We start from the raw sequence: 46,650 nt of genomic DNA, 5'->3' as shown, positions 1-46,650 counted from the left end.
ACAACAGCGCCCCGCCCGGCAACCGCCGCGGCGGTTTTTTGCGTTTTGGGCCTTGTGATGCCGCTTTTGCGGCGGACGATCCGCGAAGGGGTTTGACAGCGGCGGCCGCACGCGGCTTTCTCCGCCGCGATGAAGCGCATTATCCTCGCAGTTATCGCCCTGGCCGTGATCGCGGCCGGCGTGTGGTTCTTCCTCCTGCGCACCAGCGGCGTGCCGGTCTATACGGCGATGGTCGTCGCGACCCATCCGCACGATCCGACCGCCTTCACCGAGGGGCTCTTCTTCACGGACGGCGCGCTCTATGAAAGCACGGGAGAGGCGGGGACCTCGTTCATCCGCAAAGTCGACCCGGCGACCGGAAAGGTGCTCCAGCAGGTCGATCTGCCGGCACCCTATTTCGGCGAGGGCATCGTCGCGTTCGGCGACAAGCTCTATCAGCTGACCTGGAAGGATCAGACCGGCTTCACCTACGGCCTCAAGGACATGACGCTTGGCGACACCTTTGCCTATCAGGGCGAGGGCTGGGGCATGACCCAGAACGGCAAGAACATCATCATGTCGAACGGCAGCGACGAGCTCCGCTTCCTCGATCCCAAGACGATGCAACCGGTCTCGACGCTCAAGGTCACGGCGAATGGCTGCCCTGTCCAGCAGCTCAACGAGCTCGAATGGATCGACGGCGAGATCTGGGCGAACATCTGGCAGACCAACCTGGTCGCCCGGATCGATCCCGCCAGCGGCAAGGTGACGAGCTTCCTCGATGTGAGCGCGCTCGGTCCCAAGACCAGTGACCCCGACGTCGTGCCCAACGGCATCGCCTATGATGCCGCCAGCAAGCGCGTGATGGTGACCGGCAAGCATTGGCCGCAACTCTTCGAAGTGAAGCAGGGGGCGGCCGTCAGCAACAATGCCGATGCGGCGAAGCTGACGAACTGCGGCGGCTAACCCCGCAGTTCTTTGCGATCAGATCGGACTTCGTGGCGACGAAACCGGACGCCGCGTTGCGCGGTTCATGATATGAGGCCCTGATGGGGCTGAAAGATATGACGGGTCTGCTGAGCAGGCGCGACGTGCGCGCCGCCACGCTTCTTGCGCTGGCATTGTGGACCGGAGCGTTGGTGCTCTGGTCAATGCCGGGCTTTGCCGCCGGCGACCCCATGTCGTTCGGCCTGGCCGTGCTGCTCCTCAAGACCTTCGTTGTCGGCATCGTCTTTTCCGCGTTGATCGCAGCCGCGCTGATGCGGGTCGAACGCTGGGATCATCGCCCCCCGATCATCGCGGCGGCCCTGTTCACGCTGGTGCTCGCGCTTGCCCATGGCTGGCTCGACGCGATCTTCATCAACGAAGCGCGGGTGGAAGCCGGGATGAAGACTGCACCGCTCTGGCGGCAGTTCGTCTTCGGACTGATGCCGTTCGTGCTGGTCTATGGCCTCTACGCTTCGGGGCTGGGGCTGGTGTTCAGCAGCATGGTCGCGCAGGAGCGCGAGCGCCAGCTCGCTGCCGCGCAGAGTGCCGCGCAACAGGCGCAGCTTGCCGCGCTGCGCTTCCAGCTCAATCCCCATTTTCTGTTCAATACGCTGAACGCCATTTCCTCGCTGATCGTTACCGGCCGCAATGACGAGGCAGAGGGAATGATCGGCAAGCTCTCCGATTTCCTGCGCGCCAGCCTTGAGGCCGATCCGCAGCGCGAAGTGACGCTCGACGAGGAATTCGCGACCATCCAGTCCTATCTGGATATCGAGGCGGTGCGTTTCCGCGACCGGCTCGAGGCGGAGTTCATCTGCCCGGTCGAATTGCTCGACGCATTGGTGCCGAGCTTCATCCTGCAGCCGTTGATCGAGAATGCAGTGAAATATGCGGTCGCGCCATCACGGCGCACTGTGCGGATCGTGGTGCGCGCGACGGCGACGCGCGAGGACGCGCTCCTGCTTTGCGTCGAGGATGACGGCGGCCAGGCATTTGGCGGGGCACCCAAGGGCGGCACCGGTCTGGGCCTTGCCAATGTCCGCCACCGGCTTGACGCATTTTACGGTCCTGGTGGCGAGCTGGTTGCCACGGCGCGCGAGCGGGGCTTCGTCGCGCTTATCACGCTGCCGCTGCACCGGGCGCAACGCGCGGAGGCGGCGGAGTGATGCGGGTACTTCTGGTCGACGACGAGCCGCTGGCGCTGGACCGGCTGAAGGTTGGCTTCGGCGCGATCGAGGGCGTCGAGGTTGCCGGCACCGCCAGCGATGGGATCGAGGCGGCCGAGCAGATCCGGGCGTTGAAGCCGGACCTGGTCATCCTCGACATCCAGATGCCCGGCCGCAGCGGCATGGAGATTGCCCGCGCGCTGCGCCCCGGTGAGCATCGGCCCGAGATCATCTTCGTCACTGCGTTCGAACGCTTCGCCGCCGACGCTTTTGAAGTCGAGGCCGCGGACTATCTGCTCAAGCCGGTCGCATTCGATCGGCTGCGGCTTGGCGTCGAACGCGCCCGGCGCCGGCGCGCGCTGCGCGATGCGGAGGGGCGGGTAGCCGAGCTTGAGGCGATGCGCGCCGAGGCGCGGCCCGCGCCCGTGGAGGAAATTCCCTATGACCAGGGCATCTGGGTGCCGGGTCGCCAGGGCGCGGTGCTGGTGCCGGTGACCACGATCGACTGGATCGAGGCGGCACGCGACTATGTGCTGCTCAACACCTCACTCAAGAGCCATATCCTGCGCGCGCGGATGAACGACATCGAGAAGCGGCTCGACCCGGCGGTCATGCTGCGCATCCACCGGTCGCATATCGTGCGGATCGGTGCGGTGGTGGGCGTCGAGCGCCCGGGCAAGGGAGCGCTGCGCGTTGTCCTGTCGGACGGGGCGGTGTTGCAGGTCGGACCGAACTACCAGGCCAGCGTCGAGGCCACGCTCAAGCTCTAGGGCTGGGGACTTGTCGCAGGCGCGGCGGTCCCGATCGCACCGGGCATGTGCGGGTGCGCGGCGCGTGTAGCGGATGCTGGATGAGCGATGCGTCGCCGTGGAGCATCTATGTTGAAGCTGAAGATATTTGCATTGGGCGCCGCTGCCCTGATGGCGATGGCGATGAAGCCCGCCAGTGACGATTTCGATACGTTGATCGCCGCCGAACGCCGCTTTGCCGCGGATGCCTCGGCGCTTGGGGTTACGCCGGCCTTCCGGGCCCATGTCGCACCCGACGCGGTGCTGATTTCGCCAACGCCGCGCCCTGCCCCGCCTGAACTGGCGACGCAGACCGATCCACCGGGGGCCAAACTGGAATGGCAGCCGGAGGCGGGGGCCATCGCCAAGTCCGGCGATCTTGGCTTTACCACCGGGCCCTATGTCATGCGCCAGGGGGACCGCGTCGCGCACGGCCAGTATTTCACCATCTGGCGGAAGGTGGATGGAACCTGGCGGTGGGTGATTGATTCGGGCGTGGCTCCCTTCGCCAAGGGAGAGGTGTCGATGCCGTCGCAGGTTGTCAGGATCGGCAATCCGGGCAAGGCCGGGGCCAAGCACGATCTTGAAGCGGCTGAGCGACGCCTCGATGCGGATGCGTCGTCGCTAGCCGGATTTCTCGCGGCCGAAGGGCGCGTGCTTCGGTCGGGAGGTCCGCCCGCCATCGGCGATGCGGGCGTGATGCTTGCGGGGCGAGGCATGAAGGCAACCGGCAAGCGGCTCGGTGGCGGCCAATCCGCTGCTGGTGATCTCGCCTATAGCTATGGCGAGATCACGGGGGCGGACGGCGCCTTGATCGGGCACTATGTTCGGATGTGGCTCCACGAGGCTGCGGGGTGGCGGTTGCTCGTCGATCAACTCGCTCCGCTGCCGAGAAAGGCGCCGCCGGCAAGCTAGGTGGTGCTTACCCAGCCGACCTTGGGGTCGTCGAAATCGACGACGTCGCGCAACTCCCAGATATTCGAATATCCGTAGCCGACGAGATTGATGAAGGTCTGGATGTTCAGCGCCAGCGGTGCCGATTTTAGAGGCACAGGCGGGCGATGGTTCGAGAAGTTGTTGTTGCAGTAGATCAGGATCGGGCGATCGCGGTTATGCCCTATGACTTCCGCTAGCGCTTCAGCGGTGAAATCGGTGAGCGGTAGGTTGACCGCGCCGGCGATATGGCCGCGGGCAAAGGCGTCCTTCGATCGCGCATCCAGCACCAGCGCATCCTTGGTCGTCGCCATCGCCTGGAAGCGCGCGAAGGGAAGGAGCCGCTTTGCGCGCAGTGCCCGGACATCGCGCGTTAGCGTGGCGAAGCCGGCATAGTCGATCTGGGGATTGGCGGCGGCTTCCTGGGGGGCGGCGAGGCCTAGCGCGAGGGCAGTGAGCAGCAGCATCGGCTTTCTCCACGCAATTTGGATGAGTAACGATTGCGCATCCAGGCTGCACCAGTGGTGAACGAAACAAAGTTGCGTGCCCGCCAAGCGGCGCTACACCATCTCCCGAAGTGAGAGGGGATAAGAGATGGCAAGCCTGTTCCGGTTGAAGCAGATCGTCGCGGATGAGGACCGGCCGCCCGAGCATCGCCTCGCACGCACCCTGTCCTGGCCGCATCTCGTCGCACTTGGCGTCGGCGCGATCGTCGGCACGGGCATTCTCACCCTGATCGGCGTTGGGGCGGATCGTGCAGGGCCGGCAGTCATTCTTTCCTTCGTCGTCGCGGGCGCGATCTGCGCCTGTGCCGCGCTGGCCTATGCCGAGCTGGCAACGATGATCCCGGCTTCGGGCAGTGCCTATACCTATAGCTATGCTTCGCTTGGCGAGATCGTTGCCTGGGTCGTCGGATGGAGCCTGCTTGCCGAATATACTTTGGTGGTCGCCACCGTCGCGGTCGGCTGGTCCGGCTATGCGACGCCGTTTCTCACCGGGCTGGGCGTGCCTGCCGAATTGACCCATGGCCCGCAGATGCTGGGCTGGCAGGTGGCGCATTGGGGCGTGAACGTTCCGGCATTGTTCGTCGTCTGGCTGGTCTCCGGACTGCTTATTGCCGGCACGCGCGAGAGTGCGACGATCAATGCGTTCTTGGTGGTGGTGAAGCTGATCGCGCTCGCGGTGTTCGTCGCGGTGGCGCTGCCCTATTTCAACGCGGCCAATTTCGATCCCTTCGCGCCCTTCGGATTCGCCAAGCATGCGAGCGAGGGTGGGGTAGAGCGCGGCATGATGGCCGCCGCTGCGATCATCTTCTTCGCATTCTACGGTTTCGATGCGATCTCCACCGCGGCGGAAGAAGCCAAGAATCCCGGGCGCGACCTTGCCATCGGCATCGTCGGCTCGATGGTGGTCTGCGTCATCATCTACATGGTGGTCGCGCTCGCCGCAGTTGGCGCGCTGTCCTATACCCGTTTCGCCGACAGCCCCGAGCCGCTGGCGCTGATCCTGCGCGAGATCGGCCAGCCGGGCGTTGCCAAGTTCCTGGCGTTGAGCGCGATCGTCGCGCTGCCCACCGTTATCCTGGGCTTCCTGTTCGGCCAGAGCCGCATCTTCTTCGTGATGGCGCGCGACGGCATGCTGCCCAAGAGCCTAGCCAAGGTCTCGCGACGCGGCTCGCCGGTGCGGATCACCATCTTCACGGCGTGTGTGGTGAGCGTGTTCGCTGCCTTCCTGCCGATCGACGAGATCGCGGCGCTGGCCAATGCCGGCACCCTCACTGCCTTCGCCGCAGTTGGCCTGTGCTTGCTCGTCATGCGCCGCCGAGCGCCCGACATGGTCCGCCCGTTCCGCACGCCCTTGCCCTGGGTAGTCGGCCTGGGTGCGATCCTGGGCTGCCTCTATCTGTTCGCCAGCCTGCCGACCAAGACGCAGATCTGGTTCGGCTGCTGGAACCTCTTGGGTCTGGTCGTCTATTTCGCCTATGCACGCCGCAACGCAGCAAAGGGGTGAGTGATGGCAGGCTGGACGATCGGGATCATCGGCGGATCGGGGCTCTACGATGTCGAGGGCATCGAGGATGGCGAGTGGATCTCGACCGAGAGCCCCTGGGGCAAGCCTTCTGACGACTGCTTCGTCGGGTGGGTGGGCCATGTCCGCGTGGTCTTCCTGCCGCGCCATGGCCGCGGGCACCGTATCTCGCCGTCGGACCTGAACGTCCGCGCCAATATCGATGTGTTGAAGCGCCTGGGCGTGACCGATGTTCTTGCGGTTTCTTCGGTCGGTTCGCTGCAGGAAGAGCGGGCGCCGGGCACCTTCACCATCGCCGATCAGTTCATCGACCGGACCAAGGGCCGGCCCTCGAGCTTCTTCGGCGAAGGCATGGTCGCGCACGTCTCGATGGCCGATCCGGTCTGCCCGCGCCTCTCAGCACTGGCGGCGGATGCGGCCAAGGCGGCGGGTGCCACCACCCATGTCGGCGGTACCTATCTGGCGATGGAGGGGCCGCAATTCTCCACTCGCGCCGAGAGCAACCTCTATCGCAGCTGGGGTTGCGATATCATCGGCATGACCGGCATGCCGGAGGCAAAGCTCGCCCGCGAGGCGGAACTGCCCTACGCGCTGGTCGGCATGGTCACCGATTATGATTGCTGGCGCGAGGGCGAGGAAGCCGTCGATGTCGCCACGGTGATCGCCCAGCTCGGCACCAATGCCGACAAGGCACGCAAGATGGTGATGCACCTGCTCCGGAACCTGCCCGAGGAGCGTCCGGCCTCGCCGATCGACACCTGCCTCGACTTTGCGCTGATAACCGCCGCCAATGCTCGCGATCCGCATCTGCTGCGCAAGCTCGACGCCGTCGCCGGCCGCGCCCTCTCCAACTAAGGATAACCCATGTCGTTTCTCGCCGCTCTCGCCCTGCTCGCTGCACAGGACGCGCCCGCGCCGGATCGTTCGCAGGACATGGCCTGGCAGAGCCAGCAGATGCTCGCGCTGGCCAAGCTCAACGGCGCCGATGGCTGGCACAGCACGGCCGAGGGGCTGCGCTGGCGCCGGATCAAGGGGGACGGCTCTGGCAAGCATCCGACCGTCGCCGACACGGTGACGCTGCACTATGCCGGCACCTTCATCGACGGTGAGAAGTTCGACAGTTCCTATGATCGTGGCGAGCCGGCGACGTTTCCGCTCAATCGGCTGATCAAGGGGTGGCAGGTCGCCGTGCCGCTGATGGGGGTGGGCGACACGTTCGAAATCGCGATCCCCGCCAACCTTGGCTATGGCTTCAAGGGCAAGGGGCCGATCCCGGGCGGCGCGACTCTCCTGTTCAAGATCGAACTGCTCGACATTCCCGCGCAATAGGCAGGCCCGCGCAATAGGCTGGAAATATTTCCGGCCAGGCTTGAAGCCGGCGCCATCCTCGCCGGTTGCCGCCGTGTGCCTAGGTATTTTCCCGTGGGTGAGGATGGCTTGCGCGGGTGGCAGGCTTCGCCTGCCGCTGTGTTGCCTTTGTGGCACACCGGCGCGTTAAATGTTTCACCATTTTGCTGAATATGTTTCTGCTTCTTTACAACCGAAGCGGAGTGAAACACCCTGCTCCCAGAGGGGCCTCTTGGGAGGAAGCCCGCTCAGAAACATCCCGGGCGCGATCCGGGGGAGCGAAGGGTAAACAAACATGCTGTACAACAAGACGAAGTTGCACCGTCTTGCCCGCAGCGCGGCGCCTCTGGCGCTTGCGCTCGGCATGATCGCGACGCCTGCCTATGCGCAGACGAGCACGACGCCGCAGGACAAGCCTGCCGCAGCCGACGAAGGCGATTCGATCGTCGTCACCGGCTCGCTGCTGCGCCGCACCGACACCGAGACGCCGTCGCCGGTTACCGTGCTGACCTCGGACTCGCTGGCCAAGGCGGGCATCACCACGATGAGCGACGCCATCCGCTCGATCTCGGCCGACAGCGCCGGTTCGATCGGCACCGGCTTCCAGACCGGCTTCTCGGCGGGCGGCTCCGCCGTGTCGCTGCGCGGCCTGGGCGTCTCGTCGACGCTCGTTCTTGTCGATGGCCTGCGCTCGACCAACTTCCCGATCAACGATGACGGCCACAACGCCTATGTCGACCTGAACTCGCTACCGTTCAGCCTGGTGGACCGCGTCGAAGTGCTGAAGGACGGCGCGTCCTCGACCTATGGCGCGGACGCGATCGGCGGCGTGGTCAACATCATCCTGAAGAAGCAGTTCAACGGCGTCGCGGGCACCGTCGAGGGCGGCGTGGCCGAGCGCGGAGACGCGGGCCATCTCCGCGCCGATCTCACGGTGGGCTTCGGCGACTATGAGAAGTCGGGCTTCAACTTCTATCTCAACGGCGAATATCAGCGCGACGATCGCGTCAGCAATCATGACCGCGGCTTCCCGTACAATACGCAGGATCTGACTGCGATCGGCGGCAACGACAACAACACCGCCGACAGCGGCCTCACGGTCAACACGCCCACTGCCTATGTCGTGCGCACGACGCAGAGCGATCTCAACAACCCGCTGAGCGGCGGCACCGCCGTGACCAACGATCCCGGCCAGACCTATGCGACCTACACCGCGCTGGGCATCGCCAACTGCGCGCGGCCGACCTACACGGTCACCACCGGCGCTGCCCGCGGCGTCGGCTGCCCGTATGACCTGACCGACCTGTACCGACAGATCCAGCCGCTGCAGGAGCGCTACTCGGTCAATGGCCGCCTGAGCGTCCGCCTCAGCGACAACATCGAAGGCTATGTCACCGGCAGCTTCAGCCGCAGCTACGTCTCGATCACCAGCGCCTTCCCGTCGGCGATCCGCCAGACCCAGCCGTTCGGCGGCAGCCCGCTCGTCGCGACGAGCAATCCGGGCGTCGTCCTCCCGTACTTCGTCTGCTCGGCGGGAACGAACTGCGCCACGGCCGCGGATCGGCGCCTGAACCCGAACAACCCCTATGCCACCAACGCGGCCGCAACGCCTGCGATCGCAGCCGCGAATGCCGCCCGCATCTATTATCTGTTCGGCGACATCCCGGGCGGCAGCGAGCGTACCAACGATGTGTACCGCTTCAGCGCGGGCCTCAATGGCAGCCTCGCCAACGACAGCTGGCGTTGGCGGGTCGAGGGCGTCTATGCCCGCGACAATCTGGAGATCACCCAGCACGGCCTGATCAACATCGCCGCGCTGCGCCAGGTGATCAACACCGGCGCGTACAACTTCGTCAATCCGAGCCAGAACACCCAGGCCGTTCGCAGCTTCCTGGCGCCGGACAAGACCACGCCGTCCTATTCGGAAATGTATTCGGCCGACGTTTCGCTCACCGGCGAGCTGGCGCAGTTGCCGGGCGGACCGTTGCAGCTCGCCGTGGGTGGCCAGGTGCGGCATGAGACGCTGGAGAACAACAACCAGAACGCCGCACTCGATACCTACGGTCTGACGACCTCTTCGGCGTTCGGCTCGCATACTGTGTACGCCGCCTTCGCCGAGCTCGACGCGCCGATCCTGTCGTCGCTCGATATCAACCTGTCCGGCCGCTATGACCATTATTCGGAAGGCTATGGCCGCTTCTCGCCGAAGGTGGGTATCAAGTTCACGCCGATCCGCGAGTTCGCGGTGCGCGGGACCTACTCGCAGGGCTTCCGCGCCCCGACCTTCGCCGAGGCCGGTCCCCGCAGCCAATATGCCGGCTTCGTGACGATCACGCCGCCGGGCGCGTTCTGCGCGCAGCATGGTGGCAGCAATAATTCCGGCTCGTGCGCCAACGGCGGCAACCCGTACAACTTCCAGTATTCGGTGGGCCGCGGTTTCGCCGGCAATCCGAACCTCGAGCCTGAAAAGTCGCGCAGCTTCACCGCCGGCGCGATCTTCCAGCCGGCGAAGTGGTTCAGCGCCACGGTCGACTATTACAATGTGAAGAAGACCAACCTCGTGGCGAATGGTCCGCTCGCCGGGGCCGCGATCAACGCCTATTACTCGGTTGCCGGCAACAGCTATGCGTCGGCAGCCGCGGCGTCGGCGGCGGGCTGTGCCGCAGTGGCCGCGGTCGGGGCAGGCTATTCGTGCAACTTGATCGACGGCGTCGATCCGCTGTTCCCGAATGCGCTGCCGCGCGTGCTGATCGTCAACGCGCCGTTCGTGAACGTGAACTCGGACACGACGGAGGGTCTCGACTTCTCGGCGACCTTCTCGGCTCCGTTCGGCGGTGGGGTGAAGTTCACCAGCCGTGTCGAGGCGACCTATGTGCTGCGCTACGACCGCGACACGGCGGCGGGCATCCAGCGCTTTGCCGGCAGCTTCGGCCCCTACGACCTGTCGTCGGGTAACGGTACGCCGCGCATCCGCGGCAACTGGCAGAACACGCTCGACTTCGGCAACTACACGATCAGCGCGACGGCCTATTATGTCGGCCGGATCAAGGAAGTCTCGACCGACCAGGGCAACCTGTCCACGTCGTGCTCCGCGAACCTGTACAAGGTGCCGGCGTCTGCGCCGGGTTATGAGAAGTTCTGCTACGTCAACAGCTTCATCAACATTGACCTGAACCAGACCTTCCGCGTCAACGACGACTTCACTTTCTTCGTGAACGTGAAGAACCTGCTCGACGCCCGTGCACCGATCGCTCCGGCGGCCTATGCGAGCGCGCCGAACTTCCTCACCACCTGGCACTATGCCGGCCTGATCGGCCGCCAGTTCCGGGCGGGCGCGACCTTCAAGTTCTGACAGCGGCTTGAAGTTCGTGAAATGGGGCGGCCTCCTTCGGGAGGCCGCCCTTTTTCGTTCAGAAGCGAATGCCGACGCCGGTAATGACGTTGTTGCTCACCACGCCGCGGGCATAGTCGGTATAGCGATACTCGCTTTTCCAATAGGCGTTGGGGAGCAGCTTCACCTCGACGCCGGCGCCGAGCAGCACGCCATCGAGATTGTTGCGTGCGCTGCTGGTGACACCCGCGACCGTCTCGTCCTGGCGGAGCTGGAGATTGGCGTAGCCGAGCTTGCCGTAAAGCAGCGTATTGGGCGTGATCGGCGTGCCGATGCGGCCGGCGAGGGTGATCTCGCGGCGCTTGCGCAACTCGCCGCCATCGGTGGTGTCGCCATAGCTGTAGCCGGTGTCGGCAAGGTTGAGGCCGACATCGATGCCAGCGATCAGCTTGGGTGCGACCGCGACGTCATAGCCGATCGCTACCCCATAGCCGAGGTCACCCTGCTTCTCGCGACCGTCGCTGGCAGTGGCGAGGTCGAAGCGGATCTGGTCGAAGCCGATCGTCGCTTCGGCATGGGCCCCGGTGAACTGGTCCGCATCCTGCGCCAGCACGGGCGTGGCCGCGCACGAGGTGGCGGCGATGAGGGCGATATGCAGCTTGTTCATTGTCTACTCCATGTACTGGCGCCACAGGGCCGGTGGCGCGGAGGCGGTACTGGAGGCACGGAATCGCGCCCGGGTTTCGGGCGATTGCAGCTCGATCGGATTGCGTTGCGAGGACGCAATAAAAGGGGGCGATACCGGAAGGTACCGCCCCAGAAATCACCGACGCCGGCAGTTAGAACTTGAAGTTCGCACCTGCGCGGAACGTCCGGCCGATCAGGCCAGGTGCGTGCCACGAGGTCAGCGTGTTCACCTGGCTCGGATAGGCGGTATTCGCGAACAGCGGCGCGCGCGCGTTCGTGACGTTGCCCACTAGGCCGAAGAAGCTGAACTGGTCGTTGACCTTCACCGACAGGTTCACATCCGTGTAGATGAAGCTGTTGATGTGGCAGAAGTCGGCGTTGCCGGTGGTCGGCTTGTAGATGGCGGACTTGGCGCAGGAAATATCGGCGTTCGCCCCCGAACTCGCCTGGTCGGCCGCGACGGCCTTCATGGAACCGACCAGATAGGTCGTCGTGCTCAGCGAGAACTGGTTATAAGTGAACGTGTTCTGCCAGTTGCCGCGCCAGCGCGGGGTGCCGCCGCCCGACGACAGATCCTCCGGACCCACGGTGCCGGCATAACGCTGCACGGCGCCGCCGCTGCCCGGGTGGAGATCATATTTCAGCGTCTCCTGCACATCGATGCGGCTCTCCCAGCGGAAGTCCTCGCTGAATTTGATACGCGCATCGGCGGTGAACTCGAGCCCGGCGATGATCGAATAGGCCGTGTTCACATAGGGTGCGTTGAGCACGAGCAGGCGCGGCAACGCGTTGGGCGCGAAGGGATCGGCACCGTCGATCACATTGCACGAATAGCCGGCACCGACTGCCGCGACCTTGGCGCAGCCTGCCGCCGAGGCAGCAGCAGCGCTGGCGAAGGTCTGGCCCGCGACCGAGTAGTAGGCGTTGATCGCCTCTGGCGTCTTCGGGCCGGTGACGATCAGGTTCGACTTCTTCACATTGAAATAGTCGGCGGTGAAGCTCAGCCATGAGGTCGGCTCGAAGATCGCGCCGAGCGTGAGGCTGCGCGCGGTTTCCGGCTTGATGGCTGGATTGCCGACATAGCCGCGACCCAGGCTATACGCCGCCGTGTAGCTTGGATTGGCGGCATGCGCGGTGAGGAAATCACCGACCGGTGTATAGCCGACAAAGCCCGAATAGGAGCTGCGCGCATCCGATTCCGCGAAGGTCGGCGCGCGGAAGCCTTCCGAATAGGTGCCGCGAAGCGCGATCTGCTTGATCGGCTGGAACTTCACGCCCGCCTTGGGCGAGAAGCGGCCGATGCCGGTCGAATAGTGATCGTAACGGCCGGACAGGTTGATATCGAGGATGTCGAGCACCGGGGCGTCGATTTCGAAGAAACCTGCCCAGACAGTGCGGTCGCCATAGGCCTGCGCGGTGGTGAGACCGGGCACGTCGAGTTTCGGGTTCAGGCTGTTGTTGGTCAGCTTCTCCTTGCGATACTGGCCGCCGACGGCGAACTTCAGGTCGCCGCCCGGCAGCGTGAAGAGGCTGCGGCTGAGCGACGCGTCCACCGTCAGCTCGCTCGAATAGGAGATCGCGGTGATCGCCGGCGCCACCATGTCGCGGACCGCCTGGGAGTTGAGGCTCGGATTGACGAAGTTATAGGCGCCGGTGTTGATCGCCTTCACCAGGCCGTTGAGATTGGCCCAGCCATATTGGGTGAAGTTGAGCCGGGCGTGCGAGTAACCCGCCTCGACGTTCCAGTCCCAGCTGTCGCCGACAGTGCCGTGCAGGCCGCCGGTGAAGCGGAACACTTCGTTGGTGCGCTTGCTGCCCGCGGGGATGTCACCGAACAGGTAATAGATGCGTGCGGCGCCTTGACTTGGGTTGGCGGCATAGGCTGCCGCATAGGGGTTGTTCGGGTTGAGCTGGCGATCCGCCGCGGTCGCGCAGTTGACGCCCGATGCGCAGATATAGACCGGCAGCACGATGCCCGGATTGGTGGTCGAGGTCGATGGCGAGCCGCCGAATGCCTGGGTCTGGCGGATCGTGCGTGGGGCGTTGATGATATCGACCTGGCTGTTCGCGTAGCTGGCCGCGGCATAGCCTTCGATATTGTCGCCGATGCGGTAGCTCAGCCGGGCGACGGCGTCATAGCGCTGCTGCTTCGGCGTGATCTGGCCATACTCCCTGGTGAGATCGTGCTTGCAGGCGGTGCCGACGCGGGTGCCATTCTCCGAATAGGTGCCATAGGCGCAATTCGCGAGCGGCGTGAGCGAGGTGTAGAGCGCCGGCGACGTGGCGTTCGTCACTGAACCCGCCAGCGGATTGTTCAGATCGCTCTGGGTCGTGCGGGTGACGACGGCATCTGTCGTTGGCGTGCCGAGCGTATCGTCGGCGCGGTTGTTGTCGTTGCCCCCGACGCCGCGAAGATCGAGCGTGTTGAAGGGGAAGCCGCGCGAGTCAGCCGAAATGCGGCCGCCATATTCATAATCGCCGCCGACATAGACGTTGAAGCCCTGCGTGTCATAGTCGCCGAAGCCGAAGAGGAGCTTCGCGCGGTACTTTGCGCCGTCGCCCTGCTCGGTCGCGCCACCTTCGACGGTCGCTTCGAGACCGGTCATCTGCTTGCGGGTGATGATGTTGACCACGCCGCCGATCGCGTCCGCGCCATACAGCGATGAAGCGCCGTCCTTGAGAACCTGCACCTGCTGAACATTCACCAGCGGGATGCTGTTGAGGTCGACATAGGAGTTGTGGCCGTCGTCGCTGAGCGGGAAGTTGGTCGAGCGAAGACCATCGACCAGGATCAGCGTGGACGACACGCCAAGGTTACGAAGCGAAACGGCGGCACCGCCGGCGGAGAAGCCGCTGGTGAAGCCGTTGCCGATCGAGCCGGCGCCGTCGGCGGAGGCCGAGCGGATGGCGTCCGTCACGTTGGTGATGCCGGCGCGCTCGAGATTCTCCGCGGTGATGACCGTCACCGGCGACGCGGTGTGGGTATCCGACTGGCGGAAGATCGAGCCGGTGACCACGATGGCGCCGTCGTTGGACGGGCTCTCCTGTTGCGGGGTGGCGGTGCCGGCTGTTGTCTCGGTGTTGGCGGAAGCGTCCTGTGCAAATGCGGGCGCAGCAAGGAGCGAGCCCGCCAGCGCAACGGCGGACAAGGCCGCGCTTGCGCGCAGCCGTGCGGTGGTCGTCTTCATGTATTTTTCCTCAATCTCCCCGGCTCTGCTCTCGGCAGACCGGAGACCCCCCGCACTTCCTCGCCGGCGTCCCTGCAGCAACGGCGAAGCGGAGGAGAGGATGAGAGAGTGTTTTACTCGTGTAAAGCATCTCCGCGCCGGAAAGGATTGTTGCCGGGCCGTTTCCGGACGTGTGTTTCCGAAATGCCACACCTGTGCGGCGTGGAGAGATGCCCGCCTGCCGGTGGGGTGCAGGCACAAAAAAAGGGAGGGCGTTGCCGCCCTCCCCCGATTTTCTTCGCCTTGGCTATCAGGCGGCGAGCTTGCGCAGCACGTAGTGCAGGATGCCGCCGTTGAGGAAATATTCCAGCTCGTTGACGGTATCGATCCGGCAACGGGTGAGGAAGGTTTCCTTGGTGCCGTCCTCGCGAGTGAGCTCGACTTCCACGTCCTGGCGCGGGCGGAGGCCGGCCACGTTCTTGATCGTGAAGGTGTCGCTGCCCTTGAGCTTCAGCGTCTCGCGGGTCACGCCCTCGGCGAACTGCAGAGGCAGGATGCCCATGCCGACTAGGTTCGAGCGGTGGATGCGCTCGAAGCTCTCGGTGATGACGGCGCGGACGCCGAGCAGGTTGGTGCCCTTCGCCGCCCAGTCACGCGACGAGCCGGTGCCATACTCCTTGCCCGCGACGATCACGAGCGAAGTGCCGTCGGCCTTGTGACGCATTGCGGCGTCGTAAATCGGCATTACCTGACCACCATAGCGGGTCATGCCGCCCTCGATGCCGGGCACCATTTCATTCTTGATGCGGATATTCGCGAAAGTGCCGCGGACCATGACTTCATCGTTGCCGCGGCGCGCGCCGTAGCTGTTGAAGTCCTTCTTCGCCACCTGATGCTCCTGCAGGAAGGTGCCTGCGGGGCTGTCGGCCTTGATCGAGCCGGCCGGCGAGATGTGGTCGGTGGTGATCGAGTCGCCGAGGATGGCGAGGGGCTTGGCTTCGATGATGTCGGTGACCGGAGCCGGGGTCATCGACATGCCCTCGAAATAGGGCGGGTTGTGGATGTAGGTCGAGCTGGTCGGCCAGCTATAGGTGTCCGAGCCGGTGACGTCGATCTTCTGCCAGTGCGCATCGCCGGCGTACACGTTCGCGTAGCGCGAGCGGAACATCTGGTCGTCGATGTTGGCACTGATCAGCCCGGCGACTTCCTCGTTGGTCGGCCAGATGTCCTTGAGGAACACGTCCGCGCCGTCCGACCCCTGGCCGATCGGCGTCTCGTACATGTCCTCGGTCACCGTGCCCTTGAGCGCGTACGCCACCACCAGCGGCGGCGAGGCGAGGAAGTTCGCGCGCACGTCCGGCGAGACGCGGCCCTCGAAGTTGCGGTTGCCCGACAGCACCGAGGCAGCGACGATGTCGTTGCCGTTGATCGCCGCCGAGATCGGCTCGGCGAGCGGACCCGAGTTACCAATACAAGTGGTGCAGCCATAGCCGACCAGGTTGAACCCGATCGCGTCCAGATCCGCGGACAGACCCGTCTTGTTGAGATAGTCGGTCACCACCTGCGAGCCCGGCGCGAGCGAGGTCTTCACCCACGGCTTGCGGGTCAGGCCTTTCTCGCGCGCCTTGCGGGCGACAAGGCCGGCCGCGATCAGCACCGAGGGGTTCGAGGTGTTGGTGCACGAGGTGATCGCCGCGATCACCACGTCGCCGTCACCGATGTCGTGGTCCTTGCCCTCGACGGGCACGCGCACGGCATGGTCCTTCTTGTAGACCTTGGTCAGGTCGCCGTTGAACACTTCGTCGACGCTGTCGAGGCTGACGCGGTCCTGCGGGCGCTTCGGGCCGGCGAGCGACGGACGCACCGTCGACATGTCGAGCTCGAGCGTGTCGGTGAAGATCGGCTCCGGACCATCGACCGAATGCCAGAAGCCCTGCGCCTTGGCATAAGCTTCCACGAGCGCAACAGTCTCGTCGGGACGGCCGGTGAGGCGCATGTAATCGAGCGTCTTGTCGTCGATCGGGAAGAAGCCGCAGGTCGCGCCGTACTCGGGCGCCATGTTGGCGATCGTCGCGCGGTCCGCCAGCGTCATCGCGTGCAGGCCCGGGCCGTAGAACTCGACGAAGCGGCCGACCACGCCCTTGGCGCGCAGCATCTGGGTGACGGTGAGCACGAGGTCGGTCGCGGTGATGCCCTCGCCGAGCTTGCCGGTCAGCTTGAAGCCGACGACTTCGGGGATGAGCATCGACACCGGCTGGCCGAGCATCGCGGCTTCCGCCTCGATGCCGCCCACGCCCCAGCCGAGCACGCCCAGGCCGTTGACCATCGTCGTGTGGCTGTCGGTGCCGACCAGCGTATCCGGATAGGCGATCGTCGCGCCGTCGGCGGTCTTGGACGACCAGATCGACTGCGAGATATATTCGAGGTTCACCTGGTGGCAGATGCCGGTGCCCGGCGGAACCACCGAGAAATTGTCGAGCGCCTTCGAGCCCCACTTCAGGAACTCGTAGCGCTCCGCATTGCGCTCATATTCGAGCGCGACGTTATCCTCGAACGCCTTGGGCGTGCCGAACTCGTCGACCATCACCGAGTGATCGATGACGAGGTGGACGGGGACCTGCGGATTGATCTTCTGGGCGTCGCCGCCGAGCTTGGTGATCGCATCGCGCATTGCCGCCAAATCGACCACGCAGGGAACGCCGGTGAAGTCCTGCATCAGCACGCGGGCCGGGCGATACTGGATCTCGCGGTTCGAACGCGCGTCCTTCTGCCAGTCGACGATCGCCTGGGCGTCGTCCTTGGTAACGGTGACGCCGTCCTCGAAGCGCAGCATATTCTCGAGCAGCACCTTCATCGAGAAGGGCAGGCGGCTGATGTCGCCAAGCTTCTTCGCGGCCTTGGGCAGCGAGAAGAAGTCGTAGCTGGCGGTGCCGACAGTGAGCGTGTCGCGGGTGCCGAGGGTATCGTTGCCGATCGCGGTCATGAGGCGCGGGGTCCTTTCTTTTGTCCGGCCGGGCGCTCGGGGGACGTGGCACCTTTATAGAGCCGCGCGGGCGCACCGGAGTGCTGCGAATGCGAAGATTCGCGGGTGCCGCTAGCACGGGCGGGGGGCGGGGGGAAGGGGAGGCATCGCGCTACGATCGCGCGATGATCTCTCCGCCTGGATAATCGTCCTTAGCCTCACGGTACATAATGACCCTGCCAGCAAGGCGTGTTGCCTGCCAGCCTGCAGGAAGCATTTGACATACAAGAGAAATTATCGATCGCACGGTGTTTTCAGCTGCAGTTAATTGCACCGTCGCGTCATGCAATTCCTGTATGGCGCCAGCGCTACGTTCGAAACGAAGCGTGTAGGGGAGTTGTGGCGTTATCCTGCTGAGCAGGTTGTGCGCGGATAGCGGATCCAAGGGCAGATGCGCGGATACGTCGATGTCGATGTTAATGGGGTAGTTCGCATCGAACCCGTCGGCCTTCAGGGCTGTCGTATCCCGTTTTCTGCCAGGATCGTTGCTGCCAAATCCGGATCCATTCCAGGCGGGTTTCTGATCCCTTCTCCTGTAGTGCTCGATCAGCGCGGTCTCGAGATCCATTGCGGAGAAAACAAGAACTTCGACGGCACGGAATGAGATGTCGTCAACCGAGAGGTTGTGACGGCTCATAATCGTCCAAGCGTGCCTAGAGAGGCGCTGACGAAGTCCTGCTTCCGCGTCAGTTTTGCCCACGTAGACCAGCCTATCCCGATGGAATAGTTGGTAGACGCCCTGAGCATTTGGAAGCTGATCGGCGGTGGCGGGTGTGAGTTGCCCTTGCGGCATCCGATCAAGCAAACTTACAAGTTGCTTCAGAAGGGCTGGCGCGAGGGCGAACTCAAATGACTCGAAACCGGTAATTGCGGGCGCTTGATCAGGCATTGCTTCTCGTAGTCGCTTTAAGATGCTTCGCGACATCCTTAGCAACTACGGCGGCCAAGTCGACCGGAACGGCATTGCCTAGCTGGCGCATCGCTTCCGACCACGAGCCGTGTAATTCGTAGGTGTCGGGGAAAGTTTGCAGACGCGCACTCTCCCTAACGGTGAAGTAGCGGACGCTTCCATCGGCTCGCGTCAGCATATTCTCTCCCCCAGGAACTCCGTGGACACCAGCTTTCAGAGTCTTTGCGGGTTCGTCGAGAGGGCTACCGGTATGACCGGGATATGATTTAGCGCCTGCTTGGAAGCGATGATTCAAGATTTTAGATGCATGCGCGCTTGTCGGTTCGGGAAGATCGCAGATCGCATCTCGCACTGTTCGCCATGCTTTCGTAAGCGGCTTTTCGCGCAAAAGCTGAGCCTTGCTCAGGGCACGTGCATCCACGGTGCGCTCTCCAAGGGAAGCCTTATGGCGATCCCAATAGGTGTTCGAACGGCATTGCTCCCACAGGAGCGCATCATTTGAATGAGTGGGGGCGGGAAAATTCCACTCGATATCCAAGTCCGATCGAAAGCCGACAAATACAATGCGTTCGCGTCGTTGTGGGACCCCGTAGTTTGCAGCGTTCAACACCTCGGCAAGCAAGGTATAGCGAAGGCCTTCGTAATTGGCTCCGCCCTTTGTCTTGGTGTGATGGCGCTCAAGGCGGCGCAGGTGATCATCCCAATTCTCATCCGCCGCGGGATGGATTTCTGGATATTGAAGTTGCAGCTCGATATACAATTTATACGACGCAAACGCCGCACGCGTGAGCCCCTTCACATTTTCGAAAATAAAGGCGTCGGGCTTAATTTCTCGGACGGCTCGCACCGCCTCACCCCACATATCCCGTTTGTCAGCGTGGGCTTTATGCTTTCCGCCTAGCGAGAATGGTTGGCATGGCGGACCGCCGCTGACGAGCGACACCTTCCCCTCAAAAGACGAAAAGTCCACGCTTCGGACGTCGCCATGAATCGGCTCTGGCCAAGCGGAAACCGGTCGGATTTTATTCCTGCGATTCTCATTGATCGTGTCGCAGCACCAACGGTCCCACTCGACAATCTTCACGGGCTTAAAGCCAGCTTGGCTGACTCCCATGCCAAGTCCGCCGGCACCGGCAAAAAGCTCTACGGCTTGCATCTAGCCCCTCACGCGATAAGAAATGAGCGCAGTTTGTTCCGCGTATGTTCTATATCGCGAATCTCGCATTCCCACACAACCAAAATTTGCCACCCATCAGCCTCCAATGCGGCGACATGACGCGCATCACGTTGCGCGTTGGCTTCAAGTTTGGGAGCCCAAAAGTCCAGCCTTGATTTAGGTAATCTAGCCAGCTTGCATCCGGCATCAGGGTGGCGATGCCAGTAGCAGCCGTGCACAAAGATCACTTTATGCCGCGATCGAAAGACCAAGTCCGGCTTTCCGGGTAGGCTGCTGTCGTGCAGTCGGTAGCGAAAGCCCATCTGATGGACGAGGCGCCGAACGACCCACTCCGGCTTGGTGTCCTTGCCCTTAACGCGCGACATTCGGGCGCTTCGTTCAGCAGGGGACAAGGTATCGGCCATGAATCTTTCTAGCGAAATGGCTCTTAATGCGCGCTTGGTAGCTGATGATGGCAACATGGGAGTAGCGCGAACGTATCCGCTCAAATTTATGTTCCACATTTGTTCTTACAATGTAGGAAAATCCCCCATAACTGAGTCGGCTCCTGGGAAAAGGAGCGAGTCGCATGGCGGGCGAATTCGGGCGGCAGCGTTGGTCGGGGGCGGTGCGGGAGGCTTTCCTGCGCGGGCTGGCGGCGCATGGTTCGGTGCGGCGGGCGTGCCGCGAGACGGGAATGAGTACGGCCGGCGCCTATTGGGTGCGCAAGCACGATCCTGATTTTGCCCGGCTCTGGGCCCGGGCGGTGGCGCGGGCCGGGGAGGCGCGGGCGGCGCGGCTGAGCGAGGCGGCGGCGAAGCATGCGCGGCGCGACGGGATGTTCGGTGCCTATCGCAGGCGGCGGGACGGCTGGACAGAGGTGCGGGTGCGCATCTTCCTGCGCGGGCTCTCCGAGACCGGCTGCGTGCGCGATGCCTGCCAGCGGGCGCGGATCTCCAGCACCTCCGCCTATCGGATGCGCCAGCGCGACGCGAAGTTCGCCGAGGCCTGGGCCAAGGCGCTCGACCGGGCGCTGCCGACGCTGGAGCAGGCGGCCTGGGAACGCGCGGTGATGGGCTGGGACGAAGTGGTGTGGAAGGACGGGGTGGAAGTGTCGCGCAAGCGGCGCTTCTCCGATGCGCTGCTCCGCTTCCTGATCAACCATGCCGGCGCCGGCCAGCCGCACCGTAAGCTCAGCGAGAAGGAACTGATCGCGCAGGCGCGGGCGGCGGCCTATGCCGCGGGCGGCTATTTCGAGCTGCGCGCGACCTCCGAGGAAACCGATGCCGCGATCATGCGCAAGCTCGACGCGATCGACCGGGCGCGGGCGCGCGAGGCGGCGGATGCGGCTGAGAAGGCGGCGGCGGAGGCCGCGGCGCTGGGCGAAGGGTTCGGGGAGGAGGACGACGACGAGGATTGGGACGAGGACGACGACGGCGAGGACGAGGAGGATGCGCCGGCGGAGTGGGTGCCGAAGACGTTCGGGCAGCCGCGGATTACGGGGATGTAGTTCGGCTTGCTCCCCTCCCTGCAAGGGAGGGGTTGGGGGCGGGTTGCGACCCCGGCGAAGGCCGGGGGAGCCCAGCCAGCCGGTCGGTGAATAAGGAAAAAGCCGGGCATCGAGCCCGGCTTTCTCTAACCCACCCCTGGCCCCTCCCTTCCAGGGAGGGGAATTGGATCAGGTTAGAACAGCAAGGTCAGCGCGTAGAACAGGGCGCCGACCGCCGCCGAGGCGGGGATGGTGATGATCCAGGCGGTGATGACGTTGCCGGCCACGCCCCAGCGGACCGCCGAGGCTCGCCTTGCGGTGCCGGCGCCGATCACCGCGCCGGTGATCGTGTGGGTGGTCGACACCGGGATGCCGAGCACCGAGGCGCCGAACAGCACGATCGAGCCGGCCAGCGAGGCGCTGAAGCCCTGGTGCTGGGAGAGCTTGGTGATGCGGCTGCCCATCGTCTCGATGATCTTCCAGCCGCCGCTCAGCGTGCCGAGCGCGATCGCGATGTAGCAGGAGATCGCCACCCAGTGCGGCACGTGGAACTCGCCGTGGAGATAGCCGGTCGAGTAGAGCAGCACGGTGATGATGCCCATCGTCTTCTGCGCGTCGTTGAGGCCATGGCTCAGCGAATAGGCGCCCGAGGAGACGAGGTGCAGCATGCGGAAGCTGCGCTCGGCGGTGCGCGAGGTGGCGCGCATGAACAGCCAGGAGGTGATGAGCATCACCAGCATCGCCAGGATCATGCCGATCGTCGGCGAGAGGACGATGGCGATGAGGGTCTTGTTGAGGCCGGTCCATTTGACGCCGGTGAGGCCGGCATGGGCGACGCCCGAGCCGATCATCCCGCCGACGAGGGCGTGGGAGGAGGAGGAGGGGATGCCCTTGAGCCAGGTGACGACGTTCCAGAACATCGCGCCGACCAGCGCGCCGAAGACGACCGCGGGGGTGATGAAGTTCTTGTCGATCAGGCCCTGGCCGATCGTGTCCGCGACCTTGTGGAGCGCGGGGAAGGCGATGGTCAGGAAATAGGCGGCGAAGTTGAACACCGCGGCGAAGGCGACGGCGTGGACCGGCTTGAGGAGGCGCGTCGCCACGACGGTGGCGATCGAGTTGGCGGCGTCATGCAGGCCGTTGAGGAAATCGAACGCGAGCGCGACGATTATCAGGCCGATGAGCAGCGGTAGGGCGAGTTCGTGCATCGCTCTGGGCTCTATCAGGCGTGGTCGATGACGATGCCGTCGATCTCGTTCGCGACATCCTCGAACGCGTCGACGATGCGCTCGAGATGCTTGTAGACTTCGCGCTGGACCGAGAAGTTGAGCGCGTCGATCGGGCCGAGCTCCTTGAACGCGCGCTTGAGGCCGTCGCGGTGGATCTCGTCGGCATGGCTCTCCATGCGGACCAGGCGCTCGGTGAGCTCGTGCAGGCGCGCGCCGTTGCGGCCGACGTCGCGGAGCAGCGGCATCGCCTCGACGACGAGGCGCGAGGCATCGACGATGATCGCGACCATGTCCTGCATCTCGCGCTCGAACTTGCTCACTTCGTAGAGGTCGATCGCCTGGACGGCGGCCTGCATCTCGTCGATCGCGTCGTCCATCGAGCCGATCAGCGAGGTGATTGCGCCGCGGTCGAACGGGGTGAGGAAGGTCTCGCGGACGGTGCGCAGCATCTCGCGGATGATCTCGTCGGCGTCATGCTCGCGCTCGATGACTTCGCGGACATGATCGCGGTTGCCGTCCTGGACCAGCCGGGCGAGCGCCTCGGCGCCGGCCGCGACGGTGACGGCATGCGCTTCGAAGAGCTCGAAGAAATTGCCCGTCTTGGGGAGCAGGCGCTGGAACCAGGCGAACATGGACTTCACTTTCGATTTTTCGGCGACAGCGGCGAGGATGCCGATGCGCTGGGTGGCTGCCTTGAACTCGGAGGGGCCGAAGGAGCGGATGAGGTCGCGCAGATCCTCCTCGTCGACCGCCTCGGCGGCTTCGGCGAGGCTGAACCAGCGGCGCTCGCGCTGCGACTGCTCCTTCCAGGACGAGAGTTCGGCGGTGACGGCGAGGGGGAAGACCTCGACGTCGAACATCAGCGAGGCGCCGTTGGGGCGCTTCTTGCGGTAGCGATAGGTGCCGAGCGTGGTCGGGCAGACGAGGCCGAGCACGCCCGCCTCCTCCTTCGCCTCGAGCGCGGCGGCGCTGTGGAGGGCGACGCCGGCGGGCGGGTTGCCCTTGGGAATCACCCAGCGGCCGGTCTCGCGCGAGGTCACCAGCATCACCCGCACGGGTGCGTCGATCGCGGTCCCCTCGGTGCGATAGGGCAGGGCGGCAATCTGGCGAATGGTGGCGGCTCCGGGAAAAGGCTGGCGTGGGCGTTACAAGTTCATGACTGGTACGCGCAAGTAAACATCGGCGAGGGCTGGACCATTAGGGCGCGGGCGGGAGAGCCCGCGCCCACCGATGGGTACCGCCGGAGGGAGCCGGCGGACCTGCCTGACCCCCGCATTGGGACGAGGGCCATGCGACATGGGGCGAGGGTGAGTCGCCCGAGTCCATTGATTTCGGGGCGCTATTGGCGTGCGGGACACCGTCCTCAAGCGGGACGTTGCCCATTTTGGCGGAAGTCTAGTCGAATGCGACGGGTGCCGGCCGGCCCGCGATATAGGCCCGCGCCGGATCCTCCAGCGGGAAACCGTTTACACCCAGGCGCGCAAGCAGGAGGCGGACGGTGGAGAAGCTCTGGATGCTGGTCGCCACCGACTCGGGACGGTTGAGCCAGGCCTCGGAGACGAGCAGCTTCTTGCCGTGCCGCTCGACCCGGCCATCCGCGAGCAGGCGGGCGAGTCGGCGGCGCACCGTCGCCTCGGGCAGGCCGAGCGCGCGGGCGACGGCGCTGGTCCGCACCGGCACGCGCAGCGACAAAGGCGGCTCCTTGCGGCCATCGGCATAATGCCAGGCCAGCTCGCGATCGGCGTTGAGCAGCCGCGAATTGGCGGCATAGATCGTCGAGAACAGCACCAGCTCGAGCCAGTCGGCATGGGTGCGCCGGTTGGTATCGACCACCGCGAGCATCAGGTCGATCGCCGCCTGGACCCCGGCGGCGTGATGATAGGACCGGGCCATGCCGACCGCGGGCATCTGCACCCCGGCCCGCGCCATATCGGCGACGAAGCGCACGGCGGCATCGTGGATCAGGACGAGCAGCGCCGCGATCTCGGGCGAGCGGAGCTCGGCATGGCTGGCACGCACCCCATCGGGGCCACGCTCGCACCAGCCGGCATCGACCAGCGCGTGGACGTGGCGACGCACCGTCTCGTACGGCCGCGACAGCGACATGGCGAGCGAATGGGCCGAGACGCTCTGCGCCAGCCCCTCTCCGGCATCGAAGGAATAGGTGTCGCGCGTGATGACCGAGAAGATCGTAACCCGATCGAGATCGCCGTCGAACAGCCGGATCGCCCGGGCCAGCACTGTCGTCTGCAGCTCGGCAAGCAAGCGAGTCATGAGCCGGATCGGCGGGGGATCATGAGGCAGGCGGATCGACATGCTCTGCGCGCGATCTTCGCCGCTAGCGGCGCGGACAGCTACCCCGGGGATTCCCTATTTCGCCATTTTGAGTAGAAGGAAATGTCGGTTTCCGTTGGGGAATTCGTCTCCAATCGCCGGAACGGGTAACCATGTTCTGCCTGCGCACCCTTAGGCTGGCGGCATAGGGACGCAAGCGATCCGTAGCGGACATGGCCGCGCAATCGGCTAGGCTGGAGACCGGTCCGGGCAGGGGGAAGGCGATGCGGGTTCTGGCGAGTCTGGCGGCAGCGATGGCAATGCTGGCCGCCTTGCCCGTGGCGGCACAGCAACAGGCTGGCCCGCCCGTGACGACCGCCGCCCCGGCCCCACCCGCTCCACCGCGTGCGCCCTGCCGGCCGGTGGGGGACGTGCCGGTGCTCGTCATCGATCCGGGAAGCGCTGCCCGGCTGAGCGCGATCGGGCTCGATCGTGCGGCGATCTTCGCGCAGATGCACGAGACCTCGATCCCCGAGACCTCCGGCTGCTGGGCCGAGCCGGCGGGCAATTTCGACAGCCAGCTCGTCTCGGTCGGCATGTCGCAGTGGAATTTCGGCACGGGCAGCCTGCAGCCGCTGCTGAAGCGCTGGAAGAAGGGCCAGCGCGGCCAATTCCGCCGCCAGCGCAAGGCGCTGCTACCGGTCTATGGCAAGACGATCTTCTCGCGCGACTGCCTGGCGGTGCCGGTGAAGGCGAAATGCCGGGAGAAGATATTGGCGGCGCACGGCGCCGACGGGAAGCTCAACCCCGTCATTCGGGACGAGTTCAACGCGCTGTTCGAGAGCGACGCGATGCTGCAGGTGCAGCTCGACGCCTATCTGGTGCTGCTGGAAGCGGTGCGACAGGACCTGCTGCGCGTGTTCCCGGGCCAGACGATCACGCTGCGCAAGGTGCGATGGGCCGTCGATACCAAGGTGCAGCAGGGCGGTTTCCCGCTCGACGAGGACCTGGCCCGGCTGCGGCGCAAGCTGGCGGCGATGCCCGAGGCCGACCGGCGCGACCGGCTGGCGGCGATCTTCGCCTGGTATGGCGCGCTGGCCCGCAGCATCGACCAGGACGGGGTGCAGCGCGACTGGGCGTGGAATCTCGATCGTTGGGGCTGCATGCTCGACACCGGCCGGATCGACCCGGAGCAATATGAGATGCTGCACCTGACCTTCCTGCGCAGCCGCACTGCGATCGGCAATTCCGGGCGCTGGCAGGCGCTTACTTTCGAACGGCGGGCCAAGATCATCCTTGGGGTGGGCAGCGTCTCCGGCAGGACGGATGGAGAATGTTTGCGCTGACCCCTTGGAACTGCCGGCCCCGACAGCCATTACGTGACGGGAACATTTATCCGGAGTGCGGGCAATGCGCGGTTTGCTGGTTGTTGCGAGTATGTTGGCGGTGGCGGGTTGCGCGAAGCCCGAGAAGAATGCGCGCTACATGGCCGGCCATTTCCGCGCCCAGGCCGACCTGAAGATGGCCGACGGCACCGATGTCGGCAAGGCGATCGCCGAGGAAGTGGACGGCACGATCCGCGTGATGGTGGAAGTGCACGGCATGACCAAGGGCGTGCACGGCACCCATGTCCACACCGTCGGCAAGTGCGAGGGGCCGGACTTCGCCAGCGCCGGCGGCCATTGGAACCCGACCGCGCACCAGCACGGCAAGGACAATCCGGCCGGCCCGCATGCCGGCGACATGCCCAATCTTTCGGTGGGCGAGGATGGCCGCGACCGCACGATCTTCGTGCTGCCGGGCGGCACCTATGAAGGGCTGATGGACCAGGATGGCGCGGCGTTGGTCGTCCATGCCAATGCCGATGACTACAAGAGCGATCCTTCGGGCAATTCGGGCGGCCGCATCGCCTGCGGCGTTTTCCACGCGATGTGACGCGTGCAGAGGGCAAAGTGACGTCGGTTCTGTTTGTATGCCTGGGCAATATCTGTCGCTCGCCGCTCGCCGAAGGCGCGCTGCGGGCGGCGGCGGCGCGTGCCGGGCTGGAAGTGACGGTGGATTCGGCCGGCACCGGTGGCTGGCACGCCGGCGAGCCGCCGGATCGCCGCGCCCAGGCGGCGGCGACCCGGCACGGCACCGATATCTCCGGGCAGCGTGCCCGGCAGGTGCGGCCCGAGGATTTCCGGCGTTTCGACCATGTCTTCGCGCTCGACCGGCAGAATCTGCGCGACCTGCAGGCGATCCTGCCGGCGGATGCGACTGCCGAGCTGGGGCTGCTGATGGACCTGGTGCGGGGGCGCGAGGGCAGTTCGGTGGCCGACCCCTATTATGGCGAGGACAGCGATTTCGACGTGACCTGGGACGATGTAAGCGCCGCGGCGGATGTGCTGGTGACCCGGCTGGGCGGGCGCTAGGCTTCAGTCCGCGAAGCCCGTCGGCGTCAGGCGCAGGCGGCGCAGGTCGAGCTTGATGTCGGTCTGGAAGCGGGCCGCTGCGGCGTCGGACAGGCGCGCGGCGTGCGCCGCGTCCTTGCGGCCCATCGCGTCGGAAAAGGCGCTGCCCTGCGCGATGAAATTGAGCATATAGGTCTCGGCCAGCTCCTGTCGGGCGGCATCGTCCATTCGCACGAAACCGGGACTGGTGCCGAGCGCGCCGGCGATCTGGCTGCGCACCGCCTGCACCTGCGCGCGGCTGGTGAAGGGGACCTTGTTGGCGATCTGCCAATTCTGGACCCAATAGGCAGTCATCGCATCGGCCACGTCGCCGCGGCGCAGGCCATCCGTCGCGACATGCCGTTCCCACAGGCCGAGCAGATCGTTCTGCTGGATCACCTGGCGCAGGCGCGCGGCATTGGCCGGATCGGCCCTGGCAACGAAATCGGCGAACCGGGCGCGCACGCGCACCGAGATCGCGGGGGACGGCTGGTAGCGCGTGCCGGAGGCAGCTTTTGGGGCTGGCGGCCTGACCGTAGCGTGGCGTTCGCCGCCGCGGCTCCGTACCGTCGCGCCCAGCACATTGTTCATCTGTCCGACCGAGGCCATGGACGCGCCGAAGTCGATATATTGACCGCCGATGGCAGGGAAATCCTGCGCTGCCGCCGGCGCTGCAGCGAGAAGCAGGGCAGCGAGAATGGTGAGGCGCTGTTGCATTGCGGATGCTCCTGTCTTTGCAGCAAGTCTGGCGGGCTACCGTGACATTGGGAAGCCACGCGACAGGGCGCGAGGGGGCGACTGGGCGGGCGCGTGCCACGTTCTGCCGCGTGCCGCGCAGATACCCTTCGCGACCTTGGGGATAAGCACCTGCCTCGGATGGGGGAAGTAAAGGGCGATGTCGCTGCGGTGCTGAGATCAGGGGGCTGTGATCTCGCCGGCGGTCCGGCCAACGATCAACACGATGCGGCTGCCGGTTCTGGTCGTTGCGCCGACCCGGTTCGGGGTAGGCAGGTTTTCTTCAATAAACGAAGAAGATATGCGCCGTCCTGGTTACGATCGCGCTTGATCCGCGCGATCGGGGGAAGGTAGTGTTCCGCCCAAGGGGGAACATCACATGCATTTCGGGACCGGGTTGCGTACGGGCGCCTTGCTGGCGGCTGCTTGTCTGGCTGGGTGCAGCGGCGGCGGATCCGGCGGCGGCGGCAGTGTCGGCGCGCCGACTGCGGCAACCCCCACGCCGACCCCCAGCCCGACGGCGACCCCGACGCCCGCCGCCACGATGTTCAGCGCGGTCGGCATCGGCACGCTTTACGCAACCGTGACCTTCGACACCAATGGGAGCGGCAATCCGTTCGACGCGGGCGATTCCTCGACCGCAACGACTGCCGGAGGCGAGTTCGGCCGGGATTCGGGAGTCGATCCCCGCTGGACATCCGGAACGGTGCCCGCGACCGCGAGCATGGCCATGCAGGCCTGGGGTCGCGACAGCGTTACCGGGCTTCCGCTCACCATCATGAATGCTCCCGCGGGCGCCACGGTGATCTCGCCCTATAGCGCGCTGGTGTTCGCGCATGGCAATGAGGCTGCGGTCCGCAGCGCGCTCGGGCTCGCCAGCGGGACCGACGCGATCCGCGCGACGCTGAATCCGCTGACGTTCAACCCGGCGCAGAACCTGGCGAACAGTGATGCGGCGGTGGCGCGGGACGCGGCGCGGATGACGTCGGTCAACCTGCAGCTGTTCGTGATGGGCATATTGGGCAAGGCGACCAATGGCGACCGCCCCGATACCGCGGGGCCCATCGACCTCTCGTCGCGCTATCTGGCCGAGCTGGTTCGCGAGGGCGTGGGGCTGCGGCTTACTGACCGGGCGGTGATCCTCGCGGCGCTGCGCAAGACTGCCTATAAGGTCTCGGGCGACGAGCGGCTCGGCCGGATGGCGGATTATATCTCGGCCTATTTCCGGGCGATCCCCGCCTTGCTCGGCAATCCCGCCGAAGCGCGGGCGTGGATGCACGCCTTCCAGTTCGGGGTGCTGGCGGACATCCAGGCGCCGGGCTTCTCGGCTCCGGGGCTGGTCGTGCCCGACGAAGCCGCGATCCGGGCCACGGCCGCCACCTTCATGGACGCGCCGGCACCCGTCGGCACGGCATTCTTCACGACGACGGACTATCGCGAGCTCAGCAACCACCCGATCGCGGCGATGGACTATCGCGCGGTCCTCACGGGGTGCAACAGCCACCTGGCGCTTCCGACCTGCAATGATTCCGAAGGGTATCTCGGAATGAACATCGTCGATGGGCAGCCGGTCGCCCGGGTGACGGCGGTTGCCCCGAAAGACCCGGCGGTGCTCTCCGTCACCGTCAATGCGGACGGCAGCATGACCATTGCGCGGGTGGGCGGTTTCACCGGGCTGACCTGGTTCAGCTATACCGCGCAAATGCCGAGCGGCGCGACCGCGACCGGGCGGGCCTATGTGCGGATGCGGCCCTTCTAGGCTCCGCCGAACGCTTCGAAGCCCGTCGCCATGCCGGGCAGCCACATCTTCGTGGCGAACTGCCAGGTGGCGAGCAGGATGAAGGCGCTGGCCGCCAGCAGCGCTGCGACGGCGCCGATGCGGAGCGCCGGGGCGGCATCGGCACGGCGGGCGCGGATGAAGGCTTCGGCGACGGCGAGGTTGGGCAGGTAGAAGGCGAAGTCCATCACCATGTCGAAGCCGCCGCGGAAATCGGCGGTGTGGCCGAGCTTGCCGAAGCACAGGAACCAGAAGCCATATTCCATCCGGTATAGCCAGGAGCCGATCGCCAGCGCGAACAGGCGGATGGCCCAGGCGCGGTGGGATTCGAAATCGCGGGCGCGGGCGTTGGTGAAGGCGAGGCCGGCGCACAGCACCATCAGCGCGCCGTAGAGGCCGAAGCCCAGGTCCATCGCGGGGCCGCCGACCGTGCCCTTGGCCAGGATGAAGCCGAGCCCGCCCAGCCCGGCGATCGCCGCGGCGGTGACGTAGAGCCGGCCCAGCCAGCGGTGGAGCGCGGGGATGCGGGCGCGGATCGCGGCGATCAGCTGGACCGGGCCGAGCAGCAGCAGGATACCGCCGGTGACGAAATGCGCGCCGATCGCGATCGTGGCGAACGGCGTGGCGCCCTCGTGCAGCCGGGGCAGGCTCTCGTTCCAGCGATCGGGCGCGCCGCCCGCCAGGGTGCCGCCATAGAAGGCGAGGATATAGGCGCCGAACAGGGCAGCGCTCAGCCAGCTTGCCGCGACCAGCAGGATCGATGCGCCGCGCAGGGCCTGGGTGCCGGTGCCCGGCGGATCCTGCGTCGATATGCCTTGCGCCAGTGTCGCCATGTCCGGGCCTCGCTTGTTGCGCGCGGAGTAGAGCGCGATTGCGGCGCGGGCGCCAGCTGTCGCTTGTGATGATTTCGCGCCCGTCTTTTCCCCGGGAAACAAGCCTGTATAACCCTGCCCAGGGCGGGGGCCCATGGGGAGCATGGATGGCCGAAGCCGACACCGCCTGGCCAAGCCACGGCGGGGAAACAGGGGAAAGACTGCGTGCGCCCGACTTCGCCGTCCCCGAGCTCGGGCCGGTCGCGGAATGGCCGGGCGAGCTCAAGGTCGCGCTCGACCTGATGCTGGCATCTCCCCAGCGCGCCTTCGTCACCTGGGGGGCGGACTATCTGTTCTTCTACAACGACCGGATCCTCGAGGCCTATCGCGACGAGAATGCCCGGATCTTCGGGCGCTCCTACAACAAGAGCTGGCCGCAGGTCTGGGACAAGGTGGGGCAGCATTTCGAGCGGGCGCTGGGCGGCGAGGCGGTGGTCCGTCCCGGGCTGCACGTGCAGGCGGTGCGCGGCAATGGCGAGAAGGTCGATATCCGGGTCGATCTGGCGATGACGCCGATCCGCGGGGTGGATGGCGCGGTGCTCGGCATCTTCGGGACCAGCGCCGACCGCACCGAGCATTACGAGACGGCGGAGCGCGAGCATGAGGCGCGCGGGGCGCTGGAGGAGAAGACGCGGACGCTTGAGGTGGTCAACCAGGCGGGTGTCGCGATCACCGGCGAGCGCGACAGCGCGCGGGTGGCGCAGACCGCGGTCGATGCGGGCGTCGCGCTGATCGGGGCGAAGTTCGGTGCCTTCTTCTACAACCATGTCGATGACGACCAGGCCGAGGCGTACATGCTCTACGCGCTGGCCGGGGCGCCGCGATCCGCCTTCGAGAAATTCCCGATGCCGCGGATCACCAAATTGTTCGAGCCGACCTTCGCCGGCACCGGCATCATCCGGGTGGACGATGTCACGCTCGATCCACGCTACGGCGACAACGCGCCGTTCCACGGCATGCCGGAAGGGCATCTGCCCGTGCGCTCGTACCTGGCGGTTCCGGTGCGTACGCCTTCGGGCGACGTGATCGGCGGGCTGCTCTACGGTCATCCCGAGCCGGGGCGGTTCAGCGCGGCGGCCGAGGCCAGCCTGGTCAGCCTGGCGGGGCAGGCCGCGCTGGCGATGGACAATGCCCGGCTGTTCGAGGCGGTGGAGCGCGAGCTGCATCGCCGCGCCCAGGCCGAGGAAGAGCTGCGCGTGCTCAACGAGGGGCTGGAGATCCGCGTCGCCGAAGCGGTGCTCGAGCGCGAGGCGGTGTTCGCGGCGCTCCAGCAGGCGCAGAAGATGGAGACGATCGGCAAGCTGACTGGCGGCGTGGCGCACGACTTCAACAATCTGCTCCAGGTGATCTCGGGCAACCTCCAGCTGCTCGCGCGTGACGTGCAGGGCAATGACAAGGCCGAGCGGCGGGTCGCCAACGCGCTGGCCGGCGTGCAGCGCGGATCGAAGCTCGCCAGCCAGCTGCTCGCCTTTGGCCGGCGCCAGCCGCTCGAGCCGCGGGTACTCAACGTCGGCAAGTTCCTGGGTGGGATGGAGGACATGCTCCGCCGTGCGCTGGGCGAGGCGATCGCGATCGAGGTCATTACCTCGGGCGGGCTTTGGAACTGCCAGGCCGACCCGACCCAGCTCGAGAATGCGATCCTCAACCTCGCGATCAACGCGCGCGACGCGATGCAGGGCACGGGCAAGCTGACGATCGAGGCGGCCAATGCCTCGCTGGACGATGACTATACGCGGCGGCTCGAGGACGTGCCCGCCGGGCAATATGTGATGCTGGCGGTGACCGACACCGGCAGCGGCATCCCGCCCGAAGTGATCGAGCAGGTGTTCGAGCCGTTCTTCTCGACCAAGCCGGAGGGGCAGGGATCGGGCTTGGGGCTGTCGATGGTCTATGGCTTCGTCAAGCAGTCCGGCGGGCATGTGAAGCTCTATTCGGAAGTCGGCCACGGCACGACGGTGAAGCTGTACCTCCCGCGCGTGCGCAAGCGCGAGGAAGTGCTTGTCGCCTCGCACGAGACGGTGGCGATGCGCGGTGGCAGCGAGACGATCCTGGTCGCCGAGGACGATCCCGATGTGCAGGCGACGGTGGTCGAGCTGCTGACCGAGCTGGGCTATACCGTGCTGCGCGCCAATGACGCGCAGAGTGCCCTGAGCGTGATCGAGAGCGGAGTGGCGATCGACCTGCTGTTCACCGATGTGGTGATGCCCGGCGCGCTGAAGAGCCCCGAGCTGGCACGGCTGGCGCGGGCGCGGCTGCCCGAACTCGCGGTGCTGTTCACCTCGGGCTATACCGAGAATGCGATCGTTCATGACGGCCGGCTCGATGCGGGCGTGGAGCTGCTGTCCAAGCCGTACACGCGCGAGCAGCTGGCGCGGAAGGTGCGCGCGGTGATCGAGGGGAAGCGGGGGTAGCGGCTGGTCGCTGCCCTGACCTCCCTTTTTTGTCATCCCGGGCTTGAGCCGGGATCCCGCTGTCTTGCCCCGCCGAAGAAGAAGCGGGACCCCGGCTCAAGGCCGGGATGACGGGGTCGTTTGGGGTGACGGGTCAGGGGCTTCAGCCGTTCAGCGGATAGCGCGCCACCGCGTCGTAGCGCGCGCCTTCGTGGCCGAGACTGCTTTCGAACAGGAAGAAATGGTCGAGCGTGAAGGGGGTGCTGGCGAGGCCGGCATGCGCTTCGACGAAGCGTTCGACGACCTCCGTGGGGCTGTTCATCCGCGCCAGGGTGATATGCGGCAGATAGGCGCGGCCTTCCGGCGGCTGGCCGGCGCGGACCAGCGCCTGATCGACCTTGCGGTGGAGCGCGGCGAGCTGCTCCTTTGGGCGCACGCCGGCCCAGACCGCGTTCACCCGGCCGCGCTTGTCGAACGCGCCGACGCCTTCCAGGGACAGTTCGATCGGCGGCCAGTAGACGCCTGACAGAGCAGTCGCCGCATCCTCGGCGGCGCGCTCGTCGACATCGCCGATGAAGCGCAGCGTGATGTGGAGCTGGTCGTCATCCTGCCAGCGGGCACCGGGGATGCCGCCCATCAGGCCGAGCAGCTTGGCGCGGATCGGGGTGGGAGGACGCAGGCCGACGAACAGGCGGATCATACTCAGGGCTGATAGCCCCGGTTTTGCTTGAAAACACCCCGTATGAGCGCGATATTACACCATGACCGGCAGGTGCCGGACAAAGGAGTTTTGCAATGGCTGATTGGTCGGATCCCCGGACGGGTACCTATGGGACCGCCGGCGCGGGCGTGGAAGCGCGCGACGCGGGGCTCAGGTCGTATATGCTGTCCGTCTACAACTACATGGCGTCGGGCGTGCTGCTGACGGGCATCGTCGCGCTGCTGTTCGCCAAGAGCGGCGCGATCGACGTGCTGTTCGCGCTGCAGCAGACCTCGCGCGGGGTCGGCTATGCGCCGACGCTGCTCGGCTGGGTGGTGATGCTGGCGCCGCTGGGCATCGTGCTGCTGATGAGCTTCGGCCAGATGCGCCTGTCCACCCCGGCGATGCAAGCCCTGTACTGGGTCTATGCCACGGTGATGGGCCTGTCGCTGTCGACGATCTTCCTCGTCTATACCGACACCTCGATCGCCCAGGTGTTCTTCGCCACGGCGGCCGGCTTCGCGGGCCTGAGCCTGTGGGGCTACACCACCAAGAAGGACCTGTCGGGCTTCGGCACGTTCCTGATCATGGGCGTGGTCGGCCTGATCGTCGCTTCGCTGATCAACCTGTTCCTGCAGTCGGGCCCGCTGGCCTTTGCGATCAACGCGATCGGCGTGCTGCTGTTCGCCGGCCTGACCGCCTATGACACGCAGAAGATCAAGAGCATGTACAGCTATGTGGCCGGCACGGACATGATGGGCAAGGCCGTGGTGATGGGCGCGCTGACGCTCTACCTCGACTTCATCAACATGTTCCTGTTCCTGCTCCGCCTGTTCGGCAGCCAGCGGAACTAAGTTCCCTGCAGGTAAAAGAAATTGCGGCCCGGCGGGGAAACTCGCCGGGCCGTTTTCTTTTGCGCCCGCGTGGTTTCCGGCACGGGAACGCGAATCGAATTGCGTTCGTTACAACTTGGCAACGCTCAGGAGAGTGAAGTCATGAATGCGAACCCGATCGACCCGGCGCTGGACCGCATGTCGGTGGCACCGGGCCCAGACGAAGAAACCGTGCGTACGACGGCCCAGTCCGCGGACGCAGGCACCGACGAATCGATTGCCGAGCGGCTCTACCGCAACCCGGAGAGCAAGGAAGCGCGGCTCGACCGCGGGCTCGACGAGTCGATGGATGCGTCGGACCCGCCGGCATCCACCCAGCCGGTGCACAGTCACAGCCATAGCGATCTGCCCGAAAGCTCGGGCTATGATCCGAAGGCCGAGGCCAAGCTGGCCAAGGCCGGCGAAGACAAGGGCGTGATCGGCAATATCCTGTCGAAGATCGGCCTCGGCTAAGCCCAGGCAATGGCGGCCTCGCCCGCGTCGGGATGGCGCGCCAACATCGTCATCTACGCGGCGCTGGCCGCCAATCTCGGAATCGCGGTCGCCAAGTTCGTGGCGGCCGCGATTACCGGTTCCTCCTCGATGCTTACCGAGGGGGTGCACAGCCTGGTCGATACGGGCAATCAGGGCCTGCTGCTCTACGGGCAATATCGGGCAAAGCGCCCGCCTGATCGCGATCATCCCTTCGGCTATGGCCGCGAACTCTATTTCTGGGCGTTCGTCGTCGCGATCCTGATCTTCGGGCTGGGCGCCGGCGTCTCCATCTATGAGGGCTGGCTGCACATCCGGTCGCCCGAACCCCTGCGCGACCCGCTGCCCAACTACGTCGTACTCGTCATCGCCTTCGCGCTCGAAGGCACCAGCTGGTGGATCGCGATGCGCGAATTCGCCGCCAGCAAGGGCGATTGCGGCTGGTGGAAGGCGATCAAGGAATCGAAGGATCCCTCGGGCTTCATCGTGCTGTTCGAGGATACGGCGGCGCTCGCCGGGCTGATCGTCGCCGGCATCGGCATATGGGCGAGCCATCACTGGGGCGATCCGCGGATCGACGGCTGGGCGTCGATCGTGATCGGCGTGATCCTGGCGGCGGTTGCGGGCCTGCTCGCACGCGAATCCAAGGGGCTGCTGATCGGCGAGCGCGCGAACCTGGACATGGTCGCGCGGATCCGGGCGCTGCTCGAGGCTGAGCCGTGCATCACCCATGTGAACCATGTGCGCACGATCCACACCGCGCCCGACCGCATCTTCGTGGCGATCAGCGCCGACTTTGCCGACACGCTGCCGATGGGCGAGGCGGAGACGTTGATCGAGCGGATCGAGCACCGGCTGAAGGCGCAGGAGCCTAAATTGAGTTCGATCTATATCCGGCCCGAGAAGCGCGAGGATGCGGTGGACGCCGTGGCGATGGGGTGAGCTTGCCCCGGGGAGAGGATCGGGCCCGGGCAATCTCGCACGGCCGGTGCCATCGCGCTATCGCCGGTCTCGTCGCCGTGCTAAAGCTCGGGCATCGCGAGCAGTTCCGACATGTAGGCGCCCGCGGCTGAGAGACTTGTGCGCTCCCGCTTACGAAATGCGGAGGCACATCATGGATCTCAATTATCTCTTATATCGCCATCAGGTTTCGCTGGTACGCGCCCGCGACGCCGCGTCATCGGAAGCACGCTGCGCGCATCAGGGACTGGTGCGGGGCTATGCGCGTCGGATCGCCGAACTGCGTGACGCGCTGGATGCGCCGCTGCCCATGGTGGCGAGCCTATGAGCGAGGCGAGCGTACCGGCGTCGACGCCCGAAGAACGGCCGCAGACCCGGCCGTTCCGCAGGCAGTTCACTGCGGCGCGGCTTGATCCGCAGTCTGCCGAGCGCCAGGGCCGCGCGGCGCGCATCGCGTTCGAGGCGCTGGGCCGCGAGGAGGCGACGCTGTTCCTCAACGGCCATGACGCGGCGCTGGGCGGGCGGCCGCTCGACCTGGCTGTCGCCAGCGCCGAGGGGCTCGCCGCGGTGGAGCAGGCGATCGCGGCGCGAAAGGCGGCTCCATGCTGAGTGGCACGGTGTTCTTCTACCACACCGCCGGTGGCTTCGGCGTGATCCAGCCGGACAGGGGCGGCGACGACGCCTTTGTCCATGCCAGCGCACTCGCCGCTTCAGGGCTGGACCGGCTCGAATCGCGCCAGCGCGTTACCTATGCGCTGCGCACCGACAGCCGGGGCCAGACCTGCGCCCATGACCTGAAGCTCTGCGATTGACCGGACGTGACCGCGCCGAGCTGGCGCGGGCCCATGCCACCCTGCAGCGCGGCGCCGATTTCCTGGCGCAGGGGCTGGCGCGTGAGGGGCCGCCGCGTGCGATCGAGGGACGGTATCGTGCCCGGGTGCTCGGCAACGGGCTGCGCGAGCTCGATCGTTTCCTGAGTCTGCTGATCGATGCGCTGGCCGGCGCCCGCGGAATCGCAATGCCCGCGGGCGAGCGCGCCACCGCCAGCAAGCTCGCCTCGTTGCGCGCGATGACCGGTGCTCCGCATGGCGACCACGCCCGATTGATCGCGTTGGCGCGCAGCCGCGACTGCCTGTTCCACTGCGAGGGGCTGGTGCGCCGGGGGGATCGGCGGGGCGACATCAGCATGACGGTCGGCTGGCCGATGCGGGACGGCGTGGCGCTGCCCCGCGTCGCGATCGGCGAGCGGCTGAGCATGTCGGGCGCCGAGCTCGACGAGATATGCGGCTATTACCGGGCGATCGCCGCGCAGCTGTTCAGCGAGACGGGGCTGCCTGTGCCGCTATCCACTCCCGGAACGCCGCCATTGCCGGGCTTGGCGTGCGCGACTGGAGCCAGGTGAGCCAGTAGCGGCCGGTGCTGACTTCGAGGTCGAAGGGGCGAACGAGGCGGCCTTCCTCGAGGTGGCGGGCGAGCATCGCCGGTGGGGCGAGCGCGACGCCAATGCCCTGTACCGCCGCCTCGGCCATCGCCAGCGAGCTGTCGAACACCGGGCCGCGCAAAGGGACCGGCGCGGTGCCGGCCTCGGCCAGCCAGCGCGGCCATTCATCGGCGCGGTAGGAGCGGAGCAGCGGCAGGGCGAGCAGGTCGGCGGGGGTTGAGAGCTTCTCGGCCAGGGCCGGCGTGCACAGCGGGGTGAGCGGGGTCTCGATCAGCGGCACCGCTTCCGTGCCGTGCCAGGCGCCGGCGCCGAAGCGGATCGCATAGTCGAGCCCTTCGCCGGCGAGATCGACGCGGTTGTTGTTGGTGAACAGGCGCAGGTCGATCCGCGGGTGCGCGGCGTGGAAGGCCGGCAGGCGCGGCAGCAGCCAGCCGGTGGCGAAGGTGCCGACCGCGGCGACCGAGAGGAGCTGGGCCGCCGTGCCGCTGGTGATGCCTTCGACCAGCTCGGCGATGCGATCGAAGCTGTCGCCGAGCGCGGGGAGCAGGGCGAGGCCTTCGTCGGTGAGCGCCAGGCCGCGCGGCAGGCGGCGGAAGAGCTGGGCGCCGAGCCGCTCCTCCAGCCCCTTCACTTGGTGGCTGATCGCCGCCTGGGTGACGCAGAGCTCGATCGCGGCGCGGGTGAAGCTGAGGTGGCGGGCCGAGGCTTCGAAGGCGCGCAGGGCATTGAGGGGGAGGTGGGGGCGGACCATGCAGGCCGGAGCATAAGTTTATCTCATGCATGGCGCCAGATGCGGACGAGCGGATAAGGCGGGGCGATGCTTGCCGCTGCGCTTCTCTGGCTCGTCGCCATCAATCTCTGGACCCTGTTGCGCTTCTGGCAGGACAAAAGGCGCGCGATCGCCGGCGGACGGCGTATTCCCGAACGTGACCTGCTCGGCCTGGCGCTGCTCGGCGGATCGCCGGGCGCTTTCGCCGCGCGTCGGCTGTTCCGCCACAAGACGCGCAAGCAGCCTTTCTCGCTCTACCTGGTGCTGATCGTCCTGGTCCAGATGAGTGCCGCGATCGGCCTGCTCATGCTCGCTGTGCGCGCCTGAGCGGATCGCAGCTGACCGCAATGCGTTGATCGAGCAGGTCAATTGAGGGGATGGCATGCTGGCGGAGCTTCGCGCGGCACATGAGGCATTGCTCGCCGGAATCCAGGAACTGGAGGACGCGACGCATGCGGCCGCGCCCGATGCGAGCGCGCTGGCCGCGATCCGCTGGCGGCTGAGCCGGGCGAGCAGCCGGCGCCGGCGGCTCGTCGATGAGGCCAGCGCGCGGCTGCGCGAGGGCAACGCGCCGGAGGTGGTGGCGGAGATCGACCGGCTGCGCGAGAACAGCGCCGAGATGCTCTCCAGCAGCAGCCGGCATGTCGGCGGGTGGACGATCGACCGCGTCGTCGCCGACTGGGATGGCTATCGGGCGGCATCGACGGCCATGCGCGCTTCGATGCGCAGACGCATCGAGCGCGAGAAGGCGATCCTCTATCCGCTGCTGGAAGCGATGCGCTGAACGCGGCGGGCTTTACCTGCCGCCAATATACCTATAGGGGGTATAGGTATGGCGCATCTTTCCCATGACAACAGCGTGTTGCTCGCGCGCGTGCGGCGCATCGGCGGGCAGGTCGGCGCCGTCGAGCGGGCGCTGCAGGGCGAAGCCGGCTGCGCCGAGGTGTTGCAGCTCGTGGCGGCGGTGCGCGGCGCGGTGAACGGGCTGCTCGACGAGATCATCGCCGACCATCTCGAGGCGCATGTCGCCGCACCCGGGCTCAGCGATGCCGAGCGCGCGCAGGGCGCGGAAGAGCTGCTGGCGGTGATCCGCCGCTATTCGAAATAGGATTTTCCATGGCTACGCTTCCCGAGATCGACGCGCTGGCGCACGAGCATGTGTTCCTGGGCGCCGCGCATGACGAGAATGCCCGGCGCACGTTGTGGGTGGTGGCGCTGACCGCGGTGATGATGGTTGGCGAGATCGTCGCCGGCTACTGGACCGGATCGATGGCGCTGCTCGCCGACGGTTTCCACATGGCGACGCATGCCGGGGCGCTGGCGGTGGCCGCAATTGCTTACAGCTATGCGAAGAAACATGCGCGCAGCGCCGCCTACAGCTTCGGCACGGGCAAGGTCGGCGACCTGGCCGGCTTCGCCTCGGCGATGGTGCTGGGGCTGATCGCACTGGGGATCGGCGTGGAATCGGTGCTGCGGCTGTTCGAGCCGATCACCGTGGCCTTCGGCGAAGCGACGATCGTCGCGGTGCTGGGGCTGGCGGTGAACCTGGTCAGCGCGCTGCTGCTCTCGGGCGGGCATCACCAGCACCACGGGCATGATCATCACCACCACGATCATGGGCATCATCACCATCACGGCCACGACAACAACCTCCGCTCGGCGTACGTCCATGTACTGGCCGATGCGCTGACGTCGGTGCTGGCGATCGCGGCGCTGCTCGCCGGGCGCTATCTGGGCTGGGCGTGGATGGATCCGGCGATGGGGATCGTCGGCGCGGTGGTCATCGCGCGCTGGTCCTGGACCTTGATGCGCGACACCGCCGCCGTGCTGCTCGACCGGACTGACGACCGTGTCGCCGGGGAAGTGCGCGAACTGCTTGCGGAGGGCGGGGTGCGGATCACCGACCTGCACGTGTGGCGCGTGGGCCCCGAAGCGCGGGCGGCGATCGTCAGCGTGGTGGGGGCGGATGCCGATACCGTCCGCGCGCGGCTGGCGCCGGTGCACGAGCTCGCGCACCTGACCGTGGAGTGCCGCTGAGCCCGGCTCAGGACGTGGTGGACAGCTTCATCAGCACCAGGCCGGAGACGATCAGCGCGGCGGCACCGAGCCGCATCAGGCTGACCTGCTCGCCGAGCACCACGATCCCCACCGCAAAGGCGCCGACCGCGCCGATGCCGGTCCACACCGTATAGGCGGTGCCGAGCGGCAGGGCGCGCATCGACAGCGATAGCAGGCCGAAGCTGGCGCCCATGGTGACGAGCGTGACGATCGAGGGGATGAGCTTCGTGAAGCCTTCGGACTGCTTCATGAAGAAGGCCCAGACGACTTCGAGCAGACCGGCAATAACGAGAATGAACCAAACCACGGCAGCCTCCTGAAAAGGACTGCCGGGCCGTCCCGGTCTTGAACCTCCGCATGGGAGACGGGAACGTGGTCGCCGCGCCGGTCATCTCGGGCCGCGCGGCGACCGGATCAAGACGGTCAGTCGATGGCTTCAATGCCCTGCGCCTTCAGTCGCGCGAGCGCGTCCTTCATGTGCTGCAATTGCTCCGGCGAATGGCCCTGCCATTGCTCGACCTCGCCGGTGACGCGCAGCGGTTCGTGCGAACGGTAGGAAAGCGTGGGATTGCCCGGAAATTTCTTGTCGGTGAGGTTGGGATCGTCGACGAAGTCGCCGGTCGGCTCGACCATATAGATGCGCTCGCGCCCCTCGCCCTGCGCCAGCTCGGCGCCCCAGATCGCGGCTTCGAGCGTGCCGGCGAAATAAACCCAGGGATTGGCTTTGCGCGCGCCATAGTTCGAGGCGTATCCGGCGGCGATCAGGTCGCCGGGGCGAAGGTCCGCGCGGGTGCCGTGATAGTAGATCATGTGCCGTTGCTCCTCGTCTGCGAATCGAGGGCAGCTACATGCAACAGGTACCCCGGCTTGCCGCAATCCCGGTTCCGGGTTAGACAATGATAGTGGGAAGAGGCCGCGAAGACTCGCCGGCGCCCCGCGATCCGGAACCGCTGTTCCGAAGCCCGTTCCCCGGCCAAGGCCGGGGCGCAGGATTTCTCTGCCGCGTCGCTTGTCTTCCTGGCCCCCGGCTTTCGCCGGGGAGCAGGTTGTTCTCGCGAGCCGTCGCCTACTTCTTCAGGATATCCAGCGCCGCCGACGTCATCGCCTCGGTCGCGGTGCCGACCACGGCTTCGGCATCGGGCGCCCAGAAGGGGCTGTGGAGCGAGGGCAGGGGCTTCTTGCCATTGTCCGATGCGGCCCATTTGTCCGCCGGCACGCCGCCGACCCAGAAGATCAGGCTCTGGATCGAATTGTCGGCCAGCCAGTAGCGGCTGAAATCCTCGCCGCCCATCACCGCCTTGGTCTCGACTACCCGGTCTTTGCCGAAGCGCGCGGTCCACAGCGCCTGCATCCGGCTGGTGATCGGCTGGGTGTTGAAAGTGGCGGGCGTGAAATTGTCGCGGACCTTCACCTCGGGCAGGCGGTCGTCGGGCACGCCCGCCGCGATCGCCTCGCCCTTCGCGATGCGGGCGATGCCGTCGAGCAGCAGCTTGCGCACCTCCGGCTTGAAGCTGCGCACGGTGAGCAGCATCGTCACTTCGCTGCTGATGATGTTGTGGGTGGAGCCGCCCTTGATCATGCCGACGGTGACCACCGCGGCTTCCTGCGGATCGACTTCGCGGCTGACCAGGGTCTGCAGCGACGTGACGATGCGCGCGGCGAGGACGATCGGGTCCTTGGTCGTCTGCGGATAGGCACCGTGCCCGCCGACGCCCTTCACGATGACGTCGACCGAGTCCACGTTCGCCAGCGCATAGCCGGCGGTGATGCCGATCTGGCCGGCGGGCTGGCCGGCGCTGTCGTGGAAGGCGAGGGCATATTGCGGCTTGGGGAAGCGGGTGAACAGCCCGTCGTCGAGCATCGCCTTGGCACCCATGCCGCGCTCCTCGGCCGGCTGGGCGATCATGATGACGGTGCCGTGCCATTTGGACTTCATCGCGGCGAGGTTGCGCAGCGTGCCGATCCAGCTCGCCATATGCGTGTCATGCCCGCACGCGTGCATCACCCCGGTCTCGATGCCTTCATCGCTGGTGGTGCGCACCTTGGAAGCGAAGGCGAGGCCGGTCTGCTCGGTGACCGGCAGGCCGTCCATGTCGGCGCGGATCAGCACGACCGGGCCGGGGCCGTTCTCGAGCACCGCGACCACGCCGGTGCCGCCGACATTCTCGGTGACCTTGAACCCGGCCTTGCGCGCTTCTTCCGCCAGCTTGGCGGCGGTCTTCACTTCGTGGAGGCTGAGTTCGGGATTGGAATGGAAGTCGCGATAGAATTCCATGAGCTGGGGGAGCGCGGCCTGGGTCGCGTCGTGCACCGGATCGGCAAGAGCGGGCGTGGTGAAAGTCATCGCAGTTGCGAGAAGAAGCGACCGGAGCATATGGTTCCCCCTGATGGAGGCGCGAATGTCGCTTGGGTGCCGGAACCTGTCAAACCTCTCGCGCAGGAAGCTGATCGGTGGCGCGCTGCTGCTGGGGCTGGCGCGGCCTGCCTGGGCCGCCCAGGACTTCGCGATCGACTGGCAGGGCGGCGCGCAGACGCCCGAGGTCGCGGCTTCGCTTGCCGCGCAGATCGCGCTGGTGAAGGCGCTGCGAGTATCGGACGAAGCGCGTGATTTCTTCGCGGCGCAGGTTATCACGGTGGACCGCGAGGCGGGGACCAAGACGCGCGCCGGGCCGCGCGGGGTGTTCTTCGCCCGGGTGGTGCAGCCGGTGGAGAATCCGGTGCTGCTCCACGAGCTGATCCACCGCTGGCAGCTGCTCAAGATGCCGGGCGGCCAGCAGAATCCGGACGTGCAGCGCTTCTACCGCGAGGCGGTGGCGAGCGGGCGCTGGCCGGCACGGGCCTATATGCTGACCAACGCGTGCGAATTCTTCGCGATGACCGCCAGCGTGGTGCTGCACGGTGATGCCGCGCGGCCGCCCTTCCGGCGGGAGAATGTGCGGGCCAAGGCGCCCGAACTCTATGCGTTCATCGTGCGGGAGTTCGGGTTGCGGGCTGCCTAGCCTGCCGGGACCAGCTCGATCACATCCAGCTTTGACTCGAAGCCCGGATAGGGAAGCACCAGCCGCCAGCGCTTCTCGCCGATGCGCTCGACATAGCCGATCATGTCGCGCTTGCGATCGACGCCGTAGCGCAGCGGCGCAGTCTCGTCGCCCAGCACCATCACGCCGATGAACATCGAGCGGGCATCGGTGTTGGGGTAGAGCAGCCCGTCCGGGCGCTGCTGGCCGTCGAGGCGGACGAAATGGATTTCCGGGCCCTGCACCGTGATCCGGCACTGGCCGGCGGGATAGGCGGCGTAATAGGGGGTGAGCGGCTGCTGCGAGCCGAGCTTGACGGTGCGGCAGCGATAGTCGCCGGCCGGGGGCATCGCGGTGCCGAGCGCCACGTCGGGATCGAAGAGCTGGGGATCCGCCGCGATCGCCGCGGGGTTCGCTGCCTTGGCCGGGGCGAGCGCATCGTCCCAGGCGCGGCGCCACTGGCGGATGCGATCGGCATCCGCCGTGGTCATCACCTTGCGCCAGCTCCAGCCGGCGGGCGGGCGCGTGGCGGTGGCGTCGCGATAGACGCTGCACCCGGTGGTGAAGCCGATCGCGAGCAATGCCGCGGCGGCGGGGATCCCCTTCATGCCTCTTCCCTTCTCCAGGCGCCAAACCGCCTTAGGCAGCGGTCCAGCCGCCGTCGATCGAGTAATTGGCACCGGTAATCTGTGCCGCCTCGTCCCGGCAAAGGAAAAGCACCAGCGCGGCGACCTGTTCCGACGTGACGAACTGCTTGGTCGGCTGCGCATCGAGCAGCACGTCGTTGATCACCTGCTCGCGGGTGAGGCCGCGCGCCTTCATCGTGTCGGGGATCTGGTTCTCGACCAGCGGCGTCCAGACATAGCCCGGCGACACGCAGTTGACGGTGACGCCGTGGGTGGCGACTTCGAGCGCGATCGTCTTGGTGAGGCCGGCAATGGCGTGCTTGGCCATCACGTACGCAGACTTGTTGGGGCTGGCGACGAGGCTGTGCGCCGAGGCGGTGGAGATGATCCGGCCCCATTTCTGCGCCTTCATGAACGGCACCGCGGCGCGCATCATGTGCCAGGCCGAGGACTGGTTGATCGCGATGATCGCGTCGTACTTCTCGACCGGGAATTCGTCGATCGGCGCGACATGCTGGATGCCGGCATTGTTGATGATGATGTGCGGGCCGCCGAGCTCGTCGTGGCAGCGCTGGATCATCGCCGCGATCTGGTCGGGCTTGGTCATGTCGGCCGCGTCGTAGAGCGCCTTCGTGCCGCTGGTCGCCTCGAGCGCGGCGCGCTCCGTCTCGATCGCGGCGGCGTCGCCGAAGCCGTTGATCACCACGCTCGCGCCCTCGGCGGCGAGCGCCTTGGCATAGGCCAGGCCGATGCCCGAGGTGGAACCGGTGATGATGGCGGACTTGCCCTTGAGGAACATCGAATACTCCTAACGCTGGGTGAGGTCGAAGGCGGCGGTGTGGCCGTCCAGGATATTGCGGGCGACGATCTGGGCGTTGGCCATGGTCTCGGCCACGTCGGTGCGGCCGGCCTGCCAATGCTCGTGCATCGAACGCGCCGAGAATTCGAAGTCGCGCGCGCCGCCTTCCCAGGCATTGGCGCGGTAGATCAGCTGGACGAGGCTGACCGGAAATTCGGAGACGCGGGCACGGACCGCCTGGACGTCGGGATCGTCCTGCAGCTCGGGCGGCAGCTTGTCGAGCAGGCGGCAGACCATCTGGCGCTCCTGCCGCAGGCGCATCCGCTCGTCCGATACGGCGCGGGTGCGGCTGGAGAAGCGGATCTCCTTCTCGCGCGCAATCACGTCGGTCATCGTGCGCGGCAGCTCGTCGATCGACGGGAAAAGATCGACCTGGAAGATCAGCGTCTCGGCATATTGCCGGTCGAGGACATGGGTGAGCGGAGTGTTGGAGACGAGGCCGCCGTCCCAATACCAGCAGCCGTCGATCTCGATCGGGGGCAGGCCCGGCGGCAGCGCGCCCGATGCCATGATGTGGCGCGCGTCGAGCTTCTCGTCATGCGTGTCGAAATAGCGGAAATTGCCGCTCTGGATATCGACCGCGCCGACCGAGAGGCGGACGGGACCGTTGTTGAGCAGCTCCCAGTCGATCAGCCGGTCGAGCGTCTCGCGCAGGGGCGAGGTATCGTAGAAGCTCAGCGCCTCCGGCGTGCCGGGGACGGCGAAGGCGGGCGGCAGCAGGCGCGGGCGGAAGAAGCCGGGCACGCCGCCGAGCATGACCATGCCGGCGGCCCATTCATGGCTCAGCTCGCGCGCGGCATCGTGCATCGGCAGCGAGAAATCGGGCAGCGCGGCGGTGGCGTCTTCCCAGAAGGTGCGGATCGCGGCGAGGCGCTTCTCGGGCGGGTTGCCGGCGAAAAGGGCCGCGTTGACCGCGCCGATCGAGATGCCGGCGACCCAGTCGACTTCGATCCCGGCGGTGTGGAGCTCGTCGATGACGCCGGCCTGATAGGCGCCAAGGGCGCCGCCGCCCTGCAATACCAGCGCGACCGTATCCGGCAGCGGAAGGCCGGTGGCTTGGCGGCGGGGACGTGACTCGGCGTCTGCCATGGCCCTGCCTTGGCCGAAAGCCGGGGCCGAGGGAAGTGCATCTTTTGGTATGGCTTGGCACGTGCAACGCAACGCCGGTTCGGGCATTGTTGCGATGGCTAAATAAAGAGGAACGCCATGCGGCTCGACGATATCGACCCAACCGACCACGCCCAGGACCTGGGGAGCGGAGGCGGCGGAGGCGGCGGCGGTTTCGGATTGCTGGGGCTGCTGCCCCTGCTGCTCGGCCGCGGCATGGGCTGTGGCAGCATCGCGATCATCGGCCTGATCGCCATCGCCTATTTCGCGATGAGCGGCGGTGGAGGCGGGATGCTGGGCAGCACCGGCGGCGGCTCGACCGGCCAGTCGCCGACCGCGGGGCAGAGCGGGCGGCAGGTGTGCCAGGGCGACCTGCGGCTCGAATCGTGCCGGGTGATGAAGCTGGCCGACGATACCTGGGCAACGATCTTCAAGGAATCGAACGCGCAATATCGCCCGGCGACGATCAAGTTCTACCAGGGCAATGTCCAGTCGGGCTGCGGCGCGGCGAGCTCGGCGGTCGGGCCCTTCTACTGCCCGGCCGATGACGGCGTATATCTCGACACCAGCTTCTTCCAGGAACTGGAGCAGCGCTTCGGCGCCAAGGGCGACTTCGCCCGCGACTATGTGATCGCGCACGAGATGGGCCACCATATCCAGAACCTGCTCGGCACCTCGGACAAGGTCTCGCGGCTGCAGGCGCGGGCGAGCCAGGCCGAGGGCAATGCCCTGTCGGTGCGGCTGGAGCTGCAGGCGGATTGCTATGCCGGCGTCTGGGCGGCGCGCAACAAGGACCGGATCGAGCCGGGCGACATCGAGGAAGGCATGACCGCGGCGAACGCGATCGGCGACGACACGCTCCAGCGCCAGATGCAGGGCACGGTGGTGCCGGAAAGCTTCACCCATGGCACCTCGGCGCAGCGCATGGCCTGGCTCAAGAAGGGGCTGGAGACCGGCGATCCCGGCCAGTGCGATACGTTCTCGGGCGGGATCTAATAGTCGTGGGCCCCCCCCCCGCGGGGGTGTCGGGGTTGGGGGGGGGGGGGGAGC

47 protein-coding genes are annotated in these 46,650 nt (G+C 66.3%); 27 read left to right on the top strand and 20 right to left on the bottom strand.

Going from position 1 to position 46,650, the window contains the following annotated elements; translation table 11 throughout:
• Positions 1 to 129: 129 nt before the first annotated feature.
• The 4 genes from AAHM44_RS16910 to AAHM44_RS16895 all read left to right on the top strand — a co-directional run bounded on the left by AAHM44_RS16910 (position 130) and on the right by AAHM44_RS16895 (position 3,835).
• Positions 130 to 945: a glutaminyl-peptide cyclotransferase gene (locus AAHM44_RS16910; RefSeq protein WP_342250716.1), complete on the top strand. Its 816-nt coding sequence runs from the start codon at positions 130 to 132 to the stop codon at positions 943 to 945.
• A gap of 83 nt (positions 946 to 1,028) precedes the next feature.
• Complete coding sequence (locus AAHM44_RS16905; RefSeq protein ID WP_269572853.1) at positions 1,029 to 2,132, top strand: sensor histidine kinase; 1,104 nt, start codon at positions 1,029 to 1,031, stop codon at positions 2,130 to 2,132.
• Positions 2,132 to 2,902 carry a LytR/AlgR family response regulator transcription factor gene (locus tag AAHM44_RS16900; protein ID WP_269572852.1) on the top strand — a complete coding sequence of 257 codons (771 nt, stop codon included), beginning with the start codon at positions 2,132 to 2,134 and terminating at the stop codon, positions 2,900 to 2,902. Before AAHM44_RS16905 ends, AAHM44_RS16900 begins: the two co-directional genes overlap by 1 nt.
• A 108-nt stretch (positions 2,903 to 3,010) precedes the next feature.
• Positions 3,011 to 3,835, top strand: a complete 825-nt coding sequence (locus AAHM44_RS16895) for a nuclear transport factor 2 family protein (protein WP_269572851.1) — start codon at positions 3,011 to 3,013, stop codon at positions 3,833 to 3,835.
• Here the strand turns inward: AAHM44_RS16895 and AAHM44_RS16890 are convergent.
• Positions 3,832 to 4,320: a rhodanese-like domain-containing protein gene (locus tag AAHM44_RS16890; RefSeq protein ID WP_269572850.1), complete on the bottom strand. Its 489-nt coding sequence runs from the start codon at positions 4,318 to 4,320 to the stop codon at positions 3,832 to 3,834. The genes AAHM44_RS16895 and AAHM44_RS16890 overlap by 4 nt on opposite strands.
• Positions 4,321 to 4,447: 127 nt before the next feature.
• On the opposite strand from AAHM44_RS16890, the gene AAHM44_RS16885 reads away from it, so the two are divergent.
• From AAHM44_RS16885 to AAHM44_RS16870, 4 genes are all read left to right on the top strand, one after another.
• A complete protein-coding gene (locus AAHM44_RS16885; protein WP_342250715.1) occupies positions 4,448 to 5,863 on the top strand; it encodes an amino acid permease in 1,416 nt (471 codons plus the stop codon).
• Positions 5,864 to 5,866: 3 nt separating this feature from the next.
• Positions 5,867 to 6,736 carry an S-methyl-5'-thioadenosine phosphorylase gene (gene mtnP, locus AAHM44_RS16880; protein ID WP_269572848.1) on the top strand — a complete coding sequence of 290 codons (870 nt, stop codon included), beginning with the start codon at positions 5,867 to 5,869 and terminating at the stop codon, positions 6,734 to 6,736.
• A 9-nt stretch (positions 6,737 to 6,745) separates the two neighbouring features.
• On the top strand, positions 6,746 to 7,210 hold the full coding sequence (locus AAHM44_RS16875; protein WP_184169163.1) for an FKBP-type peptidyl-prolyl cis-trans isomerase: 465 nt from the start codon (positions 6,746 to 6,748) through the stop codon (positions 7,208 to 7,210).
• 313 nt (positions 7,211 to 7,523) lie between these two features.
• Positions 7,524 to 10,580, top strand: a complete 3,057-nt coding sequence (locus tag AAHM44_RS16870; RefSeq protein WP_269572847.1) for a TonB-dependent receptor plug domain-containing protein — start codon at positions 7,524 to 7,526, stop codon at positions 10,578 to 10,580.
• Between the two features lie 58 nt (positions 10,581 to 10,638).
• Here AAHM44_RS16870 and AAHM44_RS16865 read toward each other — a convergent pair whose 3' ends face one another.
• The 6 genes from AAHM44_RS16865 to AAHM44_RS16840 form a co-directional block, all read right to left on the bottom strand.
• Positions 10,639 to 11,226: an outer membrane protein gene (locus AAHM44_RS16865; protein WP_342250714.1), complete on the bottom strand. Its 588-nt coding sequence runs from the start codon at positions 11,224 to 11,226 to the stop codon at positions 10,639 to 10,641.
• 172 nt (positions 11,227 to 11,398) lie between these two features.
• Entirely contained in the window at positions 11,399 to 14,434 is a 3,036-nt protein-coding gene (locus AAHM44_RS16860; protein ID WP_342250713.1) for a TonB-dependent receptor plug domain-containing protein, read from the bottom strand.
• Positions 14,435 to 14,723: 289 nt separating this feature from the next.
• Positions 14,724 to 17,396, bottom strand: coding sequence for an aconitate hydratase AcnA (gene acnA, locus AAHM44_RS16855; protein WP_342250712.1), 2,673 nt, complete (start codon positions 17,394 to 17,396; stop codon positions 14,724 to 14,726).
• 151 nt (positions 17,397 to 17,547) lie between these two features.
• Entirely contained in the window at positions 17,548 to 18,324 is a 777-nt protein-coding gene (locus AAHM44_RS16850) for a GIY-YIG nuclease family protein (protein WP_342250711.1), read from the bottom strand.
• A complete protein-coding gene (locus AAHM44_RS16845) occupies positions 18,317 to 19,501 on the bottom strand; it encodes a DNA cytosine methyltransferase (protein WP_342250710.1) in 1,185 nt (394 codons plus the stop codon). Before AAHM44_RS16845 ends, AAHM44_RS16850 begins: the two co-directional genes overlap by 8 nt.
• An 8-nt stretch (positions 19,502 to 19,509) precedes the next feature.
• On the bottom strand, positions 19,510 to 19,926 hold the full coding sequence (locus AAHM44_RS16840; RefSeq protein WP_342250709.1) for a very short patch repair endonuclease: 417 nt from the start codon (positions 19,924 to 19,926) through the stop codon (positions 19,510 to 19,512).
• Between the two features lie 164 nt (positions 19,927 to 20,090).
• Between AAHM44_RS16840 and AAHM44_RS16835 the strand changes: the two genes are divergently transcribed.
• Positions 20,091 to 21,011 carry a hypothetical protein gene (locus AAHM44_RS16835; RefSeq protein WP_342250708.1) on the top strand — a complete coding sequence of 307 codons (921 nt, stop codon included), beginning with the start codon at positions 20,091 to 20,093 and terminating at the stop codon, positions 21,009 to 21,011.
• Between the two features lie 173 nt (positions 21,012 to 21,184).
• Here AAHM44_RS16835 and AAHM44_RS16830 read toward each other — a convergent pair whose 3' ends face one another.
• From AAHM44_RS16830 to AAHM44_RS16820, 3 genes are all read right to left on the bottom strand, one after another.
• A complete protein-coding gene (locus AAHM44_RS16830; protein ID WP_184169155.1) occupies positions 21,185 to 22,198 on the bottom strand; it encodes an inorganic phosphate transporter in 1,014 nt (337 codons plus the stop codon).
• 14 nt (positions 22,199 to 22,212) lie between these two features.
• A complete protein-coding gene (locus AAHM44_RS16825; RefSeq protein WP_269576507.1) occupies positions 22,213 to 23,268 on the bottom strand; it encodes a DUF47 family protein in 1,056 nt (351 codons plus the stop codon).
• A gap of 346 nt (positions 23,269 to 23,614) precedes the next feature.
• Positions 23,615 to 24,493: a hypothetical protein gene (locus AAHM44_RS16820; protein WP_184169154.1), complete on the bottom strand. Its 879-nt coding sequence runs from the start codon at positions 24,491 to 24,493 to the stop codon at positions 23,615 to 23,617.
• A gap of 368 nt (positions 24,494 to 24,861) precedes the next feature.
• On the opposite strand from AAHM44_RS16820, the gene AAHM44_RS16815 reads away from it, so the two are divergent.
• The 3 genes from AAHM44_RS16815 (at position 24,862) to AAHM44_RS16805 (ending at position 26,907) form a co-directional block, all read left to right on the top strand.
• The gene (locus AAHM44_RS16815; protein ID WP_342250707.1) at positions 24,862 to 25,839 is read left to right on the top strand and encodes a hypothetical protein; all 978 of its coding nucleotides are present in this window, start codon (positions 24,862 to 24,864) and stop codon (positions 25,837 to 25,839) included.
• 91 nt (positions 25,840 to 25,930) lie between these two features.
• On the top strand, positions 25,931 to 26,428 hold the full coding sequence (locus tag AAHM44_RS16810; protein ID WP_260396214.1) for a superoxide dismutase family protein: 498 nt from the start codon (positions 25,931 to 25,933) through the stop codon (positions 26,426 to 26,428).
• A gap of 17 nt (positions 26,429 to 26,445) precedes the next feature.
• The gene (locus tag AAHM44_RS16805) at positions 26,446 to 26,907 is read left to right on the top strand and encodes a low molecular weight protein-tyrosine-phosphatase (protein ID WP_269572840.1); all 462 of its coding nucleotides are present in this window, start codon (positions 26,446 to 26,448) and stop codon (positions 26,905 to 26,907) included.
• A gap of 3 nt (positions 26,908 to 26,910) precedes the next feature.
• On the opposite strand, the gene AAHM44_RS16800 is transcribed toward AAHM44_RS16805, so the two are convergent.
• Positions 26,911 to 27,642: a DUF6683 family protein gene (locus AAHM44_RS16800; protein WP_342250706.1), complete on the bottom strand. Its 732-nt coding sequence runs from the start codon at positions 27,640 to 27,642 to the stop codon at positions 26,911 to 26,913.
• 397 nt (positions 27,643 to 28,039) lie between these two features.
• Between AAHM44_RS16800 and AAHM44_RS16795 the strand changes: the two genes are divergently transcribed.
• Positions 28,040 to 29,419: a hypothetical protein gene (locus AAHM44_RS16795; protein WP_342250705.1), complete on the top strand. Its 1,380-nt coding sequence runs from the start codon at positions 28,040 to 28,042 to the stop codon at positions 29,417 to 29,419.
• Here AAHM44_RS16795 and AAHM44_RS16790 read toward each other — a convergent pair.
• Positions 29,416 to 30,270 carry a DUF2306 domain-containing protein gene (locus AAHM44_RS16790; RefSeq protein ID WP_342250704.1) on the bottom strand — a complete coding sequence of 285 codons (855 nt, stop codon included), beginning with the start codon at positions 30,268 to 30,270 and terminating at the stop codon, positions 29,416 to 29,418. The genes AAHM44_RS16795 and AAHM44_RS16790 overlap by 4 nt on opposite strands.
• A gap of 146 nt (positions 30,271 to 30,416) precedes the next feature.
• Here AAHM44_RS16790 and AAHM44_RS16785 point away from each other — a divergent pair, with 146 nt between their 5' ends.
• The gene (locus AAHM44_RS16785) at positions 30,417 to 32,720 is read left to right on the top strand and encodes an ATP-binding protein (protein WP_342250703.1); all 2,304 of its coding nucleotides are present in this window, start codon (positions 30,417 to 30,419) and stop codon (positions 32,718 to 32,720) included.
• Positions 32,721 to 32,862: 142 nt separating this feature from the next.
• Here the strand turns inward: AAHM44_RS16785 and thpR are convergent, their stop codons facing one another.
• On the bottom strand, positions 32,863 to 33,399 hold the full coding sequence (gene thpR, locus AAHM44_RS16780; RefSeq protein ID WP_342250702.1) for an RNA 2',3'-cyclic phosphodiesterase: 537 nt from the start codon (positions 33,397 to 33,399) through the stop codon (positions 32,863 to 32,865).
• Between the two features lie 95 nt (positions 33,400 to 33,494).
• Between thpR and AAHM44_RS16775 the strand changes: the two genes are divergently transcribed.
• From AAHM44_RS16775 to AAHM44_RS16745, 7 genes are all read left to right on the top strand, one after another.
• Complete coding sequence (locus AAHM44_RS16775) at positions 33,495 to 34,253, top strand: Bax inhibitor-1/YccA family protein (protein WP_269572834.1); 759 nt, start codon at positions 33,495 to 33,497, stop codon at positions 34,251 to 34,253.
• Between the two features lie 141 nt (positions 34,254 to 34,394).
• A complete protein-coding gene (locus AAHM44_RS16770) occupies positions 34,395 to 34,745 on the top strand; it encodes a hypothetical protein (protein ID WP_184169145.1) in 351 nt (116 codons plus the stop codon).
• Positions 34,746 to 34,754: 9 nt separating this feature from the next.
• Positions 34,755 to 35,705, top strand: coding sequence for a cation diffusion facilitator family transporter (locus AAHM44_RS16765; RefSeq protein ID WP_184169144.1), 951 nt, complete (start codon positions 34,755 to 34,757; stop codon positions 35,703 to 35,705).
• Between the two features lie 172 nt (positions 35,706 to 35,877).
• Positions 35,878 to 36,051, top strand: coding sequence for a hypothetical protein (locus AAHM44_RS16760; RefSeq protein ID WP_184169143.1), 174 nt, complete (start codon positions 35,878 to 35,880; stop codon positions 36,049 to 36,051).
• Positions 36,048 to 36,332: an antitoxin Xre/MbcA/ParS toxin-binding domain-containing protein gene (locus tag AAHM44_RS16755; protein ID WP_184169142.1), complete on the top strand. Its 285-nt coding sequence runs from the start codon at positions 36,048 to 36,050 to the stop codon at positions 36,330 to 36,332. The genes AAHM44_RS16760 and AAHM44_RS16755 overlap by 4 nt, the downstream gene beginning before the upstream one ends.
• On the top strand, positions 36,326 to 36,535 hold the full coding sequence (locus AAHM44_RS16750) for a cold-shock protein (RefSeq protein ID WP_184169141.1): 210 nt from the start codon (positions 36,326 to 36,328) through the stop codon (positions 36,533 to 36,535). Before AAHM44_RS16755 ends, AAHM44_RS16750 begins: the two co-directional genes overlap by 7 nt.
• Positions 36,532 to 37,125, top strand: a complete 594-nt coding sequence (locus tag AAHM44_RS16745) for a hypothetical protein (protein WP_184169140.1) — start codon at positions 36,532 to 36,534, stop codon at positions 37,123 to 37,125. The genes AAHM44_RS16750 and AAHM44_RS16745 overlap by 4 nt, the downstream gene beginning before the upstream one ends.
• Here AAHM44_RS16745 and AAHM44_RS16740 read toward each other — a convergent pair.
• Entirely contained in the window at positions 37,040 to 37,915 is an 876-nt protein-coding gene (locus tag AAHM44_RS16740) for a LysR family transcriptional regulator (RefSeq protein WP_342250701.1), read from the bottom strand. The genes AAHM44_RS16745 and AAHM44_RS16740 overlap by 86 nt on opposite strands.
• Positions 37,916 to 37,981: 66 nt before the next feature.
• Between AAHM44_RS16740 and AAHM44_RS16735 the strand changes: the two genes are divergently transcribed.
• Genes AAHM44_RS16735 through dmeF form a run of 4 tightly spaced genes read left to right on the top strand, consistent with a single transcriptional unit; the run spans position 37,982 to position 39,970 of the window.
• The gene (locus tag AAHM44_RS16735) at positions 37,982 to 38,260 is read left to right on the top strand and encodes a DUF1294 domain-containing protein (RefSeq protein ID WP_184169138.1); all 279 of its coding nucleotides are present in this window, start codon (positions 37,982 to 37,984) and stop codon (positions 38,258 to 38,260) included.
• A gap of 55 nt (positions 38,261 to 38,315) precedes the next feature.
• Positions 38,316 to 38,717, top strand: coding sequence for a hemerythrin domain-containing protein (locus AAHM44_RS16730; RefSeq protein ID WP_342250700.1), 402 nt, complete (start codon positions 38,316 to 38,318; stop codon positions 38,715 to 38,717).
• 48 nt (positions 38,718 to 38,765) lie between these two features.
• On the top strand, positions 38,766 to 39,041 hold the full coding sequence (locus AAHM44_RS16725) for a metal/formaldehyde-sensitive transcriptional repressor (protein ID WP_342250699.1): 276 nt from the start codon (positions 38,766 to 38,768) through the stop codon (positions 39,039 to 39,041).
• Positions 39,042 to 39,049: 8 nt separating this feature from the next.
• Positions 39,050 to 39,970, top strand: coding sequence for a CDF family Co(II)/Ni(II) efflux transporter DmeF (gene dmeF, locus AAHM44_RS16720; protein ID WP_342250698.1), 921 nt, complete (start codon positions 39,050 to 39,052; stop codon positions 39,968 to 39,970).
• Between the two features lie 7 nt (positions 39,971 to 39,977).
• On the opposite strand, the gene AAHM44_RS16715 is transcribed toward dmeF, so the two are convergent.
• The 3 genes from AAHM44_RS16715 to AAHM44_RS16705 form a co-directional block, all read right to left on the bottom strand.
• Entirely contained in the window at positions 39,978 to 40,298 is a 321-nt protein-coding gene (locus AAHM44_RS16715) for a DMT family transporter (protein ID WP_342250697.1), read from the bottom strand.
• A gap of 116 nt (positions 40,299 to 40,414) precedes the next feature.
• The gene (arr, locus tag AAHM44_RS16710; protein WP_342250696.1) at positions 40,415 to 40,801 is read right to left on the bottom strand and encodes an NAD(+)--rifampin ADP-ribosyltransferase; all 387 of its coding nucleotides are present in this window, start codon (positions 40,799 to 40,801) and stop codon (positions 40,415 to 40,417) included.
• 256 nt (positions 40,802 to 41,057) lie between these two features.
• A complete protein-coding gene (locus AAHM44_RS16705) occupies positions 41,058 to 42,365 on the bottom strand; it encodes an amidohydrolase (protein WP_342250695.1) in 1,308 nt (435 codons plus the stop codon).
• A 25-nt stretch (positions 42,366 to 42,390) separates the two neighbouring features.
• Between AAHM44_RS16705 and AAHM44_RS16700 the strand changes: the two genes are divergently transcribed.
• On the top strand, positions 42,391 to 42,990 hold the full coding sequence (locus AAHM44_RS16700) for a hypothetical protein (protein ID WP_342250694.1): 600 nt from the start codon (positions 42,391 to 42,393) through the stop codon (positions 42,988 to 42,990).
• Here AAHM44_RS16700 and AAHM44_RS16695 read toward each other — a convergent pair.
• The 3 genes from AAHM44_RS16695 to AAHM44_RS16685 are packed head-to-tail and all read right to left on the bottom strand — an operon-like array spanning position 42,987 to position 45,582.
• Positions 42,987 to 43,616, bottom strand: a complete 630-nt coding sequence (locus tag AAHM44_RS16695; protein ID WP_269572826.1) for a DUF4893 domain-containing protein — start codon at positions 43,614 to 43,616, stop codon at positions 42,987 to 42,989. The two genes, AAHM44_RS16700 and AAHM44_RS16695, sit on opposite strands and share 4 nt — an antisense overlap.
• A gap of 31 nt (positions 43,617 to 43,647) precedes the next feature.
• Positions 43,648 to 44,433 (bottom strand): 3-hydroxybutyrate dehydrogenase, encoded by a 786-nt coding sequence (locus AAHM44_RS16690; protein ID WP_342250693.1) that lies wholly within the window; start codon positions 44,431 to 44,433, stop codon positions 43,648 to 43,650.
• Between the two features lie 9 nt (positions 44,434 to 44,442).
• A complete protein-coding gene (locus AAHM44_RS16685) occupies positions 44,443 to 45,582 on the bottom strand; it encodes a patatin-like phospholipase family protein (RefSeq protein WP_342250692.1) in 1,140 nt (379 codons plus the stop codon).
• Between the two features lie 117 nt (positions 45,583 to 45,699).
• Between AAHM44_RS16685 and ypfJ the strand changes: the two genes are divergently transcribed.
• Entirely contained in the window at positions 45,700 to 46,596 is an 897-nt protein-coding gene (ypfJ, locus tag AAHM44_RS16680; protein WP_342250691.1) for a KPN_02809 family neutral zinc metallopeptidase, read from the top strand.
• The last annotated feature ends 54 nt before the right edge of the window (positions 46,597 to 46,650 follow it).

This window comes from Sphingomonas sp. OTU376 (assembly GCF_038440415.1).
GTDB classification, from domain to species: Bacteria; Pseudomonadota; Alphaproteobacteria; order Sphingomonadales; family Sphingomonadaceae; genus Sphingomonas; species Sphingomonas kyeonggiensis_A.
Note: the sequence above shows the minus strand (reverse complement) of the source record. Positions and strands in the feature narration are given on the sequence as shown.

Bases quoted from the DNA above. Each gene is read 5' to 3' on its own strand.
- AAHM44_RS16835 (WP_342250708.1), top strand. From the start codon at position 20,091: ATGGCGGGCGAATTCGGGCGGCAGCGTTGGTCGGGGGCGGTGCGGGAG.
- AAHM44_RS16900 (WP_269572852.1), top strand. From the start codon at position 2,132: ATGCGGGTACTTCTGGTCGACGACGAGCCGCTGGCGCTGGACCGGCTG.
- AAHM44_RS16765 (WP_184169144.1), top strand. From the start codon at position 34,755: ATGGCGGCCTCGCCCGCGTCGGGATGGCGCGCCAACATCGTCATCTAC.
- thpR (WP_342250702.1), bottom strand. From the start codon at position 33,399: ATGATCCGCCTGTTCGTCGGCCTGCGTCCTCCCACCCCGATCCGCGCC.
- AAHM44_RS16830 (WP_184169155.1), bottom strand. From the start codon at position 22,198: ATGCACGAACTCGCCCTACCGCTGCTCATCGGCCTGATAATCGTCGCG.
- acnA (WP_342250712.1), bottom strand. From the start codon at position 17,396: ATGACCGCGATCGGCAACGATACCCTCGGCACCCGCGACACGCTCACT.
- AAHM44_RS16695 (WP_269572826.1), bottom strand. From the start codon at position 43,616: ATGAAGGGGATCCCCGCCGCCGCGGCATTGCTCGCGATCGGCTTCACC.
- AAHM44_RS16790 (WP_342250704.1), bottom strand. From the start codon at position 30,270: ATGGCGACACTGGCGCAAGGCATATCGACGCAGGATCCGCCGGGCACC.
- AAHM44_RS16775 (WP_269572834.1), top strand. From the start codon at position 33,495: ATGGCTGATTGGTCGGATCCCCGGACGGGTACCTATGGGACCGCCGGC.
- AAHM44_RS16910 (WP_342250716.1), top strand. From the start codon at position 130: ATGAAGCGCATTATCCTCGCAGTTATCGCCCTGGCCGTGATCGCGGCC.
- AAHM44_RS16890 (WP_269572850.1), bottom strand. From the start codon at position 4,320: ATGCTGCTGCTCACTGCCCTCGCGCTAGGCCTCGCCGCCCCCCAGGAA.
- AAHM44_RS16725 (WP_342250699.1), top strand. From the start codon at position 38,766: ATGGCGCATCTTTCCCATGACAACAGCGTGTTGCTCGCGCGCGTGCGG.
- AAHM44_RS16840 (WP_342250709.1), bottom strand. From the start codon at position 19,926: ATGGCCGATACCTTGTCCCCTGCTGAACGAAGCGCCCGAATGTCGCGC.
- AAHM44_RS16770 (WP_184169145.1), top strand. From the start codon at position 34,395: ATGAATGCGAACCCGATCGACCCGGCGCTGGACCGCATGTCGGTGGCA.
- AAHM44_RS16735 (WP_184169138.1), top strand. From the start codon at position 37,982: ATGCTTGCCGCTGCGCTTCTCTGGCTCGTCGCCATCAATCTCTGGACC.
- AAHM44_RS16700 (WP_342250694.1), top strand. From the start codon at position 42,391: ATGTCGCTTGGGTGCCGGAACCTGTCAAACCTCTCGCGCAGGAAGCTG.
- arr (WP_342250696.1), bottom strand. From the start codon at position 40,801: ATGATCTACTATCACGGCACCCGCGCGGACCTTCGCCCCGGCGACCTG.
- AAHM44_RS16885 (WP_342250715.1), top strand. From the start codon at position 4,448: ATGGCAAGCCTGTTCCGGTTGAAGCAGATCGTCGCGGATGAGGACCGG.
- AAHM44_RS16845 (WP_342250710.1), bottom strand. From the start codon at position 19,501: ATGCAAGCCGTAGAGCTTTTTGCCGGTGCCGGCGGACTTGGCATGGGA.
- AAHM44_RS16690 (WP_342250693.1), bottom strand. From the start codon at position 44,433: ATGTTCCTCAAGGGCAAGTCCGCCATCATCACCGGTTCCACCTCGGGC.
- AAHM44_RS16760 (WP_184169143.1), top strand. From the start codon at position 35,878: ATGGATCTCAATTATCTCTTATATCGCCATCAGGTTTCGCTGGTACGC.
- AAHM44_RS16895 (WP_269572851.1), top strand. From the start codon at position 3,011: ATGTTGAAGCTGAAGATATTTGCATTGGGCGCCGCTGCCCTGATGGCG.
- AAHM44_RS16800 (WP_342250706.1), bottom strand. From the start codon at position 27,642: ATGCAACAGCGCCTCACCATTCTCGCTGCCCTGCTTCTCGCTGCAGCG.
- AAHM44_RS16740 (WP_342250701.1), bottom strand. From the start codon at position 37,915: ATGGTCCGCCCCCACCTCCCCCTCAATGCCCTGCGCGCCTTCGAAGCC.
- ypfJ (WP_342250691.1), top strand. From the start codon at position 45,700: ATGCGGCTCGACGATATCGACCCAACCGACCACGCCCAGGACCTGGGG.
- AAHM44_RS16730 (WP_342250700.1), top strand. From the start codon at position 38,316: ATGCTGGCGGAGCTTCGCGCGGCACATGAGGCATTGCTCGCCGGAATC.
- AAHM44_RS16820 (WP_184169154.1), bottom strand. From the start codon at position 24,493: ATGACTCGCTTGCTTGCCGAGCTGCAGACGACAGTGCTGGCCCGGGCG.
- dmeF (WP_342250698.1), top strand. From the start codon at position 39,050: ATGGCTACGCTTCCCGAGATCGACGCGCTGGCGCACGAGCATGTGTTC.
- AAHM44_RS16810 (WP_260396214.1), top strand. From the start codon at position 25,931: ATGTTGGCGGTGGCGGGTTGCGCGAAGCCCGAGAAGAATGCGCGCTAC.
- AAHM44_RS16850 (WP_342250711.1), bottom strand. From the start codon at position 18,324: ATGCCTGATCAAGCGCCCGCAATTACCGGTTTCGAGTCATTTGAGTTC.
- AAHM44_RS16860 (WP_342250713.1), bottom strand. From the start codon at position 14,434: ATGAAGACGACCACCGCACGGCTGCGCGCAAGCGCGGCCTTGTCCGCC.
- AAHM44_RS16905 (WP_269572853.1), top strand. From the start codon at position 1,029: ATGGGGCTGAAAGATATGACGGGTCTGCTGAGCAGGCGCGACGTGCGC.
- AAHM44_RS16705 (WP_342250695.1), bottom strand. From the start codon at position 42,365: ATGCTCCGGTCGCTTCTTCTCGCAACTGCGATGACTTTCACCACGCCC.
- AAHM44_RS16865 (WP_342250714.1), bottom strand. From the start codon at position 11,226: ATGAACAAGCTGCATATCGCCCTCATCGCCGCCACCTCGTGCGCGGCC.
- AAHM44_RS16785 (WP_342250703.1), top strand. From the start codon at position 30,417: ATGGCCGAAGCCGACACCGCCTGGCCAAGCCACGGCGGGGAAACAGGG.
- AAHM44_RS16870 (WP_269572847.1), top strand. From the start codon at position 7,524: ATGCTGTACAACAAGACGAAGTTGCACCGTCTTGCCCGCAGCGCGGCG.
- AAHM44_RS16795 (WP_342250705.1), top strand. From the start codon at position 28,040: ATGCATTTCGGGACCGGGTTGCGTACGGGCGCCTTGCTGGCGGCTGCT.
- AAHM44_RS16685 (WP_342250692.1), bottom strand. From the start codon at position 45,582: ATGGCAGACGCCGAGTCACGTCCCCGCCGCCAAGCCACCGGCCTTCCG.
- AAHM44_RS16750 (WP_184169141.1), top strand. From the start codon at position 36,326: ATGCTGAGTGGCACGGTGTTCTTCTACCACACCGCCGGTGGCTTCGGC.
- AAHM44_RS16875 (WP_184169163.1), top strand. From the start codon at position 6,746: ATGTCGTTTCTCGCCGCTCTCGCCCTGCTCGCTGCACAGGACGCGCCC.
- mtnP (WP_269572848.1), top strand. From the start codon at position 5,867: ATGGCAGGCTGGACGATCGGGATCATCGGCGGATCGGGGCTCTACGAT.
- AAHM44_RS16755 (WP_184169142.1), top strand. From the start codon at position 36,048: ATGAGCGAGGCGAGCGTACCGGCGTCGACGCCCGAAGAACGGCCGCAG.